Origin of the sequence: Acidithiobacillus sp. HP-11 (assembly GCF_015100075.1) — a bacterium.
Taxonomy (GTDB): domain Bacteria; phylum Pseudomonadota; class Gammaproteobacteria; order Acidithiobacillales; family Acidithiobacillaceae; genus Acidithiobacillus; species Acidithiobacillus thiooxidans.
In genome coordinates, this window is the sequence record NZ_JACKYY010000001.1 from 57672 (window position 1) to 115342 (window position 57671).

A 57671-nucleotide genomic window follows, 5' to 3' on the forward strand; every position below is an offset into this window, starting at 1 on the left:
GGTACGCATTGTACGCTTTGCCATGGCAACTAAAATGATTGGTGACGCCGAACCGATTTTCGATGCTCTGACCGGGCTTGAATAATTATTTGCCATCCAAACAGGAGCCTTAGCATGAACTTATCGACCAGACACTGGAGCAAAGAAGCATTTCAGGGACTTGAGGGCGCTGTGACCTTGTACGCCGGGCTGCGGGTTACAGTGGCACATCATGAGGCTGCCGGGCCGGTGGGGCCGGTCGAGCCCTTTTATCTTATTCGCAGACTGGTTTTGGCAGGCTGACTGACCGGCGCAATAAGCAACGCCCATGTTGTGTTATTGCGCCGGATAATGGTTTGACGGAAATATGCAGATCCGCTATTTTGGCACCCACTTATCTTAATAAGGGCATAATAATGGGCCTTAGTCGCATTTTCTGGTCCTCCCTTGTGGTGACCTGTTTTCTGAGTACAAGCCCTGCCTGGGCAGAAAACCTGATTGACGCCTACCAGCAGGCCTACCATACCGACCCGGTACTGGCCCAGGCCCGCGCCGAACTGGCCGCACAAATGCAGGACAAGCCCCTGGCGCGTTCAGCCTTGCTGCCCCATGTGGGGGTTGGTGCAGCGGTGGGCTTCAATACCGCCGACATTACCGGCTTTGGCAATATCGATATTAATCGCGCCTATTTGTCCGACAGCTACAGCGTCAATATCACCCAATCCGTATTCAACGGCCAGGCCTGGACGGCGCTGAAACAGGCAGACTCGCGCATACAGGCCAGCGCTGCCGGCCTGACCTACACCGAACAGCAGCTCGCCCTGCAGGTCGCCACGGCCTATTTCGGGGTACTGGAAGCCCAGGCCCAGGAACGGGTGGCGCAAAAGCAGAAATCGCTGTTGGAGAGCATTTACCGGCAAACCCAAGCCACCCTGAAAATTGGCACGGGAGACATTATCGCCGTGCGTGAAGCCCAAGCCCGGGTTGATGCCGCCGAAGCCGATCTCATCAAAGCCAGCAACGGGGTGGCGATCGCCGAGAAACAGTTACAGCGCTTGACCCATCATCCCATCGGCGTGCTGGAGCCTCTGGGCCATTATCAGGCTCTGGGTCCGCAGCCTGATGATATGCAGAGCTGGGTGCACAGTGCTGTTCAGGATCAGCCGCTGATGCATCAGGCCCAGGCCCAGCTCCATACCGCCCAGCAGGAAGTCCAATACCATCAGCGCGCGCGCTGGCCGGTGGTCAACCTGCAGGGCGTAGCCCAGCATGCCCTCGGGAATCCCTTTCCGGGGCTGGTCATGAATCAGGCCGGCGTCAGCCTGAACTTGTCGGTCCCCCTGTATGAAGGCGGCAATATTTCCGCCTCCGTGCAAAAAGCCCAGGCGCAAACCATAGCCAGTGTCGATCATGTTGCCAATGTGCGCGATGAAGTCACCCTGAACACCCAAACCGCCTTTCTCAATCTGAAAAACAGTGTGGCGCAGCTCAAGGCCGCCAAAGAAACCGTAGACTCTGCCAAACTATCCCTGGAAGGAACGCGCAAGGGTTATGAAGTGGGCACCCGCTCCATCATCGACCTGCTGCACACCGCCACCGACTACGTGCGGGCCGAGCAGGACTACAACGTCGCTTTCTACAACCAGGTGATTGCCCGTGTGCAGCTCAAGGCGGCCTCCGGACAAATCAATATGGCGGATTTGCAGGCTATCAATGCGCTGTTGATAAAAAGTGCCTCGTCCTGAAAACAGCTAAAACAATTTCATAAGCCCAAAAGGGATGTTAGAGCAAAAACCTCCCCGCCAAGGGCCGTTTCTGACTATAAAAAACTGTCGGATCCGGCTCAGGTATCCGCCAGCACGCCCATCACTGCCTGCTCGTCATACACTTTGCTGTCCACCTTGCAGTAGACCGCGCCTTCATCCTTGAATACCGCTACCTCAGCAATACCCGGAAGCGCCAGCAAACGGGTCTCCAGATTACTCTGACGCTCGGCAGATTCCGTCAAGGTAAACACCCGGGTCGCCAGGTAACGGGGCCTTTGCATGGTCAGGGCAACCACCAGCCAGATGGCATAAATAATGGCTACCGCCCAGAAAATATCGCTGTAATTACGCGCCCCCGGAATATACAGCAAACCACCCAGCAAGCCTCCACAAAAAGCACCCAGAAATTCGGACGTGGTGTAGACACCCGTTGCCGTACCTTTGGCACCGGGATGACAGAATTTGGCGACCAACGAAGGCAGGCTGGCTTCAAGCACATTGAAGCCCATGAAAAACAGGAAAAGCGCTACGGCAATCAGCCAGATATTATGAGCTGACAGCGCCATCAAAATGACCGAAACCAGTAAGATCGCAATGGCGATGATGAATACTTCCTTGAGCTTCCGTTTGGCTTCGCCCACGATAATCATCGGCAGCATGGCTACAAAAGAGAACAGCATGACCGGCAAATACAGCATCCATTGATCATTCAGGCTGAGCAGGGGATGCCGGGGATCAATCAGCACCAGCGGCAGCACCACGAATATGGCCGTGAGTCCGGTATGCAGGGAAAAAATGCCAAAATCCAGACGCAACAAACTGGGATCGCGCAACACCTCGCCCAACATGGCCGGGCTCATTTCCGCATCGCGATGAAAGCGGGTGGGAACCGCCGGAATCACCAGGTAAAGAACGCCAATGGCGGCAAGGGACAAGACCGCAGTGAGCCAGAATATGCCACTCACCCCAATCCAGCCTGCAAGCGGTGCAGAAAGAATCAGGGAAATACTGAAACTGATGCCAATGGTAATGCCGATAATCGCCATAGCCTTGGTCCAGCGTTCTTCCCGAACCAGGTCGGCGGTCAGGGCAATAATGGCGGCCGCCACTGCGCCAGCCCCTTGCACAATACGGCCAATCAACAACCATTCAATACTGGTCGCCGTAGCAGCGATGGCGCTGCCAATGGCAAAAATCAGCAGCCCTATGGCAATGACCGGCTTGCGTCCCCATTTGTCAGAAAGTTTGCCGAAGGGAATCTGAAAAAAGGCCTGGGTCAGTCCATAGGCTCCCAGAGCAATACCTATTAACACCGGATGGTTCATGGCACCTCGTAAACCATGGGCATAAACAGAAAACACCGGGAGAACCAGAAAGAGTCCCAACAATCGTAGGCCAAATATTCCGGCCAGGGAAAATACGGCTCGGCGTTCCTTTTGATTGAGTGCGGCTTCAGGGTTTTTCATGTACGGCTCCTTGCTGGCTATTTATCGGACGATTTATCCGGGTGGATTTTTTCCTGGACAACATAATGATTTTCCGGAATATCCAGACCCTTTTTGAAGAGCGGGTAGGTATAAATACTTTGCTCCAGAAACACCCGGCGCAATGCAAAAGCCGTCAGTGAGGTGACCATGGCCGGGAGCAGAATATGATAATTATTCGTCAATTCCACCACCATGACCGGCGCACTGATCAGGGCTCCGGTACTTGCCCCAACCATCCCCGCCATTCCGCACATGGCAAATAGTGGAATACTGCCATGCCAACCCAGCAAGCCCTCTGCCAGATAACCAACGCCTGCACCCATGGCCGCCCCCATAAACAGGGAAGGCGAAAAAATCCCGCCAGAACCGCCCGTACCAATGGTCAGACTGGTGGTAACGCCTTTCAGAATCAACAGTAAAATCAGAAAGCCGAGCAGATGTAAGTGACCGGTCAAAATTTCCGAAATAGCAAAATAACTGCCACCAATCAGGTAATAATGGCCGGTAAACCAGAACATTCCATACAGGAGCAACCCCACCAGCAACATGGCGCTCATGTGTCGCAAATAAGGATTGGGCAAGTAGTGTTTGCTGGTCTGCCCTGTCCAGGTCAGCAACTGTATGAACAAAAAGCTCATCAAACCCGCCACAATGCCCAGCAGCGCAAAAGCCGGAAGCATCAGGCTCCCGGAAAGTGTCGGTGTGGGCACATAGGCGAGAATATGAAAATTGCCCAGACCGGTTTCCGTAATCCAGGTCGCGGAAACCGTTGCTACCAGCGTGGATAACACCGTCCAGGGGCGCCAGTCGGGCACAATGACTTCCATGGCAAAAAACCAGCCACCCAGAGGGGCATTAAAAACCGCTGCGATGCCCGCACCGACTCCGCAACCCACCAGATGAATACGGCGACTGTCGGACATGGGCAGCACATGGCCCATTAATGCGCCCATCGCCGCACCAAACTGCATGGCGGGTCCCTCGCGCCCCGCAGAGCCTCCCGAACCCAGAGTCAGCGCTGTCGCCAGTGGCCGCAAAACGGCAATAATGGGGCGTATGCGTCCGCCATCCGTATGCACCGACTCCATAACCTGGCTGACGCCTGCACCTTCAACTTCCGTGGTGACCCGTTGCACCAGAATGGTAACCAGAAAGGCACCCAATACCGGCACCAGAATCACCCACGGCCCCCAAAGCGACGGTGTGGATGGCAAATGCTCATTGTAATAAAAACTCCAGCTTCCCTGAAAAAACAGGTTGTGGAGCAGCGCTACCAGATAATGGAAAAGCAAAGCACCACCACCGGCTAACAAGCCCACAAAGGCACCAAGAAGGATCAAGCCGGGCCCTTCACCCACCGGGGAAAGCCGATCATGGAGAGTGCGGCGCAGGCTTGTCCATGCCTGTTTCATCGTACGGTATCCCGACTCATTGCGGACCGCGCTCCGGTCGCAGCAGGACCTGAGGCAGAGAGGCATAACTGAGAATATCTTCCACGGTCACCACAGCCACCACATCCTCATGATGTTCGGGGGGATCCTTTTTGCAGAGCAGCGCCGTCTCGCAGGCACAGGCGCGCAGACGGGCGACCAGATCATAAAGCTGACTGTCATCACGCACCGCTACCCAGTCGGTACTGGCCAGATCACTCAAGGGCACATGGCGGATTTCCCGACGCAGAATTTCTGCCACCCGATGCGCAGGAATGACCGCCAAAGGCATGGTCCCTTCAATAATCAGCACATGGGGTAGCTCACGACGATGCAGGAGTATTTTTTGCAAATCCTCCAATGTCCGGTCTCCGCGCAGGCGTACCATAGGCGTTTCGATGAGTTGCGCCGCAGGACGCATCAGATAAAGATTGCTGTGCCGGGCTTCAGGAATAAAATGTCCCCGCCGGATCAGCTTGCGCGTATAGATGCTCTCGCGGGTAAACAGTCTGCGCACACCAAAAGCCAAGCCCGATACCACAATCAACGGGATAATGATGTGGTAGTCATTGGTCATCTCAAAAATCATGACGGCGCCAGTGACGGCGGCCCCGGTAGATGCCCCGACCATCCCTGCCATACCCAGTGCCGCGCCCACCGCCATACCCATCTGATAGTCCGGAATCCACTGACTCACCAGGGCTGCGAAAGCGCCCCCCAGCACGGCTCCCACGAACAGGGAAGGAGAAAAAACCCCGCCGGATCCTCCCGAACCCAAAGTGACCGCAAAGGAAAACACCTTCAATACCAACAGCAGCAGCAGAAAACCGGGATTCAGCAGGGTACTTTCCAGAACATTCTGGACCGTGGCATAACCCACGCCCTCCACATAATAATGTCCGGTGCAGCGTTGGATCATATACATGGTCAGACCCACCGCAGCCATTCCCAAAATTGTGCGCAGATAGGCATTTTTTAACCATTTTTCCAGCAAGTCTTCAGTCCAGTAAAGGGTATTGGTGAACAGCAAACCCACGCCCCCTACCAGCAACCCAAAAACCACATACGCTACATAATCGGCAGCCGTTTCATGGGCTGTACTGGCAATAATGCTGGCAGGAATCACAAAAGAAGGATGATTTCCCAGAAACAGGCGGGACACAAAGGTGGCCGTTCCAGTGGCAATCATGACAGGCACCAGTGTACGGGCACTGACTTCCACCAGCATCAATTCCACCGCAAACAGAATGCCGCCAACCGGCGTATTGAAAGTGGCCGCAATTCCGGCACCGGCACCGGCAGCAATCAAGCCCAGACGCTGCCACTCATGCAAGCGCAACCATTGCGACAGACTGGACCCAAAGGCTGCGCCCATCTGGATAATGGGCCCTTCCCGGCCCACTGAGCCGCCACTCCCAATGGTAATGGCCGAAGCCAGCGCCTTGATCAATACTACGGCAGGGCGAATCACCCCGCGCTTGTAGTAAATGGCATCCATCACCTCGGGCACGCCATGACCTTTGGCCTCGGGCGCAAAGTTGCGCACCAGCCAGACCACAATCAGACCACCGATAACGGGGGCCAAAATGATTCCGGCGCCCCAGATGCTGGCATCCGAATGTTTCAGCGCATTAAAAGAAAAGGACCACTGACCAAAGAAAAACAGGTTGTGCATCAGGCCGATGAGACGCCGAAACGCCACCGCTCCCAACCCGGCGATGATGCCAACAAAAAAGGCCAGCAACAGGTGAAATAAAGGGTTATGGCGCAGCTTGCCCTGCCATCCGCCTACTTCTCTTTCGATTACATGGGTCAATACTTCAGGTGCAATTGGGATATTTTCCGGCATTACCAACTCTTGGAAATGATTTTATTTTGACGGTACGCTATCCTTGAAATTCAAACAAATCGATTTAGTTGAATATTGATTCGGATTAATTGATGAATATTAGCGCAGAACAATGGCTGACCCTCTTACTGCTCGCCGAAACCGGCAGCGTCAGTGAAGTCGCCTCCCGCCTGCATCGCGGACAACCCGCGATCTCTGAACGCCTGCATAAAATCTCGGAAGAAGTCGGCGAGCCCCTCTATATCCGGGAGGGAGGCAGCATTCGCCTGACAGATGCAGGTCAAGCTCTGTTGCCCGACATCCGCCAGCTCCGTGACAAAATCAGCGACATAGAACGTCAGGTCATCCGCCGCCAATCCCTGCAAAGTGGCGATTTGCGCATTGCCTCGACCAGCCTGATCGCCAACCACCTCCTCCCGGCCTACCTGCAAAAATTTCAGAGCAATCATCCAGATATCAATTTGCACATCAAAAGTGGCGTGACCTACTGGCAGGATATTCAGCTTTCCGAAATTGACATTCTTTTTTTTGAGGGGGATATGGATATTCCCAACCTCCCCGCCTACTACGAAAAACTGCCCTGGTGTGCGGATGAAATCATCGCCATCGTGCCCCATGACCATCCCCTCGCCATTCACGCGGAAGTTCCCATTCAGGATTTTCAGGTTTATCCGATCATCTGGCGGGAACCTTCCTCGGGTGTGCGCAAAATCATGGAAGGCGTTTTTAACGCCAGAGATATTCAGCCACAACGCTTCGTGGAAGTAGCTGATGTGGAATCGGTGGGCGCCATGGTTCAAGCCGGACTCGGGGTAGGCTTCATCACCCGAACGGTTTTTGAAAAACGCCTGGATTGGGGACTTCACGGTATCCGCATAGCCGCCCCCAGCCCGGTCTGGAGAAGCTATATTGCCGTCCCCAAAAGTCTGCAAAGATCCCGCGTACTTTCCACCTTCATGGATATTCTCGGCATCGACAAGAACGCCCATAGCCGAACCCTACACGACTGATATACTGATATACTCTGCTAATTCGCAGCTTGATCCACACGGAGCATACGTCAATTCATGCAACGCTTTTTTTTCCTGGCCATTTTGATTTTGCTGGGGTGGTTGACAATTCGTCTGTCTCCCGTTCTTACCCCATTTTTACTGGCAGCCATTCTCGCCTATCTGGGTAACCCTCTGGTGACTTATCTCCAGCGTCATCATATTGGCCGCAGTTGGGGCACCACATTGGTGTTTGTGATTGTCCTGCTGATTGTTGCGGGTAGCATCATGGCCCTGTTACCGGTCATCAAGCATCAATCCCTGCTTTTTGTGGAGTACCTGCAAAAATATGGAGGATTACTGCAAAGCCGTTTGATCCCGCAAATTGCCGCAGCAACGGGTATTCAACTGGATAGCGGCGCTGTTTCCCACTATGCCACCAGCAATGCCCAGAAGCTGGCCGCCTGGCTGGGACATGGCTTACAAGTTGCCTTGAGCTCCGGGTCAGGATTATTGACCGGCGCATTAAGCATCATTCTGGTGCCGGTTCTGGGTTTTTATTTATTACGGGACTGGCCGCGTTTGCTGGTCCGGATTGATCAGTGGATTCCGCAAAAGCATGCACCCTTGATACGTCTTTTGAGCCGGGATGCCGACACCATGCTGATGGCCTTTCTGCGTGGCCAACTGCTGGTCATGCTCGCCCTGGGTTGCTGTTATGCCATTGGTCTCAGCATTATCGGCCTTAAAACCGCCATTCTCATTGGTCTGATAGCTGGCATCCTGAGTTTTGTCCCTTATCTGGGTGTCATCAGCGGCGTCCTCATGGCCAGCCTCGCCATGTATGTGCAAACCGGTTCGCTGCTTTCGGTTGCCTGGGTATTATTGGTATTTTTCATCGGACAGATTCTGGAAAGCATGGTATTTACCCCATATCTGGTAGGAGACCGCATCGGCCTACATCCTGTGGCCGTGATATTTGCCGTGATGGCCGGGGGAGAGTTGTTCGGTTTTATCGGGCTCTTGCTCGCCCTCCCCGTCACTGCCGTATTAGTGGCATTATTACGGCATTTTCAAAGCTGGTATTTGCAAAGCCCTTACTATCTGGGCAAGGAATAAATCTCTTGGATAAAATCATCATTATTGGTGGCGGCCTTTCCGGTCTCGCCAGTGCCTATTTTTTGCAGCAACAGGGCGTGCAGTCCCGCCTGCTGGAAGCAGCCCCCCAAGTCGGGGGAAATCTTCTGAGCATCAAAGAAAATGGTTTTCTGCGGGATGCCGGACCCAATTCACTGATGCTTAAAGGTCAGGTGGTTCCGGCACTGATGGATTCACTCCAACTGCAACAGGAAATCGTCGAAGCCAACCCTCTGGCCAAAAGGCGCTACATACTCAATCGCAAACGCCAACTGGTCCCACTCGGACCGGGAGTACTATTCAGCGGAAAGTTACTCTCTCTGCAGGGTCGCCTGTGCCTCCTCGGCGAAGCTTTTCGCGGGCGCGGCAAGTCCTCAGCGGAAGAAAGCATCGCCGGATTTGTACGCCGCCGCCTGGGTCCTGAAGTACTTACCTGGCTGGTTGATCCTTTTGTTTCGGGAGTATTTGCCGGGGATCCGGAACGACTGGCAGTTGCCGCCACTTTTCCGCGCCTGGTCAAAATGGAACAGGAACATGGTTCGCTATTCAGGGCCGCACTTGCTGGCCGTAAGAACCCCACCAAGCCACGTCTGGTTTCTTTCCACAATGGCCTGCAGGCCTTGCCCCTGCGCATGGCGGAACGGCTGGAGGGACCCCTGCAGTGCAACACGCCGGTAGATCTACTGCAACAACACGAGGATGGAACCTGGGAAGTATTCAGTCAACAGCAAAGCTGGCGGAGTGAAAAAATCATTCTGTCCCTGCCTGCCCATAAAGCAGCGGCTCTGCTGGCAACGCTGCAGCCAACCCTGGCGGCAGAACTGAAAGCCATCAGCTATCCAGCAGTCACTACGCTTTCTCTGGGATTCCCGCGCAGCAGCGTTGCGCATCCCCTGGATGGTTTCGGCATGCTGATTCCCCGTACAATGGGTCTGGAAACCCTGGGCGTCCTGTTCTCCTCCACGCTGTTTCCAGATCGCGCAGCTCCAGAGCAGGTTCTGATGACGGCATTCATTGGCGGCAGCCAGAATCCTCTGCGGGGTCGCTGTGACAGCGACCTTCTCCAGACCGTTTTACACGAAATCCGACCCATTTTGGGCATAGCAGGAGAACCCAGCTTCAGTCGCTGTCAAAACTGGCCGGAAGCCATACCCCAATATGAACTGGGCCACCTGGCTCGCCTGGAACGCATCGCCAAAATAACCCGGCAGATTCCTGGATTGTATTTCCGCGCCAACTGGAGTGACGGTGTCGCCCTGGGTGATTGTATGGAAGCCGCCCAACAACTCAGCCAGAAGCTCGCACACTAGAGTTCCTTAGGCTACCGTGCGTTACTGATTTTTTCCCAGCCTGGCCAGAAGCACGTCCATACCTGTTTCAGGGGAAGAAGCGGAAGACTTTTTTGCACCCGGATTCCGGGCGTATTTAACGGAGCTTAAGTGCTTGGCCGTGCTGTGGGATTTATCAACACTGCCCCTCTTGCGGTGCTGATACTGTGACCATGCCAATTCTGCTTTCGGGTCATAATTACGTCGATAACCCTTCACCTCACCCACAATTTCCACCGGGGTGCCGACCTGTACCAGCGCCGCAATTTGTTGCGCATTCCAGTTGGACAAGGCTACGCAGCCCGCCGTCCAGCGACCTGGAAACACCTTGCTTTCCGGATCATCAGAAAACTGCGGACCCATCCCATGAATGCCTATTTCGCCGCCCAACGGAGTATTTTGAGGTGGAGTCTGACCGGCATCAATGGCGTCCACAATCGCGCGATACTGGCTATGGGTAATAATACCCTCCTGCAATCCCCACTCGGCATTTTCCTTGTTGGGATAGGTGAGTCCCATGAAAGGGCCATACTGGGTGCCATGGAGAATCCAGCCAATATGATAATGACCAACCGGCGTGACATCATCACCACGGGTACGACGCGGTGCCGAACCGTTAAAGCCAATGGCCACAGGGTAAGTAGCCAGGAGCGTATCTCCCCGATAAATCCGCAGCAGATGCGCAGTGGTTGAGACGACTATCCGCACGGGTTGCTGCTGCGCCAGCGCAGAAACTGTCGGCGATACCACCGGAGCCACAGGAGTAATGACTGGCGCCTTGATTTGCGCCGCATAATAGGCCACAGAATGCACGGGCGGCGCAGAAATATGGGGAGCACACCCGTCCAGACCCCACAGAACCATTAACCCCAGCAGCCACCACCATTTTCTTAAATTACCCATGCACCTGCTTCCTTGGTTTTTTCATTTTAATGCTTTCATAATATACCCGAGACAGATCATCAAAGTCCATGATAATCGGCATGTTTTCACTCAACCCACCTGGCTGTAATCCAGACGATTACCCAACCAGCGCTGAATCAGCGCCTGCACGGCTTCTGGATTTTCTTGCAGCAATTGTGTGGCGAGACGTGGCAATTCGGCCAGCAGCGCTTCATCACGCATCATGTCTGCCACCCGCATCTGCAGCAATCCGGTTTGCCGCGTGCCCAGATACTCGCCAGGGCCGCGTAATTCCAGGTCTTTGCGGGCAATCACAAAGCCATCGCGACTGTCACGCATGACCTGCAGGCGCGCCCGGGCTTTTCCCCCCAAAGGCGGATGATAAAGGAGTATGCAACTACTTTGCCGTTGACCACGCCCTACCCTGCCGCGCAACTGATGGAGTTGCGCGAGGCCCATCCGTTCCGCATGCTCAATCACCATCAGACTGGCATTGGGCACGTCCACACCGACCTCAATGACCGTAGTCGCCACCAGAATCCGGGTTTTCCCGGCCTTGAAATCTGCCATGACCCGAGCCTTTTCGGCGGCAGGCAGGCGTCCATGGACCAGAGCGATGGCCACTTCCGGCAAGGCTGCCTGCAAATCGGCATAACTGGTTTCTGCTGCCTGCAGCGCCAGAATCTCGGATTCTTCAATGAGTGGACAAACCCAGTAAATCTGATCTCCTTCAGCCAGTCGGTGCTGCATGCGGGTCATCAACTCTGCCCGCCGGGTATCGGCAACAACCAGGGTTTCTACGGGACTGCGTCCCGGCGGCAGTGCGTCAATAATCGACAAATCCAGGTCCGCATGCACCGTCATCGCCAGAGTCCGGGGGATAGGCGTCGCCGTCATCACCAGGAGATGAGGAATGGTCCCCTTTTCCAGCAGCTGTCGGCGCTGATCCACGCCAAAGCGATGTTGTTCATCAATAATCACCAGACCGAGTCCGGCAAATTTTACTTCATCCTGAAAAAGTGCCTGGGTTCCCACGACAATCTGGATGCGTTGATTGTCCAAACCCTCCAGGACTTCGCGTCGGGCTTTCTGACCAAGCCCGCCCACCAGAAAACCCACCTGAATACCGAGGGGCGTCAACCATTCCACAAAGCGGTCATGCAACTGTTCGGCAAGGATTTCCGTCGGCGCCATCAGGGCTACCTGGTAATTTTGCTCCACGGCCGTCAATGCTGCCGCTGCGGCTACCAGCGTTTTGCCGGAGCCCACATCGCCTTGCAACAAACGCCGCATGGGCCGGGTCTGGGCCATATTCTGGTTAATTTCCGCAATAACCCGCTGCTGTGCGGCAGTCGGTGCAAAAGGCAGTTGTTTCAGAAACGCCGCCCAGAGACTCCCACTGGCTTTAATTACCGGAGCACCCGTTTCATCACCAGCCGTACGGGCAGAGCGAATAGCCAGATGATTGGCGAGCAGTTCTTCCAAGGCCAGACGCTGCCAGGCGGGATGCGCAGGCGTCGGCACTTCTTCTGCACTTTCGTGCAAAAGCCGCAGGCCCTCACCCAGGGGTGGCCACGCCGGACCTAAATATTTCGCCAGATAATCGGGGAGCTGATCCACCAGGGTCAGTGCCTGGGCAACCCAGCGCCGCCATTGTGCCTGGGTAATGCCCTGGGTACTGGGATAAAAAGGGGTCAGGTGGGTAGGCGCCTGAAAGTGTGGCTGGTCGGCCATCTGCCACTCAGGATGCACCATTTCCAGACCCTGGTAACCCGCACGGGTTTCCCCGAAACACCATAAGCGCCTGCCTTTCTGCCATTGGGCACGCATCGGCGCGAGCATGTGAAAAAGGCGGATGTACAGTTGTCCGGTACCGTCACTGAGGGTGACCAGCCACTGATCGCGACGCCCACGCAAGTGTTCCACCTGGGTAATCTCGCCCAGCACCGCAGCTTCCTGTTCAGGCAACAGTGTCCCGATGGGCAAAAGATGGCGCCGGTCCTGGTAGCGGCTGGGCAGATGGAAAAGCACATCCTGGACCCGCCAGATATCCATGCGCTGCAGGCGCTGAACCAGGGCCGGACCAACGCCCCGCAGCGCCGAAACCGAACTTTGCAGGTAGAGAGGAGCGGAGGAGGCAGGCACCTGCTCAGTCGCTGTGCGGCAGAGCCTCGCGATGGGCCCACTCGTTCAGGATTTCGTTAAGATCTACCCCATGCATCCGCGCCACCCCGGCCAGGGTTTCGCGATCAGCAATAAAGCATTCACCGCAATGAATTCCCCTCTCTTCCAGCAATGATACCAGCACCGGATGTTCCTGCAGCAAAACCCGCATCGGCTGGGCCAGAAGTTCGGCGCGCTCCATATCAGTCCGATTTCCCCAAGGCGACAATACCGTCAATTTCCACCTGGGCACCCCGGGGCAGTGCCGTAACCTGCACCACCGCCCGGGCTGGGTAGGGCAGCGCAAACTCCGCCTCCAAAGCCTGGTTCACTGCTGCAAAATTGCTGAGATCCGTAAGAAAAACCTGCAATTTGATGGCCTGTTGCAAATCTGTGCCAGCAGCCGCACAAACCGCCTTGAGGTTGTCCAGCACCCGCCGTATCTGCAATGAAAAATCCCCTTCCACCATCTGTCCGGTGCCGGGATCCAGGGGTATTTGTCCCGACAGGTAGAGCAGACCGTTATGGGTCATCGCCTGACTGTAGGCGCCAATAGCCTGGGGTGCTGCATCACTGTGTACTGGTGTCGGCATGTTTTCTCCTTGGATTAGTTCTTGACCCGCTGTACCCGTGAAACCATGGGCAAACTCCGCAAACTGCGCATGATTTTCGCCAGATGATCCCGGTCATGGGCCAATATGGTAAAGGTGATTCCGGTATAGAGTCCATCCTGAGGCTCAATATCCACATGGTCGATGTTGGAATCTTCATCGGAGATGAGGGTGGCAATACGGGCCAGAACGCCCCGGGCACTTTCTGCCACCACCCGGATAGTCACCGGGAAATCGCCATGAGCATCGGGGTCCCACTGCACATCCACCCAACGATCACGACGCTTGCGCCATTCGCGAATGTTATGACAATCGTGGGTATGCACAACCACCCCTTTGCCTGCGCTGATAAAGCCCAAAATGGGATCGCCCGGGATTGGCCGACAGCAACGCGCCAGGGTCACCGGCAAACCTTCAGTGCCGCGAATCAGCAACGGTTTTTTCACCGCCACCTCGCGATTCAGACGGCTGGGCAGCAGTTGGCTTACCGCCTGCCCCAGACGCCGCGCGGTTTGCGCCAAACGTCCCCGGTCATCTTCTTCCGGCAACAATTTATGGGCTACGACCAGCGGAAATAATTCACCCATTCCGACAGCCGCCAGCAACTGGCCTTCCTCCTGAACATTGAAAGTGCCCAGAACGCGCTGCCAATCCGCCGCAGCCAACTGCTGATAATTTCCACCCAGACTCTGCAGTGCCTTCTCCAGCAGATTACGACCGAGGGTTTCTGCGTCTTCGCGTTGAATGGTTTTGAGATAGGCCCTGACACTGCTGCGGGCCTTGGCAGTAACGACCACGTCCAGCCAGCCAGGCTGCGGATGCGCCGAAGTGGCAGTGACAATATCCACCTTGTCACCATTATTCAGAGGACTGCGCAGGGGCACATACATATCATTGACGCGGGCGGCAACCGCCTGATTCCCGATATCCGTATGAACGGCATAGGCAAAATCAACGGCCGTGGCACCACGCGGCAGGCTGAGAATTTTTCCTTTGGGCGTAAACACATATACTTCATCAGGGAAAAGATCGAGCTTGACACTTTCGAGGAATTCCTGCGAATCGCCGCCCTGGGTCTGCAACTCCAGCAAACGCTGCAGCCAGGCCCGGGCCTGGGTTTCGGCATGGGCATGATTCATCCCGGTTTTGTAAAGCCAGTGGGCAGCCACACCGGCTTCCGCCACCCGGTGCATATCTTCCGTACGAATCTGGACTTCTACAGGGTGCCCAAAAGGTCCCAGCAACACCGTGTGCAGAGACTGATAGCCGTTGGACTTGGGAATCGCAATATAGTCTTTGAAACGCCCGGGAATCGGCCGATATAAGCTGTGAATGATGCCCAATACACGATAGCAGGTATCCACATCCGCCACGATCACCCGAAAGGCGTGCAAATCCAGAATGGAACTGAAGGCCATCCCTTTTTTTTGCATCTTGCTATAAATGCTGTAAACATGCTTCTCGCGGCCGCTGACCTGTGCTTCAAAACCCTCTTGATGCAGACGGTCCAGCAAAGCTTGCTCGATTTTCTGGACGGCCTCTTTGCGATGACCGCGAGCCGCCTTGACGGCTTCGTTGAGGGTATGCCAGCGCTTGGGGTAAAGATGGGAAAAAGCCAGCTCTTCGAGCTCGATACGAATGGCATGAATCCCCAGACGCTGGGCAATAGGCGCATAAATATCGAGGGTTTCACGAGAAATGCGCCGTCTTTTTTCCGGAGTCATGACCCCCATCGTCCGCATGTTGTGCAGACGATCGGCCAGCTTGATCAGCACTACCCGAATATCCCGGGACATGGCCAGAAACATTTTGCGGAAATTTTCGGCCTGGGCTTCTTCCCGGGTTTCGAAACGGACCTGACCGAGCTTGCTGACCCCATCGACCATTTCCGCGACTTCCGGGCCAAAACGCTCGCCGAGTGCTTCCTTGCTAATACCACAATCTTCAATGACATCATGCAGCAAAGCCGCCTGCACGGTAAATATATCCAGCTGTAGTTCTGCCAGAATACAGGCCACCGCTACCGGATGATGAATATAGGGCTCGCCACTGCGACGGGTTTGCTCGCCATGCGCTGCCAGTGCCAGTTCATAGGCTTCCCGGACCCGAGCCACTTCTTCTGGAGTCATGTACTGCTGTAATAACGCCCGCAAAGGCGCACAGGGATCGTCCAGTGCCGGCTTTACCGGTGGTAACCGCAATACTTCACCAACCCCGGATGCCAAAGGCAATACGGGGACGGAAACCGCCTCTACCGATTCAGACGCCGGAGGCATCCTCTGCTCCCGCTAAATCGCGACCCGCTGCGCCCGGAAAATTGGGCATTGGAGGTGGCATCTGCTCGTCCAGAATGGACCGGGTTACCAGGCCTGCCGCCACTTCGCGAAGGGCCACCACGGTGTTTTTGTCCCGTCCTACTTCCACTCCGGCTATAGCTCCAGAAGCCAGTTGGCGGGCACGACGCGCCGCCACCAGGGTCAGTTCAAAACGATTGGTGACATTTTCCAGACAATCCTCAACAGTTACTCTCGCCATTTTTACTTACCTTATTCAATAGTTAATAAATCATACCCAAAAGATCTTTCAGACGCTGATGCTGGGCATGCTGTTGGCTGCCCAAACGCAGATGTTCCGCATGGACAATGCTGCGCAAATCGGCCAATGCTGTTTCAAACTGGTCATTCACGACCAGATAATCAAATTCGTCATAATGCAGCAACTCTTCACGGGCTGCCGCCACGCGCCGCGCAATGACTTCATCGGAATCCTGGGCGCGCCCCCGCAAACGGGTTTCCAGGGTATCCAGTGAAGGCGGCAGAATAAAAATACTGACCGCCTGTCCGGGTAAACGTTCACGGACCTGACGCGCGCCCTGCCAGTCTATCTCCAGCAACACATCCATACCGGCAAACAGCTGACTTTTGACCCAGGGCTCACCGGTGCCATAACCATTACCATGCACCCGGGCATATTCCAGAAACTCGCCCCGCTCCGCCATTTCGCTGAATTGCGCCATTTCCACGAAATGGTAGTCTGTTCCATCCACCTCTCCGCGCCGCGCCGGCCTTGTGGTGTAGGAAACCGAAGTGCGTAACTGCGGAACAGCCTCTACCAGCGCTCGCGACAAGCTGGTTTTCCCCGCCCCGCTCGGTGCCGAAATAATCCATAGGATACCGCGTTCTGCGCTGCTCGTCATGATTTTCTACTCCACATTCTGCACCTGCTCGCGCATCTGTTCGATCAACACCTTCAGTTCCACAGAAGCAAAAGTCACCTGACTGTCTGCAGCCTTGGAGGCCAGGGTGTTGGCTTCCCGGTTCAACTCCTGCATTAAAAAATCCAGACGCCGTCCAACCGCTTCCCGGCGGGTCAGTATCCGTCTTAATTCCTGCAGATGCGTATCCAGCCGATCCAGCTCTTCTGCCGTATCCTGACGCTGAAGATAAAACAGAATCTCCTGCTCCCAACGCTGCGGATCCACCTGAATGGCCAGGTCAGCAAGGCGGGCCTGCAAGCGATTACGCACCGCCTCTTCCAGTTCCGGAAGATGCGCCCGCAAAGCGCGGGTCTGTTCGCCAATAGCGTCCACCCGACTCAATAGCATCTGCGCCAGAGCTGCCCCCTCACGCTCCCGGGTGGCCTGCAATTCTGCAATGGTACTGTCCAGCAATGACAACACTTCTTCTTCCAGAACAGCGCTGTCCGTGCCGGTGCTTTGCACCAGCCCAGGCCAACGCAAGGCGTCCAGCGGATTCAAAGCCATCTCGCGCAGATTCCAGCACTGCAGCAATTCACTGTAAATGGTCTGTAATTCTTCCGCCAGATCACGATTGAGGCGCAATCCCCCACCCTCAACAGCCTGAAAGCGCAGCCAGACATCAACTCTTCCGCGCTGCAGGGATTTTTGCAAGCGTGCCCGGATCGCCGTTTCATACACGGAAAAACCTTCCGGCAACCGTAAACTGATATCCAGGTAACGGTGGTTAACCGTACGCAACTCCCAGACCAGCGTGCCCCAGTCTCCATGCCTTTCACTGCGGGCAAACCCCGTCATACTACGAATCATGTGTACCACTCCGTTGCCAGATGCCACTGTAACCCCAAAGACGGCAGCGGGCCTGCAGGCTTTGCAGCGACTTTGGCCCGCGCCGTTGTTGTTCTTGGTCAAATCCTGCGCCCGTCAGGAGAGCTGTTTGAGCCCAAAGGGCGAGTTCTCTCCTGACAGCAGGATGAGCCTTAGAACAACAGACAAGGGACGTTGGAGCAAAAAGCCTGCAGGCCCGCTGCCATCTTCAGGATAATACGCGCTTAACCTAGCACAAGGACAGAAAAGCAGCGAGAAGCGTAATTTTAGCATATAAGCATATGAATATAATTATTGACAGCACTCCCAAGCTGAACTATACCCAAAGGGTCGTAACCCAAAAGCACCCCATCCAATAAGGGTGCATTCATGAAATTGCACAACGGGAGAGTGTTCTATGGTTGCCACACAGGAAATGTTATTTGAATGGGACGAATGGAAAGAGCGGGCGCTGGCCCGGGGCATTGCTGAGGATCTGGCAGAATTAGGTAAAAATCTGATGCGCGACGCCTACATGCAACGCTGGCCGGAAGCTGTGCTGAGTGATTGCGGCTGGGACGATGATGGTTTTGGGATGCTGGCCCTGGCCTGCGCCAAACCTGCTGAAACACGTCGGGATTGGGAGCGCTTGTATGCCCAATATCACCGCAGGCCGGCTTGCCCGCTGGATCAGCCATTAGCAGCGGAGGCGAAAGCCCTGGCACCCCTCTATCCGGCAACGCGCCCACAGGGAAATAGCCATACATCGCTAATGATGGGACATCCAAAGTAATCGCCAGACGACAACGGGTAGGGAAATAGCCCCTACATAACGGCCCACAATCTGCCCCTTGGGGTTGATCAGCAAGGAGGTGGGCGTCAGCGTGACTCCGCCCAGAATCTGGGCGGCAGCTCCGTTTTTATCCGCATAAAGGGGATAATCCATAGCAAAACGGGAGCGCGCCGCCGCGATGGCCTGCGGCGTATTTCCGGCAACAGCTACACCCAGCACCGTAAATCCAGCACCCCCAAACCATTGCTGGAGCCAGTTGAGGGCGGGAATTTCGGCAATACAGGGAGGGCAATCCGCAGACCAGAAATTGATCAGGGTCACCTGATTTGCTCCGGGATGATACTGTACCCACTGCCCATCCGGCTTTTGCAGGGTCAGAACCGGTAATGTGGCAGGGGTAGCAACATCACTTGCGCCGCGCCATTGTGTCCATACATATACTCCGGCCACGACCAACACCATCAGCACAATATCCAGAGCCCAGCGCCGCAGGCGATGCTTTCCCAATACTATCAACCTCATCTGATCAACATGAAATGGACTGGAGCGTAGCGGTAAATCCCGCTATAATCGTTCGACTATATTCGAACCATGGCTCATGATTCAACTTCGCACTTACGTCTACATAGACTCCCTACAACCGCAACTCGCTGCATATATGGCCTCGGTCTCCCAGGGCTTTCTTCCTGTGCCCGGCGATGCGGCCTTGTGGATTGAAGTTTCCCCTGCCATGGCGATTCACCGTCTCACGGACATTGCCCTGAAAGCTACTCGCGTGCATCTTTCCCAGCAGGTCATTGAACGCGAGTTTGGAGCGATGGTCGTTCATCATCGTGACCAGAGTGATGTACGGGAGGCTGGTCGAGTGGTTTTGCAGCGCATGGGTGCCAGTCAGCAGGATCGTACCGCCTGCAAAATCACCTGGAAAGAAATCATCCGTGGAATGATGCCGGATCACACCGTACTCATAAACCGCCAGGGGCGGCGCGGCTCCATGATTCTTCCGGAGCAAAGCATGTTCATTCTGGAAACTGATCCGGCCGGTTACGTCATATATGCCGCCAATCAGGCGGAAAAAGCTGCCAATATCACGCTGGTCGATGTGCGTGCCGTGGGTGCCTACGGACGCCTGACCATTGCCGGAAAGGAAGCGGACGTGGATGAAGCCGCAGCCGCCGCCATCCACGCTGTGGAAAACCCTTCCTGGACTTGATGCAGATGAATCGGCAAACCCTGCAAACCCAGCTCTGCCAGTATCGTAGTCACTATATGGAAGAGCTGGCTTATGCCCGTCGGGGTTGCGTTCTTTTGCAAAGCGATCCGGATTGCTTTTTCCGGGAAGGCAGCGGCCTGCACATTACCGCTTCCACCTGGATTCTCAACCCTGCCCGTACCGCCACGCTGTTTATGCTCCACCGGAAACTGGAGCAATGGTTTCAGCCGGGAGGACATGCGGATGGTGATGAAAATGTCCTCGCCGTGGCGCTCAAGGAGTGCAGCGAAGAAACCGGGGTTGCAGAGACAGATATCCGCTTGCTGCAATCAAGCATCTTTGATGTGGATATTCACCGGACTCGCCGGCATGGCAGCGAGCCAGCCCATCAGCATCTGGATATTCGATTTCTGGTAGAAATAGATGATCGTATCCCCCTGGATGGAAACAGTGAGTCCCATGCCTTGCGTTGGATACCCCTGCATGAGGTACACGCCTACAATAAGGGACTTTCCATCCATCGAATGCTGATCAAAAGTACGGAGTGGTTGCGTCAGGACAGAAACCAGGGCTAGATTCGGCCGGGTTCAAAGCTAAAAAGCCGTGGCGAATGGGAGAAGCCCAATTCACCACAGCTTTTTATGAAGCTTTCAGTCCTCAAAATGGTCGCGGGCCTGGAGGCTTTGCAGCAACTCTGGCCCGCGCCGTTTCAGGTTAGAAAAAAGTACCGACGGCCGCATCCAGGGCGTCACGCATATCCGGATCATCCGTAATCGGGCGCACCAGGGCCATGCTGCAGGCCGCAATGGGTGCCACACCTTTCTGTATCAACGCACCGGCATAAATGAGCATACGTGTGGACAAGCCTTCATCCAGACCGTGCCCCTTGAGGTTGCGCGAACGTTCGGCAATGGAAACCAGCTTTTCCGCCATATCTTCCGAAACACCCGACTCATGAGCCACAATTTCCACTTCAATCGTCCGTTCCGGATAGGAAAAATCCAAAGCCCCAAAACGCTGCTTGGTGGATTGTTTCAAATCTTTCATGGATGACTGATAACCGGGATTAAAGGAAATCACCAGCTGAAAATCAGGATGGGCCTGAATCAGCTCACCCTTCTTATCCAGGGGAAGTGTGCGCCGATGATCCGTAAGAGGATGAATCACCACCGTCGTATCCTGACGAGCCTCGACAATTTCATCCAGGTAACAGATGGCCCCTATACGCGCAGCGGTGGTCAGAGGACCGTCCTGCCATTTGGTACCATCCTTGTCCAGCAGAAACCGCCCTACCAGGTCTGAAGCCGTCATGTCCTCGTTGCAAGCCACAGTAATCAGAGGCCGCTTCAGACGCCACGCCATATATTCAACAAAACGGGACTTTCCGCAGCCGGTCGGGCCCTTGACCATCATCGGCAGACGGGCTGCGTAAGCAGCTTCATACAAGGAAATTTCATCGTGGACTTCCTTGTAATACGGCTCTTTCTCAATCAGGTACTGTTCTTTTGAATCACTGTTCACCGTATCACCTCTTGATATTAATTCTTGAATTTCACCAGCCGACTGACCTGGATATCCGTAACAAACACAACCCCGGTATGTTTCTCAAAAAATGGTGCGAAGCCTTCCAGAATAGGAGACACCAACTCTTCGGGAACAGCCACTATAATCATGATCAGCACGTCATCTTCATTGAACATAACGTGTCCTTCATAAATGCCGTGACTGCCTTTTCCAGACAAATTACCGACAATGGTATAACCTTTCACCCCGGCCCTGTCGAGAAGATCCGTGGCAAAATCCTTGTGCGCGCCCTCCATGATGATTTCCAGCTTTTTCAAAGGGCTCAAATTCAGTGTGTTCATGCGATTTCCTCCAGGAGGGTCTGTCTGTCAGGGGTTTCAGTTCGTTCTTGCAAGTGAAAGGCACCATCTTCGAGGACATAGGCGCGATAATCATCTTCCGGATCCATGATGATGACCCGGACCCAACCCCCACCCAGCAGCGCCTTGATTTTAACCAGGTTACCCACGGATCTCTGGGCAAAAGCGACCGGCGCTTCGACCAGCACAATCAAGCGCACCGGCTCATGGTAAGGCTTGCCATCCTTGAGAACGGTCTGGGTAGGCAGCCCTGTACGCAAATCACTCTGGTTGCCGGTCATCACTGCAAAGCGCCCCGCCACGTTGTGATATACCTTACTGCCACTACCATAGTGCTCCGTATCCACAACGGAAAAATAATGTTCCAGATTAATCCATTCACCCACCACCATGGGACTGGAAAGAATGGTTTCCAGAAGACGGCCCTTGGGATCCAGGCGGTAATCGTAGGAATGGAGAAAAGCCCGGCTTTCCAGATCCAGACCCTCGGTCAATTCCCGTCGGCCAACAATAGCATAGGCATTGCGGGTCAAGCCCCACTCCGGACGGACCTGCGACCAGTCGTGGGTTTGGCGCTGAGCCATGGCCGCCGCTGCGTAGGGGTCCTGGGCCAACCTGGCATTTCCTCCGAGCAGTGGCATGCGTTCGGCAGCAGAACGACGGGTAGCTGCTGACAAGCCATTCTGCAAACGCTCCAGATAGAGCAGATGTCTTGCTGGCAACAAGTCCACATCATGCAGTTCCACCACGTCTGAAGTGGTGTTATGCACGGCCGGCATAAACCAGGTATCGTCAGGGATGATGATTCCCTTGTCGCGCAAACGCCGACGTACCTCGGGTTTGTTGGCCATAGCCGCAAATACCCGGGCATTGGGTAGCCCCTTGCCACCTCCACAGGCCCCACAATCCAGAGCCGATTCATAGGGATTGTTTTCGGTTTCGCTTTGATGTCCAACCAACAGCACAAAGCGCGAAAAATTACGATTCATACCAATCAGCAGCAGAGCCTGAGAAATGTAGCGGACCTGCTCATCCAGACTGAAACCAATGCGGCCCAGTCGCTCCATCTGCAAACTGGTTTCATGCCGTTCGACCCGATATATGTCACGCAATTTCTGAATGAATTCAGACTCCTGCTGAGCAGACAAATTGCGGCGTTGGGCCAGTGCACTGGGTCCAGAGATATGTTCCAAAGCAATTTCGCGCAACTCTTTGACATCGTCGTCCGTCACCTGATCGCGCGGAACATTCCATTCTTTGATCAACGCCCGGACAATCATCGCCCGCTGCACAGCCCGCAAAATGGAATCCGCCTGATCCGGACTGAGCTTGTCCAGGAGCAGTCGCGTTACCGGCTTTTCAGCATGCAGCTTGTGATGGAGATGATGATAAGTCAGCGGCGCGACGGTCTTGCCAATCAGGCCCAGACTGAAAATGAGACCCACGGCTTCTACTGCCACAAATGGGGACAACACCGAACTTTTTAGCTCATGAAGCACATGCTCAAGAGCACCATAAAGCGGTTCTTCTTCCAGTTCCAGTTCGGCGGGGATTTCCAGCACCAGATTTTTGGGGGTCTGAATCGCCGGACAAAGGTGCACTTCAGTGCCGCGGCCATACTCCAGGAAGCTGATCGGCACCCCAAAAAACCCACCAATTCCAAAAGTCTGATAATCACCAATCGCTTCCAGGTGCCGGCGCATGGGTTCCGAACGCACATCAATACAAAGCAATGCCTGGGCAAAAGGCCGTTTCTCCTCGGCTGCTGCAGGCGCCTGCGGAATATGGATCCGGTTGACCAGATCCTTGATGTAGTGAGACTCCATGGAACGCAACCAGGTAAAGCCTTCCTGCTTTTCCCAGGCCCGCATAATCTCCAAAAACCTGTCGAGCTGATCAGGCGTCATCGCCAACAGCTCCGCTTCCGCTGCTGCGCCCATGGCTTTAGCCAGTCGCTGCAGATTTTTAACCTGACGTTCCGCTTCCCAACGCGACTTGGCAGTAATGTACTGCTGCGCCATCTTGTCAAAACCAGAGCGTTTGCGCCGTGCCAATACATCTTCTACCTGTTGTGCCCAGGCGGGTAAAATGGACCCCGTGTACAACTCCAGACGCAAATAGGCAGAAAAAGGATCCGCATGGACAAAATCCTGAATTTCTTCGGCATTGGCCGGACAAGCATGGTGCCTGACCGCCTCCTGAAGCAACGCCATACCCAGAACCATGCGTACGGCCAGAAAATCCGTCAGATCCGCCGGATACTGCTCTGCCCAGTAATAGTGTTTGGCTGTACTCCGGTAGCGGATGAAACCCGCCCAACCATGCAAACGCGTCAATTGCCGGGTAATATATTTTTGCCAGGATGCTTCGGGAACTTTCAGATCCCGGAGAATATGCGCCACTACGCCTTCAGGCGTCGCTTCTGAGTCCAGAAGATTGCGCAAATGCAATCCACGCAGGAAAAAGCGCACATTATGCTGAGCCACTTCTTTCCATGCAGCAAAAAATCCCTGCTTGCGTCCCGGCGACTGCCAGGCTGACTGACCTTCATCAAAAAAGTCCAGGCAGCTTTTTACCAGCAGATCATCCAGGGTACTGCCAATGTCTGTCCCGAACAGACGATCGACATTGGCATAAACTGGCCCGTCCAGGGCTATTTTATGGCTGAGGATGTCTTGCAGGCGGTATTTTTGGGTTTCGTCGTCTTGATCTGGCGCTTGTCCATGGAGAACTGCATGCAGAATTCGTCCATCGAGCCAATCCGTCCTCGGGACCATCTGCTCGTTCTGGCAACGCGTCAGCAAGGACCAGAGCCAATGCTCCATGGAAATTCCGGGCAGAGTCTCGGCGTGTTTTTCGAGAAAAACATGGAGATATTTGCGCAGTGCATTTTCATCGACTTTCCCGGCCTGCCAATATTCCTGATATTCACTGCGGGAAAGATATCCGCGTCCGTGAAATAATCGGCCCGCCTCTTCCACCGCCTCTTCAAAAGGAAGGTGTTCCAGCCCGAACAGCGGGTTATGGTGAATGAAGGTGCGCATTGGCCAAAACCGTGGAATGGGCTCGCTGGCCACATAAATCATCGTCCGTACTTTCAGACGATCACCTAAAGTCAGTTGATGATCCATATGCCCCCCCAGAAGATTCCGACCAAAGCAAATACCCCCAAAGTCAGCCCACCCAACCAGGTGCCAGCCACACTCAAGTCATGCACCGCATCGCCATGGTATATACCGAAAAGTAAATCCTGCAAAAGCCGCCCTACGGTCCACCCCCAAAGGAGCAGGACCAGCAATAACAAAGGCATCCAGATGATTGGCAAACTTTCCATAGCCTGTAATAAGGCGAAAAAATTGGGAAAGATGGGTGTGGCGGTAGCGGCAAGTGCGGTCAGAGAGATCAGCACGGAAAGACGGGGCAAAACCCGGGCAAAACCGCCGCTCAGACCCAGATAGGAAGCTCCGGTTTTTTTCGTCAAAACGCCCGCCCATATCAGCATCAGGGCAGCAGGGATAGACCAGGCAAGCACAAAAAGTTGCATATCCCAGTGTTGCGGCAGCAATCCGACCAGGAGCCAGGTCAGGGACAAGCCGGAAGTGGCCATAAAACGCGCCCAAATCTGCACATCACGGGTTCCTGCAGCGCGATAGGCGTAAAAAATCGCCGTAAATAATGCCAACGCCCGCAAGGCTGTGGGCATTTCCTGGCCGAGCACATACCAGGCCCCTGATTTCAGAAGCAACAGCAGACCCAGTTGTGGCAGGACAATAACCGTCAGAGCGCGCGCCCAGGCACCCGGTGCACTGACCAGTAAACGGTTAAAAATCCAGCTGAACGGGAACCAGGGAAGCAAAGCACCTGCGATAATCCAGATGATGATATCCATCTCAGCACCACCGTAACATAACGTTGAGACGCCGCGCCCCACTCAACAAAATCTGAGTCATGCGGGCATACAGGTCATTGACATACAGCTCTCTGGACAACAAGGCATACAGGGCCAGATAAACACCACGCCAGCGGCCCTGGTCTGCGCGATCCCACCAACCGCTGGAATCCGCAAAAAAAGTCAAAGCCCAGGCACCGACAAAGAGCAGCGCAAGGATGATCACCAACACGTCAAAGTAAACGCTGTTGATACTGGCGGCACCATATATCTGATATTCCTCGTCGTGCGGATATAAAAAGTGTCCGAAGTAATGGCTGATCAGGGTATAACCAATGACCACCAGAACAAATGATCCGAGAATACCACCCATCAAACGCCAGGGGTTGGTATGGGTCATTTTATGGGTAGCAAACAAGGCCTGGGCTCCGGTCACCCAGCCGAAAAAGAGCAGGATAATGACCCCTTGTTCGTGCAGAAGTCGCGATGAAACAAATAAGTGGGACACACTGAGCACGACTACTGGTACGATAATGGTCAAGGCTGCCGCCGCCAGCCAGGGCAGCCGTGAAGGCTTGGCCGGACGCCGCTCGACAATCGAGGTGTACACCGGGTCCGCAGGAACGCCATCATGTTCCCGGGCCTCGCCAATGATATTTCCTGCTCCCAAAAACAGGGATGCCTTGAAAAATCCGTGGGCGATCAGATGGAAAATGGCCAGAGCAAAAGCCCCGACCCCGCATTCCATGACCATAAAACCCATCTGCCCCATGGTCGAATAGCCCAGTGAGCGTTTCACATCATTTTGAATCAACATCATGGCTGATCCCACTACAGCGGTAATCAGGCCTACGATAAAAACAAAATGCAAAACAATACTGGCGTGTTCGAATACCGGAAAAAACCGGTTAAACAAAAATCCGCCCGCGTTGACTATGCCTGCATGCATAAGTGCAGACACCGGGGTCGGACCATCCATGGTGTAGGGTAACCAGCCATGAAGCAAAAACTGGGCAGAGCGCGCAAAAGCGGCAAAAGCCAGGAGAAAACCTACCAGCTCCGGAACCGATAAACCCCAGAAAGCGTCCAGATGCGGATACATTTGCAGCCGGGAAAAAATCACCGGAAGGGAAATAGAGTGGTAACTTCTGATCAGTACAAAAGCGGCCAACCAGAGTGGCACATCTCCGGCCCGGTAAGTAATTTGCGTCCAGAACGCATAACGTCCTGCTGCAGGACGGTTGGTATCGTGGCCCAACAAAAAATAAAGTACCACCCCCACCAGAAACCAGGCGACCAGCAAGGTAATCAGATCAGCCGCAGAAACCATGAATAAAATAGTCGCTGTCATCAAGTCAAGAAGCGCAAAAAAGCGGGTGTAATTAGCCTCTTCGACCATGTAGCGGACAGAATACATATGGACCAGCAGGCTGATTCCACTCACAAAACTCCACATGATGAGGGTTAGAGGATCAAGCCATACACTCCCCCAGAGGGTGCCGATAACCTCCACGCGCGAAAAGCCGCCCAGGGCATAACTGGTCAGCTCAATGAGCGCCAATATAAAAGTCAGCAAGGTAATGATTACGCTGATTCGCGCCGCCACCTTGCGGGCAGAATGCGCAAAGACAAAAATAATGACTGCCGATAAAATTGGCAGGAATGGAATTGCAATTGCCCAATTACCCATTCGACACTCCCTGTATTATGTTCCAATTTAAAATCATTTGGTCATGGATATATAAAGCTGCGGTAATTTTTCTGGAAGCTTGTCCACATGATCCAGCACCAGATAATTACGTTGCCCGAAAATTCTGGAAACATATTCATCGGCATAAGGGTCCAGAGACAGGCAAAATGTCCGGATACCCTTGCGGTTCAGTTCTTCTACGGCTTTTTTGGTATCAAAACGCAAATATTGTGGATCGCGCACATCATTATCTGCGGGTTCACCATCGGTGAGGAGCAGAATCAATTTTTTCTGGCTGGCACGCTGATCCAGCAGATGTCCGGCATGGCGCAGTGCCGCACCCATGCGGGTCGAAAGCTGTCCGGTCATTCCTGCCAGACGACCTTTCACTTTGTCATCATACGGCGCATCAAAGTCCTTGAACTTGTAAAACTCTACGTCGTGGCGCCCATTGGAATCAAAACCACAGAGCATATAGGGGTCGCCAATGCGCTCCAGGGCCTCAGCCAGCAAAGCCGTGGCTTCCCTGGCCAAATGCAGCACACTGACATCTCCTTCCGAACGCGTACGCAGCAGGTCATTGGTCGATTCGGAAAGATCAACCAGCAACATGACGGAAAGATCCCGAATATTCAGACGGGTGCGAATACCTATACGCGGATCCGGCTGTTGCCCCATGCGGATATCCGTCATCGCCAGAATGGCCGCATTAATATCAATTTCATCCCCATCTTCGACTTTGCGCGTCCGCACCACGCCCTGGGGCTGCACCGCTTCAATCAGCTTTCGCAGCCTTTGCACCAAAGGCTTTTGTTGTTCGAGCATGGTATTAATTTCTGAGGGATCTCCCATTTTGGGATGTTTTTCATACACGGTCACCCACAAGGGACGTTCCAGCTGGGTCTGATAATCCCACTCGGAATAATTTACCGGTTGCGACACCGGCGTCTTGCCCTCTTTTTCGTTAAACGTCAGGCCATCGTCGTCATAGAACTCTGTGGCGAGCACCCAGACTTCCTGGGCATCATCTCCCGCTGTTTCCACATCGACGGCGTTGATCATTTCCATGATGCTGACATATTTGCGTACCTGAGCCTGACCGCCGGAGAGAGGATCGCCACTCCAGTCTGTGGCAGGCGCCGTCCAGAGATAGCGATTATCATCGCGATAGGGGCTTTCAGACTGATCTTTCTGCACAGAGTAATTCCAGGAAGATTTTTCACATTCTTCCGCCAGTTTTTCAGCAGCCGCCATCAGCACATCATAAACGTCTTCTTCGGCTGCCAACACCCGGATAAACGCTTCTCGGGCGTTGGCCACAAAGGGATGTGGATCAGCATAGTCAGCATCGAGCAGTGCGAGGCTGATACGATCCATGATGGCTACGGTTTCAGGTTCTGCTGCCTGTTCCACACAGGCCGGCAAACGGCCTAAATGTTGCCATAGAGGGAAAAGACCCGGGAATTTCTGGATGGCAAGATGCTCAACCCGGGCATCTTCCAGAATACCAATCCACAAACGTTGCAAGGGCTTTGCCAGCTCAAAACGGGGATCGTATCTGGAAAAAACCACATGCGCTGCGGCGTGTGCCGCTGCAGCACGATACAGCTCCAGGGCGGCTGTTTTTTCCCCTTGGGCGTTTTCCACATCGTCGTAGGCGTCGGGAACATGAATGAAGTAATTTTCTATGTAGGGCTGGTAACCTTCTCTGGTTTCATAATCTCCGGAAGTGGGACGCAGAAAAAAATCACGACCCCACAAAGCGCGCAGATACATGATCAAACGGCGTTGTACGTCAATGAAAAGAACACCGCGACGTTCCTGCTGAAGCACGGCCAGGGATTGTGGCGTATTCAGACCGAAAAATTCTACCTGTGCGGCAAAATCACTGCGATAGGCGGAAATACCCCAACTAGCCCAACGCCGCAAACCACCCAGGGTCATTTTTTCGAGGAGCACTTCAATTTTGCCCAACATCGGACGAACACCACGCGGTGCCTGGGCGAGTAACTGATCAAGTAGCAGCAGATAGCCGCGAAACAATTCCAGTTCACCCAAACGACGGGCAACAATCGGAGCACTGGTGAAAAATAAGGCCAGCACTTCGGCGCTGGTTTTGGAAAACATGCGAATGGCCATGGAAAGCATTTCGAAAACAGCCTGCTCGCCAATTTCACGGGCAACCTGTGGGGCACCTTCTATAAAAGCAAGAACCAGATCAGTCCCACGTCCCAGCGCCTTAAGGCTGCTGGCACCCTGCAGATAGGATTCGAGACCACGTCGACCAAAAACCCGGGCGGCTTCATACCAATTGGCCTCCAGGACTTCGGCGGCGTGTGGCCCCAGATCTTCCAATATTTCCGGATAATCCGCCAACTGAATGGACATACCTAGCTCACCCCATTTTTATCGCAAAGCACCCTCTACCCATGTACTACACACAGGCCGGTCAAAATTCATCAGGAAGAATACGGTGCTAGTCTGGCCAAATACGCTGGGGATTGATTTCGCGCCCACCACCTGCATTCAGATCGCTCACGGCGGGCGTTGCTTTAGGCGTGCTTTTCTGAACAGGTTTACTGCTCGTCGCCAGTTTATTGCCCATAGTTGTTTTTTCAGTGCCTGCCGCAGGTGTGCTGGCTGTAGCTGCAGCCGGAGTACGCCGTCTGGGACTCTGGATACTCGCGTTGAGTTTGTTCTCCAAATTGCTCATTTCAAGATCTCCTCAATAATTCCTTCGAATTCCTGTACGGCAGCCGTGGCTCGCTTACCCATCTGATACACACTTTTCCCTTCAATGGCTGCATTCCGGTATATGGCCCGGCGGGCGACCTGCACAGGTAACACTTTCAGGCCCATTGCCTGAACTGCAGATTCTGCAGCACGAGACAAAGCACTGTGGCTTTCCACCTGATTCAGCACAAATGCTGCATTTCGAGCCGCTTTTCCCGCATGCAGGGCCGAAATCACTTCTACACTGCGTTGGCTCGCCCATAAATCCAGTGGCGAGGGCAGCACTGGTAATAATATCCAGTCCGCCATCGCCAGTACCTCCCGGGTTTCAGCACTCTCCAGAGAAGGCGGACAATCAATCACCCAGTAGGCAAAATCAGCGGATTGCCCCGCGCTTTGTTCTGACCAGCTTTGTACAGACAAAGCATGACCATCAGCTTCAGCAGCCCAATCCGCCCAATAGCCCAGGCTTCCCTGAGGGTCGGCATCCAGCAGTAAGGTGGCACCGCGTTTGGACAAGCCCATCGCCAGGTTCCAGGCCAGAGTGGTTTTACCACAACCACCTTTGGCATTAAAAAGGGCAATCCGCTTGGCGGTGGTCATGATCAATGTTACTCCCGTGCCTGCACTGCGCAGTGCTCAGCCGCTGCAGCAAATTCTGCCCGCTCAGGCTCCACGGCATCTTCTTCAAATTGAATTGCGACGACCACGTAGGTTTTCGCAAAATTCAGGTTTGGATAATAGCCGAGTTTCTCAGAAAGTCCCGTCAGCAAATCCAGAAAATGACGAGTTCGTGCATAGTCGGAAAACTCAAATCGTTTGCTCCACCCCAAAGGACGACGCTGAATTTCCCATCCCTCGGGAGCCTGCATATCCTGGAGATCCTGGTTCACAAACATCCTCCAAACTTAGTGAAAACGCTCCAACATTTCGGCAAGCGACCGCATATGGCCTTCTTCATCGGCGCGCAGATGGGCAAACACCTCGGCAGAAGGAATATCCCGCATACGCTCGGAAAAATTCTGGGCTTCGCTATACAATTGCACTGCCGAAAACTCCAGGTCCTGATCGTGCGTCAACATTTCGCGCAAATCCCTACCCGGGCGCGGTGGCCGTAATTGCGCACCCGTCGGGGCTATTCCCATCAGCAAAAGCTGCTGACTGAGAATACCGGCATGATCCAGTTCTTCCCGCGATTCATTACGAAAATATTCAGCCCAATCTGCCATGCCCCAGAGCGTACAAAGACTTGACTGGGTACGGTACTGCTGCACCGCCGTGTACTCATGAGTCAGCGCACGCGTGAAAAAACCAATGATGCGGGGATGATGAATACGCACCCCATTCATGGGTTTCAGCTCAGATTGCCGGTAACATCACCATCCCGGCCACTACCATCAGCGCTGGGAGACTGAGGTAAAATATGTTCCACCTCGGTGTGTACCCGGGCAATAATGTGGGCGGCTACCAGACCATCACCGACCCGTTCGCAGGCATCAGCACCAGCACGGACAGCCGCATTTACCGCACCCGTTTCGCCACGCACCAACACAGTGACATAACCGCCACCCACAAACTGACGGCCAACCAAACGGACTTCTGCCGCTTTGGTCATCGCATCCGCTGCTTCAATAGCTGGCACCAGACCGCGTGTTTCAATCATACCCAGAGCAATACCCGTAAGTGCTGCCATCTGTGTCTCCTTTATATTGATTACCTCTGCCAGGAAGGGCGTAGGAACTACGCCCGCTCACTCGCGTTCATTCAAGCGACAATCAAACCGGTTCAGGCTGATGGTGCTTTCGGCAGAATGTGTTCCACCTCAGAATGGACACGGGCAATAATGTGGGCGGCTACCAGACCATCACCGACCCGTTCGCAAGCATCAGCACCCGCACGAACTGCAGCATTCACCGCACCTGTTTCGCCACGCACCAACACGGTGACATAACCACCACCGACAAACTGGCGACCAATCAAACGCACTTCAGCAGCCTTGGTCATCGCATCAGCTGCTTCAATAGCTGGCACCAAACCACGGGTTTCAATCATACCCAACGCAATACCTGTCACTTCTGCCATTTCATCAACTCCTCAATAGACAATCTAAAAATCAGAACCGCTGGCTGCCGCTGATTAAGCAGTGGCAGCCTTCGGCAGGATGTGCTCGACCTCAGAGTGCACACGCGCAATGATGTGTGCAGCCACCAGGCCGTCACCCACCCGTTCGCAGGCATCAGCACCAGCACGAACTGCAGCATTCACTGCACCTGTTTCGCCACGCACCAACACGGTGACATAACCACCACCGACAAACTGGCGACCAATCAAACGCACTTCAGCGGCCTTGGTCATCGCATCAGCCGCTTCAATAGCCGGCACCAAACCACGGGTTTCAATCATACCCAACGCAACACCTGATACATCTGCCATTTGCACCCCTCCTTACGAGAACAAAACCCAATATCGAGAACGTTTCAAGGTTCCCAAAAGTCAATGATTCCACCAATGGTCAAATCAGTATGAATCTCAAAATCGCCCGCCGCATAACGCGCCGCCGAACCTGCTACCGTAAACACCCATTTACCCGGCGGAACCCCTACGGGATCCATCGCTACATTCAGTTTCCCTGTTGCATCAGACAACACCCGTAGCGAACTTTGCTTCAGTCCAGGAACCCGACGGGTGACCACCAGCTCCGAAACCACCTGCATAATCTCCACGACTACAGAGGGTCCCAATTATCAATGATGCCAATAATCGTCAGATCTGATGGATAATCCTTACTGCCAGCAGCTTCGCGCGCTGCCGAAGATCCCACACAAATCACCCAATCACCGGGAATACAACCCACAGCATCCACCGCCAGTGAGCGCGGTCCACCTTCCTTTTCCTGAACCACCAGTAGAGGACGATGACCCATTTCTGCAATACGGTTGGTCGATACCAGAGTTTTTTCCACACGCATGATCTTCATGTGAGTGGCACCTCCTCCAATGGACTGCCCAGTTTCTGATTCTGGACGCTGCCATGTAAATAAAGCATACCTTCGGACAGTAAATCACTGTACCGTGCTTGAATAGCTGCTGCCACGCGCTGTAATTTGATAATGATGCGTTCTCTGTGGCCAGGGACATTGGCGTCATATCTGTAATTAATCGCCATGGGTATGGGTAAACCCTGTTCGACATTCAGATGTCGAAAAATCTTGACCCCCACATCCAGATCCGCAGCTCCCTCTTCCACAGTATCCAGGTGCGCGTAATAAGACAGATTACGCACCTGCAACTCCTGAAAACCGTCACCAATACTCATAAAGCGTTCGCCATGGCCTCTGTCGGGATACCAGCCCCCGAAGTTTTCAATGACATATTCTATCTGGCTCAGATTATTGATAAGCAGGTTGGCAATCAGGCGCCGCATCCCGTCATGGGGTTTGCCGTCACCCTGCCCCCATCCGCCGACATCACTGACATTGGCGATGGCTTCATAAATTGCAAGGCGTGCCTGATCGGCATTCATACCCAGAGTCTTTTTATAGAGTTCGGCATTGTCCACAGAGCGGAATAGACTCAAATCTCCATGACTGTCCGGCACATGAATGCGAATCGCATCAGTATCCGTATCGAGGCCAATCAGCAAAATATCGGTACTGGCACCACAACAAAAAGCATTTTCAATACCATGGCGAAACTGTTGCAAGCGTTCCAGAGCAGCTTCCATAGCTAATTTTTCATTGCTCTGATGCGCTGCACAACCCTGATGCATAGGATCCAGTGAACTGCGGTGATATACGGCCACCTTTAGATATCGGGTACCACTATCAGAAGTACTGGGATACCCCTCACGGAAGCGACGCAATTCCGCAGCCTGCCAGTCAAGAATATCGTCTTCTACATCAAACAAAGTTCCAGCAAAAGTAGAGTATCGTAATAAATCCGAAGCAGGCAGTCTTAAAATATAGGTAAACAGGCCTTTCAAACGACCATCAGCACAGGCTGAAACATTAATTGCGTGAAACCCGCAGTCGACTAGCAAGGCATCCAGACTTTGAGCATCGGCTACTTCCTGATGGATGCGCTGCGAGAATTGCTCAACGCCTGCCGCCAATGCTGAAAAGATGCTGGAACTATACAAGGTCGGTACATCCACACCATGAATCCACGACCTCTCCAAAACACCTTCAGGAAAGGGATGACCTAAATGCTGTTCTGCCAGACGGTTAGCCTGCTCGGTAAAGTCACGCGATGCGCCCAAAGCAGCCACTTCTTTCAGAACCGGCACAATTTCATCAAAGCGCCGCTTGATACTTGATTCGAAACGGGCAAGACGATCATTTTCCGTTTTATTCACCAAAGCATGGTGGCATTGGTGGGCGGGCAGGCTGGCGCAGGCCGGATGCACAGCTGGCTTACCGTCAGCCTGCTGGGGAACCTGAACGTGCACAGCCTGAGAGAACTGCCTGGCCATAGGCATGGGCATGGAATCTGACGTACCTATACCACGCATGCGTCTGATTTTACGTGTATCCAAGCTTCAGCCCTCAACCTGCAAAGCTGAATCATCCCGGAACAGATGCCGAAAACCCATCATCCTCGCGCGCCTCCGGAATAAGTAACCAATGACCCCCGGGAAGAACTCCCGCTGCTGCCGGTCAACTTGGATTCACTCAACGCTGCCGACAAAGCCTGCCCTTTATTTACGCCCGCAGACATGACACAAATTTTCGCATCACCGCGTTGCGTAGGATTACGCTTTTGGGCCCAGTGTCCTTCTGTGCCGGTGACGCGCTTACTCCGACTCCAGTCGTCACCAGTAATCTGCCAGGCACCACGTTCGGGCACAGCCGTTTTCGAAGAGGCTACTTCCGGGCCGGCAGGCATGCCTGGCTGCACGGAAAGCGGAGTACCTTGCGGCATTTCCCGAGTCCGGAACTCCGGCGTACCGGTCACCAGCCCTCTTGCCAGATTGACCGGGCCAGTGACACGATCATTCTGATCCGCACTATTGCCGGTAATGCGACCGGGCATCTGCCGGGACGGAGGAACAATACTGAAGTCCTGCGGCGCACTCACTACGGCCTGGGGAGATTGCGGTGCAACCGGCGCGTCCAAAAAACGGGTGCTGGCCGGTACCATTTGTGCCATTGCCTGTTTTTTGAGCGCACAGTTACTGCAGCATGCCGGTTCCTCTTGAGGCGCACTTGAAGCTATGGCTGACTGCATCACGGCCTCCTGAGGAGTTGATTCGGTCAGGTTGCTGAGGGCATCGCCCGCGTAAGGCGTTCCAGAAACGGCTGAAAACGCCCCAGCCTCAATACCTGTTACATTTTCTGAAGGTGTTAGCAACGGTCCACTGACCAACTGTCCAGTAGCGGTCCGAGTTACACCCACTTTGGGAGCTTCAGCATGCGGAGTGCTCGCGCATGCAGCATAATGCTCTGCCCCATAATATTCCGTACCGGTGACGGGCAAGCACTCTCCACGCTCGTCACCAGACATTTTTGGGTGTGAACTCACTCCTGTCCCTGACAGGGCGGTACCCGACAGACTGGACATCATCCCCACCTTATCGACACCACCGCCACACAAGTTCGCCACAGCGTAGCCTGTACCGGTTACCCGTTGACAACTACCAGGCTCATTACCGGTGACCTTTTCAGAACGATCTACCAGATTGCCGGTAATCCGCAGCCCTTTATCGGTATTACTGATTCCGACCTTGGCAGGTGCCGGCTCCGGTGCCGCCGTACGGCATAAAGACTGAAAGGTTTCCTGACTCAGATACTCCGTTCCGGTAACTGGCCGACATTCGCCGGAGTCCAGTCCCGTAATTTTGCTGGAACTGTCTACCGCTGTTCCGGAAATCTGTTCACCTGCCAGGGTGTGCGTTTGCGAAACCTTGGGTGGTGCGCCGTTAATGGTCATCCGGGCCACTCCAGCATCAGAATACTGGGAACCCGTAATCCGCTGCTGAACGCCCGTCTCGGAACCAGTCACAGCGACGGCTCTTGCCTCATCTGAGCCACTGATCGGCAGGCGTTGTTTCGCCGAAATACCCATCGCCACTTTCTGAGGTCGGGCTGGCAGATCTGACTGGCAAAATGCACCAAAGTTTTCCATGCTCAGGTATTCAGTACCGGTGACTGCCGTACACGTACCGGCTTCATCGCCTGTCACATCAGCAGACCGGCCCAGTTGCGTACCAGATACAGACTGCCGCGCACTGGTACTGGACTGCCCTACCTTGGCAGGATTTGGCGCCGGACGACTGTTGCAAAAACTGGTGAACTGATCAGTGCCAACATATTCTGTACCGGTAATTCCCCGACAGGATCCGGCCTCATTACCGGTAACCGCAGCCTGACGAGTCACTTGCGTTCCGGTCACTTCCGAACCTGCCAAAGTGGTATCCACTTCAACTTTCTGTGGGGCCCGATACTTTCTGGAACGTAACTGACCGGCAGCCCGGGCAGGTTGCGTGCGACCCCGACCATGTTCGGCCTGTTCCTGACGATGCAAACGGGCGAATTCGCGGCCATTACCATTTTGCAGATAACGCAAGCGCGCGGCGGCAGAACTCAGACCACGCATCACCGTAAGCGCCACCTTGCCCTTTTGGGAGAGCGTCTGCCGCCGTGCCTTGCAGAGCTGGCGCACTGAATTTTCGCGCCAGGCAAAATCGGACGGGCTTGATTCAACCATTTCACATACGGAATCCAGAAATGATTCTTCCACACCGGGAATCAGCGGTTGCTCAACCTTTTCAGCAACCATTACTGCCTGGCTGCTTTCTGCCGGGGCAACCCGACGACGGCTGCGCGAACGCCGCTGCTCCGGATCAGACCAGCACTGCGCACCCGTACATCTTTGGGCGCGATGCGCTAATGCAGCTTCCCTTCCGGAGTTTTTCTGGGACATGTTATCAATGTGTACGGATGGCGACATAACCACTGCTGCTGTGGGTTCTGTCTTCATCGAATTCGGTACAGACTTTGGCTCAGCAGCTGCTGGCACTGACCGTGTTCTTTCGGTTTGCTTGCGCACGGCCTGCTGGCGCCGCATCTTCTGCGCCAAAGCCCGACCACGCAAGTGACCGGAAGCGGATAATTCAGACATATTGCCTCCCTTGATGTAGCCGCCGTAAAAAACACGGCGGCTTCGTCACTGCTGCCCCTGTTCAGGAGCCCCGGTAAACCACAAACGCCAGACCTTGACTCTGGGTGTAGTTGTCGTAACCGATCAACTTCACCAGATGACCCGGGTATTCGCGGTGGCAGGCTTCCAACTCGGCCAGAATGGCGTCAACACTTCTTTCGCCAAACATCGGAAGCTTCCACATGTACCAGTAATGCGTGAACGAGCGACTGGGCTCGACATGCTCTACTGCAGGGTTCCAACCCTGAGCGACAATGTACTGAATCTGAGCCCGAATCTGTTCAGCAGACATGGGTGGCAGGTATGAAAACGTCTCATACCGGCGGACTTGCTTATAATCTTGCACATCGGCCATGATGACCTCCTTCCTGAATAAGCTGATGAATTACCAGAAATTAGCGGTTCTGTACGTCGAGCTTGTCGACCGTATCGAACTCAAACTTGATTTCTTTCCAGGTTTCCAGAGCGATCTTGAGTTCTGGCGAATGGCGAGCTGCATTCATCAACACTTCCTTGCCTTCCTTCTCGATCTCGACGCCACGGTTACGGGCTTCGACGCATGCTTCCAGAGCCACGCGGTTAGCCGCCGCACCTGCCGCATTACCCCAGGGGTGACCCAGAGTACCGCCACCAAACTGCAGCACGGAGTCATCACCGAAAATGCTCACCAGTGCCGGCATGTGCCACACGTGAATACCACCGGAAGCCACGGCAAAGGCGCCGGGCATGGAACCCCAATCCTGATCAAAGAAAATACCGCGACTGCGATCTTCAGGAATGTAGGATTCGCGAAGCAGGTCAATCCAACCCAGGGTAGAAGCGCGATCGCCTTCCAGCTTGCCGACCACGGTACCGGTATGGAGATGATCACCACCGGACAGACGCAGGGCCTTGGTCAACACCCGGAAGTGAATACCATGGTTGGGATTTCGGTCGATCACCGCATGCATGGCACGGTGAATATGGAGCAGAACGCCATTTTTGCGGCACCAGCGGGCCAGACCAGTATTGGCACAGAAACCGCCCGTGAGGAAATCATGCATAATGATGGGCATACCCAGTTCTTTGGCAAACTCGGCGCGCTCGTACATTTCTTCCGGAGAAGGCGCGGTCACGTTCAGATAGTGACCCTTGCGCTCACCCGTCTGGGCTTCGGCATTGTGGATGGCATCAGCCACGAAGAGGAAGCGGTCACGCCAGCGCATGAAAGGCTGGGAATTGACGTTTTCGTCATCCTTGGTGAAATCCAGACCACCACGCAGGGCTTCATATACGGCACGACCGTAGTTCTTGGCAGAAAGACCCAGCTTGGGCTTGATGGTACAACCCAGCATCGGCCGGCCATACTTGTCAAGCAAGTCACGCTCTACCTGAATACCATGGGACGGACCGTTACAGGTCATGACGTAATGCAGCGGGAAGCGCACGTCTTCCAGACGCAGGGCACGAACCGCTTTAAATCCGAATACGTTACCCACCAGCGAGGTGAATACGTTAACCACCGAACCTTCTTCGAACAGGTCGATCGGATATGCGATGAACGCATAAAAAGCCGCGTCGTCACCGGGGACGTCTTCAATGCGGTACGCACGACCCTTGTAGTAGTCCATGTCGGTAAGCAGGTCAGTCCAGACCGTAGTCCAGGTGCCGGTAGATGATTCTGCGGCTACCGCCGCCGCTGCTTCTTCCCGATCCACACCAGGCTGCGGGATAATCTTGAAACACGCCAAAAGATCCGACTCGAGCGGCACGTAGTCCGGAGCCCAATATGTGTGGCGGTACTCCTTGACGCCGGCTTCATATTTACCAGCCATAAGATTCCTCCTAAAGTATCAGTCTAACTTGACCTGCAAAGCTGTAACCCTTGACGAATGTACAAAGTGCCTTCCATAAGGTAAAGTAAAAAGAAATTAATATTACCTTTTGGAAAAATAAAACCTTGATAATCCGCCATCCGACCCTGCACCAATTACGTATTTTTACGGTGCTTGCGCGACACCTTAACATGACCCGCGCTGCAACGGAATTACACCAGACGCCTTCAGCACTGTCCATACAGATCAAGCAACTTTCCGAGACCGCTGGCGAGCCCCTGTATGAACAAATGGGCAAAAAACTTTACCTCACGGCTGCCGGAGAAGCCGTTGCCAGGGCCGGAAACGACATTCTGCGTCGTCTGGATGCACTGAATCAGGAGCTCAACGCCCAGCGCAACCTCGAATCAGGGACGCTTAACCTGTCCATCATTTCGACGGCAGAGTACTTCGCGCCGCGCCTCATTGGTACCTTCTGCAAGGAACACGCAGGTATTGAAGTCCATCTTGAAATTGCCAATCGCGATAGCATCCTTGAACGACTCAAGCAAAATCTCGACGACATTTACATCATGGGCCAGGTTCCTGATGATATTGACGGTGTTGCCCGCCCCTTTATGGATAATCCGCTGGTTGTACTCGCCCCCGGCGATCACCCGTTAGCTGAACAATCCCGCATTGCTCCAGAGCGATTAAAAGATGAAGCCTTTATTCTTCGGGAAGAAGGTTCCGGAACCCGGCTGACAGCCCAGAATTTTTTCCAGGAACAGGGAGTCCAGCTCAAAGTCAGAATGACCATGAGCAGTAATGAAGCGGTCAAACAGCTGGTCGCCGGGGGACTGGGGCTGAGTGTCCTGTCCCGCAACACCATTGCTGCCGAAGCCAATGCCGGAAATATTGCCATTCTGGATGTCGTGGGTTTCCCCATTCTCAGACAATGGCACGCCGTGTATCGCAAGAACAAACGCTTAACCGCCGTAGCGCAAAAGTTCATGGACTTTTTGCTTGAAGGTAATTATTGATCTTGGCTGTTTCAAACGGCCGTGCCATTATTCTGGGATGCTTCCGTCCTCTTTTGTGCGTTTATGAGTAAACACCCACTGCGCAGTGTATTGAAAGTCGGAAGCAATACCATGCTTTCCCGACTGCTTGGTTTCGCCCGCGACATTATACTTGCGCATTTGTTCGGGGCCGGGGAAATGGCTGATGCTTTTTTTGTGGCCTTCCGGATTCCCAACCTGTTTCGCCGACTGTTTGGGGAAGGCGCCTTCTCGCAATCATTCGTTCCGGTTCTGGGAGAATACCGGACCCAGCGTACGACGGAGGAAGCTCAGGCGTTTGTCGCCGATATCAGTGGCTGGCTGGCCCTGACCCTGGCCGTGGTCACACTGATCGGCATTCTCGCTGCCAGCGCCGTAGTTTACGCCATAGCTCCGGGGTTTGCTGCTAACCCCGGCAAATTCCAGCTGACCGTGGAATTACTGCGGATTACTTTTCCCTATCTCTTTCTGATCTCACTGGTGGCGCTGGCTGGTGGTGTGCTCAATACCCATGGCCATTTTACGGTGCCTGCTTTTACGCCGGTTTTCCTGAATCTCAGCATTATTGCCACCGCATTATTCTGGGCACCGCATCTTGCCCAACCGGTTATCGCCGTAGCCTGGGGTGTGTTGATTGGTGGCGTGGTACAGCTTCTGTTTCAGTTTCCAGCCCTGAAAAAACTGGGATATTTGCGCTGGCCGCGCCTGCGCCGCCGTGATCCGGGCGTCGCCAAGGTCTTGCGCCTGATGGGACCGGCAGCTTTCGGCGCATCGGTCGCTCAGATCAATTTATTCCTGAATACCATCCTGGCCTCTCTGGTCGGGGCGAATGTGGTTTCCTATCTTTATTACTCTGACCGGTTGGTGGAATTTCCTCTGGGCGTTTTCGGGGTCGCCTTGGGAACCGTGGTATTACCTCTGCTATCCAGGCAGGCGGCTGAGGGTTCTGCGCAATTTCCAGAAACCCTGGACTGGGCGCTGCGTCTGACCTGGCTGATCGGCCTTCCGGCGACGGTCGGTCTGCTGGTTCTGGCGCAGCCACTTTTGATCAGCCTGTTTCGCTACGGTGCCTATAGCGCTGAAGATGCCTGGCAGAGCAGTCTGAGTCTGATGGGTTATGGTATTGGCATATTACCCATCATTGCTGCACGCGTCCTTGCCCCGGCTTTTTATGCGCATCAAAATACTCGAACGCCCGTCCGTTTCGGCATGATCAGCGTGGCAGTCAACATGGTCATCAGCCTGATTCTCGCCTGGCCCCTGCAACAATTGGGTTTGGCCATTGCCACCAGCACAGCAGCACTGGTGAATGCCATTCTGCTCTGGCGCCGCCTGCATCGAGATGGTGTTTATCAAATGCAGGCGGGCTGGCCGCCCTTCTTGCTGAAATCTGGTGCCATGGCGATTATCATGGGCTTGGTGTTATTGAGCTTGCGCGGCGATACTGCACTGTGGCTGGCCCTACCCTTGTGGGAAAGACTCCTGCGGATCCTCGGTCTGGTGCTTTTAGCGGCCGTTCTGTATCTGGGTGGCACCTGGGCTTTGGGCATCCACGAGTTGCGCGATATTATCCGAAGGAGAACTGACCGTGCCTGAAACGGACGGATTACATGGACATGGAGATTCGGTATTTGCCATTCAGCGACCGGGTCAGATTCGCGTGTTCACACTGCTGGAAGCCCGGCAAATTTTTCCTTTAGTCCGCAACATTACCGCCCAGGCTGTTGATGAACTCTCTCCGGTTCTGGAGTCGATGAGGGCCAATATGGAAAACCATCTTCTTTTGCAGCAACAGGAAATCCACTACGAAGAAATTGTGCAGCGCTGGATCAATAAAATGGAGCGTCTGGGGGTGGTCGTTTCGGGATTATGGCTGGTGGATTTTGATACAGGCGATGGTTATTTGTGCTGGCGCCATCCAGAACCCGTGCTGGATTACTACCATGGTCATGAGCAGGGCTTCGGTCAGCGCCGCCCTTTGCAGGAGGTTATCCGGGAACAGCAACCCGAGTGGGCAGACTGCACACCCATGATCTAGGGTTCTCCATGAATTTAGGCTAATATGTCGCCATTTTACCGTGAAACGGATCGCAAATAATCCCGCATGAATTTCCCAGGCTTTTTCCATAGACGCAGCCATTGTCCTGCCAGCTCAGCGCTGGCGGTCAGTATCGGCAATTTTGACGGTGTTCATAGAGGACATCAGGCCTTGCTGCAGTCCCTGCGCCAAAGTGATTTAGCGACGGCGGTTTTGACCTTTGAACCCCTCCCCCGGGAGTTTTTTCAGACATCCCGGGCCGCACCCCGACTGAGCAGTCTCCGTGAAAAAATCGACGCGCTGCGTCACTACGACGTAGATCAAATTTACTGCCTGCCTTTTGATCAAGCTCTGGCCCGGCTTTCCGCTGAAGATTTCATTACGCGCATTTTGGTGCAGCGATTACAATGTCGCTTTCTGGTGGTTGGCCATGACTTTCGTTTCGGGGCAGCGCGGCGGGGTGATCTGGAGATGCTGCAGCACTTCGGTCGCCAATATGGTTTTGCCGTCATGGAACAGCCAGCCTTCAGCCTCGACGGCCAACGCGTCAGCAGCACCGGAATTCGTGCGGCATTGCTGGCAGGTAACCTGGACCAGGCCAGGCACTGGTTGGGCAGACCCTATACCCTCTGTGGTAAAATCGTTCACGGTGATCATCTGGGTCGGGAACTGGGCTTCCCCACCGCCAACATTCCCCTGAATCGCCGCCCCGTTCCGGTCAAAGGAATTTTTGCCGGGCGTCTGCACAGCCCTCAAGGAAGCTGGATAGCCGCCATCAGTATCGGCTTGCGACCTACCGTCGGCGGTAAGCAAATGGTGCTGGAGGCCCACTGCCTGGATGCCGACAGTCCTGATCTTTATGGACAGCGCGTTCAGGTAGAACTGCATCAGCAATTACGTCATGAAGAAAAGTACCCGGATCTCGATGCCCTCAAGGCAGCCATTGCCCGGGATATTATCAATACCCGCCGTTTTTTTGCCGAACACCCTTAGGATTTTCAAAACTCATGGACTACAAGCTGACACTGAACCTTCCCCAAACGGACTTTCCCATGCAGGGCAAACTTCCGGAACGCGAACCGGCGACACTGGCGCGCTGGCAGGAGCATGATTTGTATGCCGCCATCCAGGCGGCGCGCAGTAACGCTCCGGTATTTATCCTGCATGACGGCCCGCCTTACGCCAATGGCAAAATTCACATAGGCCATGCGGTCAATAAAATCCTCAAGGACATCATCAATAAAAGCAAATTGAGTGAAGGTTACCGGGTCCCCTATGTGCCGGGCTGGGATTGTCATGGCTTACCCATTGAAATCCAGGTGGAAAAGGAACTGGGACGCCCCGGAGAAAAAGTCAGTGCCCAGGAATTTCGCAACGCCTGCAGGACCTACGCAGAAGGCCAGATTGTAGGACAACGGCAGGATTTTGAACGACTCGGCATCCTCGGCGACTGGCAGCATCCCTATCTGACCATGCATTTCGCAGCAGAAGCCAATATTCTTCGGGAACTTGGTCGCTTGACCGTCAATAGTCAGATAGTACGCGGTGCCAAACCCGTCCACTGGTGTGTGGATTGTGGTAGTGCACTGGCCGAAGCGGAAGTCGAATATCAGGATCGCACGGATCCCTCCATTGATGTGGCTTTTGCCGTTGCCAATCCGGCTGACCTGCAGCAACGGCTGGGGCTGAAAGAGGCTGTCGCAGCCAGCGTGGTCATCTGGACCACCACCCCATGGACTTTACCCGCCAATCAGGCGGTCGCCGTACATCCTGATTATGCTTATGTGCTCCTGCGCAGCGGGCATCGCCATATTCTGGTGGCTGCCGATCTGGCCGAAAGCACCCTCGCCCGTTATGGGGAAACCCCGGAAAATGGTCCTGCCATTCTGGCAGAATGCACCGGATCGCAGCTCGAAGGACTGATTCTGCAGCATCCTTTTCTGGATCGTCAGGTTCCGGTCATTCTCGGCCAACACGTTACCCTGGAAGCCGGTACCGGATGTGTGCACACCGCGCCTGCGCATGGCGTGGAGGACTATGAGGCCAGTCGTCATTATCATCTGCCGGTAGAAAGCCCCTTACAGGATAACGGCCGCTTGCGTGATGACCTGCCCCGTGGTCTTGGCGGGCTGAATATTCGTCAAGCCAACGAAAAAATCATCGAACTGCTGCAGGAGGAAGATGCCCTACTGCATCTGGAAAAAATCCGCCATAGCTATCCCCATTGCTGGCGACACAAGACGCCCCTGCTGTTTCGGGCGACACCGCAATGGTTTATCAGCATGTCTGCCAACCAGCTCCGCGACAAGGCTCTCTCTGCCATAGAAGCAACGCGCTGGATTCCCGACTGGGGTCAGGAGCGCATTGCCGGCATGATCCGTCAGCGCCCGGACTGGTGTATTTCCCGGCAAAGAGCCTGGGGCGTACCCATTGCCCTGTTTTTCTGCGGCCAGTGTGGTGAACCGCTGCGCGATGCGGCAACTTTCGAACGGATTGCTCAGGCGGTGGAAGCTAACGGTGTTGATGCCTGGTTCACCCAGCCTGCCGAAGATTTTCTGCCTGCAGAAGTGCATTGTGCAGCCTGTGGACATGATCATTTTCACAAGAGCACGGATATTCTTGACGTCTGGTTTGATTCCGGCTCGACCCACGCCTTTGTCCTGGAGCAGCGTCCGGAACTGCAGAGTCCTGCCGATCTGTATCTGGAAGGTTCAGATCAACATCGTGGCTGGTTTCAGTCTTCGCTGCTGGAGTCTGTGGCGAGCCGGGGGCGTGCACCGTTCAAGGCGGTTTTGACCCATGGCTTCACGGTGGATGGTGAAGGCCGCAAGATGAGCAAGTCAGTGGGTAACGTCATCGCCCCGCAGAGCATTATCGACCGTTATGGTGCGGATATTCTGCGCCTCTGGGTGGCTTCGGCAGATTACCGGGGCGAAATTCCCATTTCCGATGCCATCGTCAAGCAATTGGGGGATAGCTATCGGCGCATTCGTAATACGGCCCGCTACATTCTGGGCAACACCCACGATTTTGACTTCGCAAAAGACGCACTGCCCGCAGCAGAGTTGCTGGAAATGGATCGCTGGATGCTGGCGCGCACCGCACTGTTGCAGGAAGAAATTCGTGCGGCCTATGCTGAATACCAATTTCTCAAGGTCCAGCAAAAGCTCCATCATTTTTGTTCCATTGATCTGGGCGGCCTCTATCTGGACGTACTCAAGGATCGCCTCTATACCTCACCGGCTGCTTCTCGCGCCCGCCGTTCCGCACAAACTGTCCTCTGGCTGATGCTGGAAGCCATGGTCCGCTGGATGGCACCCGTCCTGAGCTTTACCGCAGAAGAAATCTGGCAGGAAATGCGCGATCGGCCAGCACCCAGCGTGTTTTTTGGTGAATACCCAGACCTCCCTTTGCCCGCAGATACCGTTGCGCTGAACGCCCGCTGGGAGCGTCTCAGTCAATTACGGGATGCGGTCAATGCGGCGCTGGAACTGCTACGTCAGGACAAGCAAATCGGCTCGGGTCTGGATGCCGAACTGCAGATTTATGCCAACGATGACTGGCAGGCGTTTCTGCACCCTCTGGGAGAAGAACTGCGCTATTTTTTGATGACTTCCGCCTGCAGCATCCATGCCTACTCCGAGCGACCGGAAAACAGCGCCGAACTGGTTCCCGGAGTTGCCCTGCAGGTACAAACGAGCACAGCCAGCAAATGTGCACGGTGCTGGCATCGCCGTCATGATGTCGGCCAGCATGCCGGACATCCGGAAATTTGTGGTCGTTGTGTAAGCAATCTTGAATTACCAGGCGAACAACGGGAGTTCTGCTGATGTTACGTTACCTTTGGCTGTCTTTTGCCGTCATCCTTGCAGATCAGGGCGTCAAACTCTGGCTGAGTCACATCTGGCGGGTGGGACAGGGTATTGTCGTCATCCCCGGCCTCCTGAATTTTCGCCTCGTTCATAATACGGGGGCTGCTTTCAGTTTTCTGGCAGGTGCAGGCGGTTGGCAGCGCTGGCTGCTCATTGGTATTGCCCTGCTGGTCGTTGTCGTCATTGTCGCCATCCTGCGTCGCCTCAAACCCGGCAGCACCTGGACCGCCATCGCTCTCGCACTCATTCTTGGCGGTGCTGTAGGCAATCTGATTGATCGCATTCGCCTCGGCTATGTAGTGGACTTCATTGGGGCGCACTGGGGTTCTTTATATTGGCCTTACTTCAATATTGCCGATAGCGCCATTTCCATCGGGGCGGTAATTCTGGTTCTGGACGCTTTCCGCCGGCATTAGCCTTCCGGTTACAATAACGTCCCCTTGAGCAGTGGGGAGTTTTTGCGACACCGGCCAAAGTCGCGGCAAAGCTTCCCGACCCACCGCCGGTTTTAGGGGGCACCCTGTAAAAACGGGCACCTTGTCGTCAAAACGTGACAGAAAGCGGCCAACTGACCGTTCGGATAATTCTAGTAAATTGATTTTTCACAATTATTTTTATTGGCACGCTCCTTGCTTTATTGTTTTCAATAGAAAGCTAAGGAGACAGCAGATGGATAACAGCACAAATTTATTGGCGGCTTTGCGTCGGGTTCGCAGCTTCCCCAGTTACTCTTCTTTCATGGCAGGACATGAAAGACAACGCATCAAACGGGAATTACAGAAACGCCTGCTCCGCCTGCGCCGGCAACGACAGGTTCAGCAACACCCCAACTTTGTGACCAAACAACAACAAATTGCCAGCGGTATTTTTCAGCATATTTTTCACTGAAACTTAGACGCAGGCGCGCTGAATATCCTTTCCGCACTCCTGCAAAAACTGCCAGCGTGCCACCCACTCATGCACTGGATGGAAAGAGGCTCCAGCAATCGCCTGACGAAAAGCTTCGAGATCTTTTTCGACCTGTTTCAAAACACTGAGTAAACGTCGCAAGCGCCCAGGATCTCCCTTGCGTTTGGCCGTTTCTATGGCCTCTCTGGCGACAGCCAGGGCACGAGGAAAGTCCATCGCTTGACGCAAAGCCGCGTCCCGTTTTTTTCTTTCTCCCCCAGCTTCGCGATCCGGTATGCGGGGCACCCGTTGTTGCCATTCTTTCAATAAATCAAGGGACTGCTTTTCGAGATCCATACGCAGCTTTTCTGTAGAGCCTGCCAACATACGGGCACTTTTGAGTTTACGATCATCGTGACGAAGACGAGCCTGCCTGGTAAGACCCAGGGCAAGATCCTGCTCACTGACCAGTCCTTCAGCAATCAGCAACTTCCCCAGACGTTCACTCCCTTGCTTTTGATGGCGGAGAGCGCGTTCAAGCTGTTCCAGAGAAATAAATCCGCGCTGCAACAGCACTTGCCCAATACGGCGCTTTTCTTGTTCGTTTATCATTATTTTCTGCGCCGGTAGACGCTTTAATCCCTGTGTACCAGCCCGGCTCGCGCCTGAGCACGTGGTTTTATAATGATTTCATCAATATTGACATGGGCAGGACGGCTGACCACCCAGCTAATGGCGTCGGCAATATCTGCTGCCACCAAAGGCTCCATACCTGCATATACACTCGCTGCACGTTCTGCATCTCCGGCAAAGCGCACCAGACTGAATTCGGTTTCCACCAGTCCCGGATCTATTTCGGTAATGCGGATGGGTTTGCCCAACCATTCCACGCGCAGGGTTTCAGTAATCGCCTTGACCGCATGTTTGCAGGCCGTATAACCGCCACCACCGGCATAGGTTTCATGGGCGGCAATACTGCCGATATTGACCAGATGCCCAACGCCCGAAGAAGCTTTCAACAGTCGTGGATAAAGTGCCTTACTCATCCGCGCCAGGCCCAGCACATTGCTGTCCCACATGCGTTGCCAGTGGGATTCCTCCATCTCGGCAATCGGCTCAAGGCCCAGCGCACCACCAGCATTATTGACCAGAATATCTACAGCCTCGGGCAACTGATCGACAAACTGACAGACACTTTCCGTGTCAGTGACATCCAGAGTCAGGGCCACCCCCTGAATTTCTTTTGCCAATGCCTGCAGTCTTTCCAGACGGCGGGCACCGACGTAGACCTTACATCCCTGATGTGCAAGCTGACGGGCTGTTTCTGCGCCAATACCCGATGATGCCCCCGTAACCACGGCACAGCGCTGAACGGGAATCATGCCCAACCCTCCGGTTCATTACCGGCTCGCCACTTGATGCTGCAACCCACACTGGGCAGGACTTTTGCCGGAGGCTCACGCTTTTCCAGCACGGCAGCTACCGCTTCCGATAAATCTTTTCCGGTAACCGGCAGCGTATTTTTGGGACGACTGTCATCAAACTGACCATGGTAAAAAAGCTTGCCTGCCTGATCAAAAAGGAAAATGTCCGGGGTACAAACGGCGTTGAAGGCCTTCGCTACGGCTTGATCTGCATCAAAAAGATAGGGAAAGTCATAACCGGCACGCTGCGCTTCGGCAGGCATTTTCTCGGGGGCATCCTCAGGATAGGTGTCCGGATCATTACTGTTGATCGCCACCACCTGAACTCCCTGATTTTGCCACTGACGGGCCAACTCGCCCAGCTGCCTGCTGATATGCAGTACATAAGGACAATGGTTGCAGATAAACAGCACCAGTAAGGGCTTGCCCCGGGCGGATGTACTGGACCAAAGCGTACTCTGCCCTCCCTCTGGCAAAGAAAAAGCGGGCATGGCGCCACCAACGGGTAAATCTTTTGCGGTCATTGCCATAATTGCATCTCCTAAATTTCCTGATGATGAGCCGAAGCTCGACTTTGTGTTGATCGTTTGCCGGTCATGCAGGTGCCGGGTGCAAACCATCTGCTGGGCCTTGCTGTTGGACGACTTCCAGCACCCAGGCACCATTACCCTGCAGGCGCAGGCAATGCTGGTGGTGCTGCAGCAAACTGGAGCGATGACCGACACTGATGATTGCGCTTTCCGGAAGGGCTTCGACCAGCAATTGATATAGTCGGTTTTCGGCGGGCTCATCCAGAGCCGAACTCGCCTCATCCAGAAATATCCACTGCGGTTTTTGCACCAGCACCCTCGCGAAAGCCAGACGCTGCTGTTCCCCCAAGGATAACACATGCGACCAGAGCCGGGAGTCATCCAGCTTGTCGGCAAGACTACTCATATCAACCCTGCGCAAAATCTGTTGCAGTTGCTTATCATCCACACTGGCGCCAAAGGGATACACCAGAACATCCCGGAGGGTACCCAGAGGCAAGTAAGGTTTTTGGGGAAGAAACAAGGGGCGCTCTCCTTCGGGTAGCCCGATTTCTCCGTCACCAAAAGGCCAGATACCTGCCAGACTGCGGATCAGCGTACTTTTTCCGCCACCGGAAGGCCCCATGATCAACAGTCGCTCACGACGACGGACGTCGAGATTCAGGTCATGCACCAGTTCCCGGCCATCGGGCAGGCGCACATTGAGATGCTTGACCTGCAGGTTGGGCGCGTTTTTCCGTTCAATCTGATAGTGGGTTTCACGGATGACCCGCACCTCGTCCATGGATTGTTCAAAAAAGCGCAAACGATCGACGACTGCATGCCAGTTGGCCAGACTGCTGTAACTGCTGACAATAAAGGAAAGCGCACCCTGCACCTGGGAAAAAGCGGAGGCGATTTGCTGCAGTCCGCCGATGCCAATGGCTTTATTCACAAAATAGGCAGGCATGCTGACAATAATCGGGAAAATAATGGCCGCCTGACCATACCCTGACACCCACCAGTTCAGGCGCATGGATCGCCAGATGATCCGCCAGTAATTCGCATACACTTCGGCAAAACGCCGGAGAAAATGGTGGCGTTCTTCGTTTTCACCTCCATATAAAGCTACGCTCTCGCTGTTTTCTCGCAGACGCATCATGCTGAAACGGAAATCCGCCTGATAGCGTTCCTGATTAAAATTGAGCTTGATCAGCGGGCGGCCAATAAGCGCTGTCAGAATGGTTCCAAATACGGCGTATATCAATGCAGCCCAAACCAGATAACCGGGAATGGTGTATAAAGCCCCATTCCAGGGGATGGTAATCATGGCCGACAATTCCCAGAGCATGAACACAAAGGCCGCCAGAGTCGTTACTGAACTGAGCAGGCCAATGATGATGTTCAGGGTCTGGCTGGTAAAACTGGCCAGATCCTCGCTGATACGCTGGTCGGGGTTATCTGTGCCATCGCCGAGCACCTGCATATGGTAAAATGTGCTTTTGGACAACCAGTTGTCGAGATAATGGCGGGTCAGCCAACGTCGCCAGCGGATTTCCAGCATCTGGGTAAAAAAAGTCTGGGATACGGCGGCTATGATGTAGGCTGTCGCCAGCAACAGAAAAATCAGCATCTGATGCCAGGCCGCATTGACGGCAAAACGCTGCAAGGCATTCCAGAAAACGGCATACCATTGGGTAATGCGGTAGGAAATAAATACCATAAACAGGTTGAGAATAATGATCAACGCGAAAACACCCCGCGCACTCCAGCGCTCTTCTGAATGCCACCAGTATGGCTTGCTGATACGCCACAAGTCGCGAAAAAACGCTCCGTTAAACTGCTTCATGCACACTCCCCAACCATAAAAACCTGCAACATCTCAACGCTCCTCCGGTCTTCGCGCATTCCCCGGCTTAATTATTGCTATGCTTCAAGGGATGTCTTATCTGTAAAGCTCAGGAGAATAGCATGACCCAATCCAAAAACCATTCCCGTCGTCAGTTTATCGGAGGTATTGCTGCTGTTGCTGGAGTCGGTGCCCTGGCCATCAGCAATCAGGGCAACGCCCAGGGCATGATGGGGCCAACCAAAAACAAGGTAGTGTTTCAACTCAACAAGTCCGATCCGGCTTATATTCTGGACATCCTGCATAGTGCTGCCGTCGTCCTCGGCCATTTCAACAGCGATGCCGACATTGTCATCGACTGCTTCGGACCCGGCCTCTGGTTGCTGGTCAAGGCCCCGAAAAATCATCAACATTACGAAAAATTCATTATGGAACAGGTAGAAAGCCTGCACATGTATGGCGTGGTTTTCAACGCCTGTGAACAGACCATGAAAACCATCCACATCGACAAGGCAGATCTGATTCCACAGGCGGTGCCCGTGTTTAGCGGCGCGGTGGATCTCATTACCCTGCAGCAAAAAGGTTATGCCTATATCGCCTGGTAGGAAACCCTCAGTCCAGTTGCCGATGTTGCAGAGCGGGTAACTGCTTTCGGCAACTTTGCAGGTAATCCCTGTCCATTCCAGCCATCACCCATCCCGGCCCCTGTTCCATGCGGGCCAGGACCTGCCCCCAGGGGTCAATAATCATGCTGCAGCCAAACGTCTGGCGACCATTCTGATGCAGACCACCCTGATCGGCAGCCAGCACGTACGCCTGATTTTCGATGGCTCGGGCGCGCAGCAAACTTTCCCAGTGGGCGGCACCCGTTTGTCGGGTGAAAGCGCTTGGCACCACCAGCAGTTCGGCACCAGCGTAATGACGATACAACTCCGGGAAACGCAAATCATAACAAATGGAGAGCCCCAGTTGACCCCAAGGGGTTTCTACCTGAACGGGCAGCTTGCCCGGCGCGATACTGCGGGATTCACGATAGGTTTCCCCACCAGCCAGATTGACATCAAAAAGATGGATTTTGTCGTAACGCGCACGGCGCTGGCCTTCATTATCGTAAACCAGACAAGCTGCAAAGCAGCGTCCGTCAGGCGCCGCAATGGGGATGCTGCCGCCCACCAGCCAGCAGTCCTGTTGCCGCGCCTGATCCGCCAGCCAGGACTGAATAACACCTTCACCATCAGGTTCCATCAGCGCGAGTTTGTCTGTTTCATGACGTCCCATAAAGGCAAAATTCTCGGGCAGCAGGATCAGCTTCGCTCCCTCACGAGCGGCCTCCCGAATCAGCCCTGCGGCTTGCTCAAAATTTTCTGAAGGGATATCCGAAGAAACCATCTGAATCACGGCAAGCTGAGCGTCCATGCGTTATTTATCCTTTGCTGACGACGACGATATGCGAGTAACCATGGGGTGCTCCCAAGAGCCTTGGGCTAGATAGTTTAATTCTAGCACCTTACCCGAATGCCCAAACAGTGCCGGGCCCAGCAGCGGGAAATCTCCTAGAAGCCAATCAAAACTCTGTAAAGGGTAAACCTGCAAATTCAGGTTCATTTGCTGATCAACCATGTCCAGAGTTCCTGCTCCATGCATGGCCAGCGCACTGGAGTTCAGGCGAATATCCTGACTGCGTGCCAAACCCTTCCCGAGCACAAACTTTGCCGAAAGCGCATGAAAAAACAAACCCTCTCCAAATAGTGGGCGGTAATCCAGAGTGAGCAGGTCTTTCAGCAGGGTTGTTGGGTTCACATAAACCAGCCAGGACACATCCGTCCCCATTTTTTTGAGGCGGCCGTTTTTTATATGGGACTGGATTGTCCCCTGAAGATGCTGCACATTCCAATTCCAGGGTGCGCCCGGCCAGGAAATTTTCCCCGTATAGCGGGCTTGCCCGTATTCCAGACTGTTCATCCCCAGCGCTTCCAGCGCCGGGCCGATATTATGGCTTTGCACGGTTCCCTGCACGGTAGTCATGCCGCCATCATGGGGCAGCCATGCCCCGCTGAGGTCCCAGTGACTGCCGAGCCACTCCCCTTTCAAAGCCGACAGTTGCCAGCCGCTTGGCGAGCGTTCCGCCTGTAAGCTCACATCATGGGCAAGATGCCCCCGCCAATCCAGATGGTCCATATGGGCATCCAGGTCCAGTGGACCACCTGAGGCCCAGGCCGGAGAAGAAGTCATTCCTGAAGCCCGCCGGGCAGACTGCAGAGGTTCGGTCTGCGCAGGGCTGAGTACCAGTTTCTGCACATTCAGGTGAATGGCGGCCGCTTGTGCCGGAATCCTTGCCGCCTGATAAGTGAGCTTGCCTGCAGACTGAGGACTGCGCCAGCGCAAATGCCAATTACGGCCACGGGCTTCTCCCTGCATCCGGGTATGCTGCCAAACCTGTCCCAGCAGTTGCACTTGCTGCCAATGCAGGTCAAAACGAGTGGTTGGCAAGCTGCCTCCCGGGCCACCTGCCGGTAAGAGAGCGAACCATTCATCCACAGGCAGAACCTGACCCTGTCCATCTATCCTCACGCCGTAGCCGGGCATTTTGGGAAGAGGGCCAGCACCCAGACGCAGCGCTGCAGCCCGCCACTGCCAATGCCTGCCTTCGCTTTTCCAGCTCAGCCGGGCTTGGCCTTGAGCGGCGTGAACAGTCAGATCAAAAGCACGATCCCAAAGCCCCTGTCCGGAGATGCTGACGGGGGTCTCATCCGCATAACTCCAATTAAAGGGTGCCGGGAGGGAACTGCGACTACGCTGTAACCGGGCAGATCCCAATAAGCGCAGTCTGCCATTTTCCAGAGTTCCGGATACCTGATAAGGAATCACTCCATGCAGTCTGGATTGCCAGGATTGCGGCAGCGGTAACTGCCCGGCCTGCAGCGACCCCTGCAATTGCATCTGCAGATGAGTCTGCTGGTCAAGCGCTTTGGCTTGTAAACTCACTTGTGCGGGGCCGCCCACAAACTGACCCTGCAGGTTTTTGGCATTGATGGCATCTCGCTGAAAATGAATGGGTCCCGAAATGGATTCAGCTCGCCAGTTTCCCATTTTCACACCGGCTTTTTGCAAAGCAAGCACACCCTGTACCTGGGTTTTTTCATGATGAAATGGCACCTTCAGGGCCAGATGCAACTGTCCTTCCCCGGAAAGTTGCAGGGGCGGCGTTTGCGCATGGCGTAAAATCGGGGTCTGACGCAAACAGGGCAGCAGTTTTGCCATAGCCAGAGGCGTATTGATTTCTGCATACAGAGGCGATGCAAGTGCCGTATCCAGATTGCCAATAGAAACTTGCGCCTCCCGCACCGGAATACCGGAAATATCCCCGTGACTGCGAACGGTCAATGTATTTCCAGTCCACAGCAAACGGGCATCCAGATGCTCCGCATCGGGCCAGCGTGCTGCGTAATGCAAATGCACATTGTGAAAATGCGCCTGCAGATTGAGATGGTCATGATTGTGGTTTTGGGGCAAATGCTGCCAGGGGCCTCGCCAACGCAAATCTGCCTTGTCCAGAGTGCCACTGAGAAAGGCCATGGAAAGCCAGCGCTGCAATGCCGGTGAAATTCCCTGATTCGGCAGAAAAGTGTTGATGTCGCGTGCCGGCAGGTGCTGCAGTCGGGCTTGCAAATGCAATTGTTGTGGACCGATGCTGGCAGTTAGCTGCAAATCTCCAGGACCATGGACAAGCAAAGGGGCAGCCTGCAAAGACCAGTGCTGAGCATTCCAGCGACCGGAAATATGCCCCGATACTTTTTGTAAAAACCAGGAATGCGCAAAATAACGCGGCCAAAATACCTTCAGTTGTCGGCTTTGCAAATGCAGACTGAATTGTTGCGGTTGAAAATCAAGATGGCCGCTCAAACCGTCCAGACCTGGGGCCTGGCCCAGAGCGGGAATATCCAGATCGTCCAGCCGGGTTTGTAGTTGCCAGCCCAGCTTTTGGGAGTTCCGGATTCTTGCAAAATGTACCTGCATGTCCCGCAAGTTTCCGTGCCAGGATGATTGGCGCCAGTTTTGCCAGTGCGCTGGCAACAAAGGGCCGGCGATGTCCATAACCAGCTGAACAGGCAAGCGCTTGGCACTGAAATCACCCTGCAATCGCCCCTTCCAGTGGAGACGCAAGCGGGCGGACAAGGGCTGCGCACTGATCCCGCTGATTGGTGAAATCTCAAGCTGCCCCGAATGAGTAAACCCTTGCCAACGGAGCTGCCCTTGCACCCCGGTCGCTTTCCGCCCTGTAAAACCCGGATGTTGCCATTGAAAATGACCGTCCAAAGCGCTGAGCAAGCCATCCTGCCAGACCAGACTACCCTTTGCACTCAGCATTCCCTGCAGCGCAGGGAAACGGCCATCCAGCTCATGCAACCAGGCCACGGGCAGGCCATGTAGCGCCCATTGCCCATTTCCTGCTGCACCCGCGTACTCCAGACTGCCGCCTTTTGCCCAGTCAAGATGAATCTGCATGTCCGGTCGTAAGCCGCCGGTACTGAGCCACTGCAAATGCAGGTCTGATGAATGCTGATTATCCGGTAGTTCAATCAAAAAATGTTGGATTTGCAGGCGTGCTGGATCCAGTTTGAGATTGAAATGACCGTTGGAATGACCCGGTTTCAGTCCGGCCAACTGCCAATGCCCCCAGTCATTTTTGAGGATTTTTACAGAACCACTGGCCACGTCCAGCTCTCTGACCAGCAGATCGCCCGCGAACAACGGCAAGGCAAAAAACTGCAAGTCCACGTCGTTCAGGGACAAATCCGGATGGGCGGCAGACCCGATCAGCAAGTGCTGAAATTGCACAGTGGGTCCGCCCTTCCATCCGGTCCGGATGACACTCAGTTGCACGGGTTCCGAGAAATGCTCTACCAGGGCGTTGCGCAGACAATCCCGGAGCAATTCCGGCCTATATATGAAAAGCAGATAGGCGGCGAGTATCAGCAGCATCGCACCCGCGACCAGCACTGCTGAAACCCGGGCGAACCCAACAGCCAGGCTGCGCAGGGACTGTCGCAGTCCTGCCTGATGCGGGGCATCAGCATGGGCATCAGCCATGATGCCCGGTCGATGTCGGTAAAAATGCCGAGGAAATACGCGAAGTTCCTGAGTAGCAAAAGAAAATATACGGGGATTACAGGGATCGTATCATAACCATCTTCAGGTACACTGTGAACATGCATGACCTGCCAAGGAATAGCCCCATGTCCCGGAGACCTGTGCCTGAAAATCCGATGGGTGAAAGCCCAAAATCCATGCCCCCGAAAACCGGGACGCGCTTACCCACCCTGATCACCGAAATTCTCCAGCAAATTCCTGTAGACAGGGAAGCCATAGAAGAAATGATCAAGCTCATCTGGGCAACATTTTCGGAAACCCAACGCAACAATCTGCTGGATAAGGGTGCAGGTTTTTTCCGGCATTGCTTGCAGGTTGCCTGTGCCAGCCCCTTTCTGCGCCAACATCTGCAGTATCACCCCCAGCACCTGCTCCGCCTGGCCAAGGGCGAAGTCACCCCGCCTCCCGACTTGAAGGACCACAGCCCTGAGGCCTTCAACACGGCATTACGGCGCTATCGCAATGCACGGATGGTTGAAATCATCTGGCGCGATCGCATGGCGGGTGAGCACATGTCGGAAACCGTAGCGGCTGTCAGCGCTTTGGCCGAAACCTGTCTACAGCAGGCCTGCATATACGGCCAGGCCTTATTGCAACAAGCCTATGGATATCCCGAGAACGATGCCGGAGAGGCAGTTGCTTTCGCGGTCATCGGCATGGGCAAACTTGGTGGAAAAGAGCTGAATTTATCCTCGGATATCGACCTCATTTTCTGCTTCAGCGAAAATGGCAGCAGTAATGGTCCCCGTTCCCTAGAAAACAGTGAATACTTCAGCCGTTTGGGGCGCTGGCTGATTCAGGCGCTGGATCAACCCGGCGCCGAAGGTTTCTGCTTTCGCATAGACATGCGTCTGCGTCCTTTCGGGGATGCCGGCCCCCTCTGCATCAGTGCTGCCGCCATGGAGCACTATTATCAGGTCCATGGGCGGGGCTGGGAGCGTTACGCTTTCATCAAAGCCCGACCCGTAGCGGGTAACCTGGATTTTGGTGCAAAAGTGCTGGAAATGCTGAGGCCTTTTGTTTACCGCCGCTATCTGGACTTTACCGCCCTGCAGGGACTCCGTGAGGTCAAGGCCCTGATGGATGCCGAGCAGGGCGAAAGCAGTCAGGACATTAAAAAAGGACAAGGCGGGATTCGCGAAATCGAATTTATCTGTCAATCACTCCAGATCATCCATGGGGGGCGTACCCCCCAACTACGCAATACCAACACGCTCAGCACGCTGGATATTCTCTACGAATTGGATCTACTGCCAAAATCCGATTTTCTGTTATTGGGCAGGGCCTACGGTTTTTTTCGTAATACCGAGCACTGCCTGCAGATGGTCCAGGACCAGCAAACCCAGCAACTTCCCCGCAATGAGAACGAATGGCAGCGACTGGCTTGCGCCATGCACTATGAGGATGTGGACAGTTTCCGGATGGATCTGGACTGTTTGCGTCAGCAAGTGCATCACATTTTTTTACAAACCCTGGCTCCGCAAACTGCGCATTCCAGCAATACGCCGGAACAGGGACGGCAACTCTGGCTACATGCCCAAAACCATACTCTGGACATGCTCCCTGAGAATATTTTCCAGAAACTGCATTTTCCAAATCCGACAGAAAGCTGGTCACGACTCTGGCGCTTTGCCCATAGTCGGGATGTCTCTTTGCGGCTATCCACGGAAGGACGCCAGCGTCTGGATAATTTGCTGCCGCAGATACTGGAAATTTGTGCACAGGAAGCCGATAGCGAAGCGCTTCTTCAACATTTTCTGAACCTGCTGGAAGCCATACTCAGCAAAGCCAATTACCTCGCGCTCCTCGCCGAAAACCCCCGCTATCTGCAGCATTGCAGCACGCTGCTACACAGTCCTTGGTTAGCGCAGCAACTCGCCCGCTTTCCCGTGCTGCTCGATGATGTACTCAGCAACAACCATCAGCCCGGGCAATGGCCGGAAATTCTCCACGCCCAACTACAGTATGCGGAAGACCAGGAAGAACGCATGGATGCCCTGCGGCGCTTTAAAAATGCCGAACT

General features: G+C 54.3%; 55 protein-coding genes (2 of these 55 cut by a window edge). 18 read left to right on the plus strand and 37 right to left on the minus strand.

Translation table 11 applies throughout. The features are described from left to right. The 3 genes from H7F08_RS00270 to H7F08_RS00280 form a co-directional block, all read left to right on the plus strand. Positions 1–85, plus strand: partial view of a carboxymuconolactone decarboxylase family protein gene (locus H7F08_RS00270; protein ID WP_193639639.1) — the 3' portion only. It extends 290 nt beyond the left edge of the window; the window shows 85 of its 375 coding nt (coding positions 291–375); its start codon lies beyond the left edge, outside the window; the stop codon is at positions 83–85. Positions 86–114: 29 nt separating this feature from the next. Next, complete coding sequence (locus H7F08_RS00275; RefSeq protein WP_153940763.1) at positions 115–282, plus strand: hypothetical protein; 168 nt, start codon at positions 115–117, stop codon at positions 280–282. Positions 283–395: 113 nt separating this feature from the next. Then, a complete protein-coding gene (locus H7F08_RS00280; RefSeq protein ID WP_193639640.1) occupies positions 396–1724 on the plus strand; it encodes a TolC family outer membrane protein in 1329 nt (442 codons plus the stop codon). A 98-nt stretch (positions 1725–1822) separates the two neighbouring features. On the opposite strand, the gene H7F08_RS00285 is transcribed toward H7F08_RS00280, so the two are convergent. Genes H7F08_RS00285 through H7F08_RS00295 form a run of 3 tightly spaced genes read right to left on the minus strand, consistent with a single transcriptional unit; the run spans position 1823 to position 6511 of the window. Then, on the minus strand, positions 1823–3211 hold the full coding sequence (locus H7F08_RS00285; RefSeq protein ID WP_193639641.1) for an MFS transporter: 1389 nt from the start codon (positions 3209–3211) through the stop codon (positions 1823–1825). A 17-nt stretch (positions 3212–3228) separates the two neighbouring features. Next, positions 3229–4644: a chloride channel protein gene (locus H7F08_RS00290; protein ID WP_193639642.1), complete on the minus strand. Its 1416-nt coding sequence runs from the start codon at positions 4642–4644 to the stop codon at positions 3229–3231. A gap of 16 nt (positions 4645–4660) precedes the next feature. Beyond that, positions 4661–6511 (minus strand): chloride channel protein, encoded by a 1851-nt coding sequence (locus tag H7F08_RS00295; protein WP_193639643.1) that lies wholly within the window; start codon positions 6509–6511, stop codon positions 4661–4663. A 92-nt stretch (positions 6512–6603) separates the two neighbouring features. Here H7F08_RS00295 and H7F08_RS00300 point away from each other — a divergent pair, with 92 nt between their 5' ends. The 3 genes from H7F08_RS00300 to hemG are packed head-to-tail and all read left to right on the plus strand — an operon-like array spanning position 6604 to position 9947. Next, on the plus strand, positions 6604–7521 hold the full coding sequence (locus tag H7F08_RS00300) for a LysR family transcriptional regulator (RefSeq protein WP_010637935.1): 918 nt from the start codon (positions 6604–6606) through the stop codon (positions 7519–7521). 57 nt (positions 7522–7578) lie between these two features. Next, positions 7579–8619, plus strand: coding sequence for an AI-2E family transporter (locus tag H7F08_RS00305; protein ID WP_193639644.1), 1041 nt, complete (start codon positions 7579–7581; stop codon positions 8617–8619). Between the two features lie 5 nt (positions 8620–8624). Further along, positions 8625–9947, plus strand: coding sequence for a protoporphyrinogen oxidase (gene hemG, locus H7F08_RS00310; RefSeq protein ID WP_193639645.1), 1323 nt, complete (start codon positions 8625–8627; stop codon positions 9945–9947). Positions 9948–9968: 21 nt separating this feature from the next. On the opposite strand, the gene H7F08_RS00315 is transcribed toward hemG, so the two are convergent. The 8 genes from H7F08_RS00315 to H7F08_RS00350 form a co-directional block, all read right to left on the minus strand. Further along, a complete protein-coding gene (locus H7F08_RS00315) occupies positions 9969–10868 on the minus strand; it encodes a L,D-transpeptidase family protein (RefSeq protein WP_193639646.1) in 900 nt (299 codons plus the stop codon). Between the two features lie 90 nt (positions 10869–10958). Beyond that, complete coding sequence (recG, locus tag H7F08_RS00320) at positions 10959–13013, minus strand: ATP-dependent DNA helicase RecG (RefSeq protein ID WP_193639647.1); 2055 nt, start codon at positions 13011–13013, stop codon at positions 10959–10961. Positions 13014–13017: 4 nt separating this feature from the next. Then, a complete protein-coding gene (locus tag H7F08_RS00325) occupies positions 13018–13233 on the minus strand; it encodes a DUF1858 domain-containing protein (protein ID WP_010637925.1) in 216 nt (71 codons plus the stop codon). A gap of 1 nt (position 13234) precedes the next feature. Beyond that, on the minus strand, positions 13235–13624 hold the full coding sequence (locus H7F08_RS00330) for a Rid family detoxifying hydrolase (RefSeq protein ID WP_010637923.1): 390 nt from the start codon (positions 13622–13624) through the stop codon (positions 13235–13237). A 14-nt stretch (positions 13625–13638) separates the two neighbouring features. Then, positions 13639–15918, minus strand: coding sequence for a RelA/SpoT family protein (locus H7F08_RS00335; RefSeq protein WP_010637921.1), 2280 nt, complete (start codon positions 15916–15918; stop codon positions 13639–13641). Further along, positions 15902–16177 (minus strand): DNA-directed RNA polymerase subunit omega, encoded by a 276-nt coding sequence (gene rpoZ / locus H7F08_RS00340; RefSeq protein WP_010637920.1) that lies wholly within the window; start codon positions 16175–16177, stop codon positions 15902–15904. Before rpoZ ends, H7F08_RS00335 begins: the two co-directional genes overlap by 17 nt. Positions 16178–16199: 22 nt before the next feature. After that, positions 16200–16838, minus strand: coding sequence for a guanylate kinase (gmk, locus tag H7F08_RS00345; RefSeq protein ID WP_193639648.1), 639 nt, complete (start codon positions 16836–16838; stop codon positions 16200–16202). A gap of 6 nt (positions 16839–16844) precedes the next feature. Beyond that, a complete protein-coding gene (locus H7F08_RS00350; RefSeq protein ID WP_031570150.1) occupies positions 16845–17708 on the minus strand; it encodes a YicC/YloC family endoribonuclease in 864 nt (287 codons plus the stop codon). 415 nt (positions 17709–18123) lie between these two features. On the opposite strand from H7F08_RS00350, the gene H7F08_RS00355 reads away from it, so the two are divergent. Continuing rightward, on the plus strand, positions 18124–18498 hold the full coding sequence (locus tag H7F08_RS00355; protein ID WP_010637906.1) for a hypothetical protein: 375 nt from the start codon (positions 18124–18126) through the stop codon (positions 18496–18498). Here the strand turns inward: H7F08_RS00355 and H7F08_RS00360 are convergent. Continuing rightward, a complete protein-coding gene (locus H7F08_RS00360; protein ID WP_226986194.1) occupies positions 18475–19020 on the minus strand; it encodes a TlpA disulfide reductase family protein in 546 nt (181 codons plus the stop codon). The two genes, H7F08_RS00355 and H7F08_RS00360, sit on opposite strands and share 24 nt — an antisense overlap. A 76-nt stretch (positions 19021–19096) precedes the next feature. Between H7F08_RS00360 and H7F08_RS00365 the strand changes: the two genes are divergently transcribed. Together H7F08_RS00365 and H7F08_RS00370 are read left to right on the plus strand one after the other, a co-directional pair. Further along, a complete protein-coding gene (locus tag H7F08_RS00365; RefSeq protein ID WP_024893627.1) occupies positions 19097–19711 on the plus strand; it encodes a BMC domain-containing protein in 615 nt (204 codons plus the stop codon). Positions 19712–19716: 5 nt separating this feature from the next. Beyond that, positions 19717–20286, plus strand: coding sequence for an NUDIX hydrolase (locus H7F08_RS00370; protein ID WP_024893628.1), 570 nt, complete (start codon positions 19717–19719; stop codon positions 20284–20286). Positions 20287–20425: 139 nt separating this feature from the next. Here the strand turns inward: H7F08_RS00370 and H7F08_RS00375 are convergent, their stop codons facing one another. From H7F08_RS00375 to H7F08_RS00465, 19 genes are all read right to left on the minus strand, one after another. Continuing rightward, positions 20426–21232, minus strand: coding sequence for a CbbQ/NirQ/NorQ/GpvN family protein (locus H7F08_RS00375; RefSeq protein WP_010637898.1), 807 nt, complete (start codon positions 21230–21232; stop codon positions 20426–20428). Between the two features lie 17 nt (positions 21233–21249). Then, positions 21250–21576 carry a P-II family nitrogen regulator gene (locus H7F08_RS00380; protein WP_010637896.1) on the minus strand — a complete coding sequence of 109 codons (327 nt, stop codon included), beginning with the start codon at positions 21574–21576 and terminating at the stop codon, positions 21250–21252. Further along, positions 21573–24725: a DUF2309 domain-containing protein gene (locus tag H7F08_RS00385; RefSeq protein ID WP_193639649.1), complete on the minus strand. Its 3153-nt coding sequence runs from the start codon at positions 24723–24725 to the stop codon at positions 21573–21575. Before H7F08_RS00385 ends, H7F08_RS00380 begins: the two co-directional genes overlap by 4 nt. After that, positions 24710–25483, minus strand: a complete 774-nt coding sequence (locus H7F08_RS00390) for a hypothetical protein (RefSeq protein ID WP_010637893.1) — start codon at positions 25481–25483, stop codon at positions 24710–24712. The genes H7F08_RS00385 and H7F08_RS00390 overlap by 16 nt, the downstream gene beginning before the upstream one ends. Position 25484: 1 nt before the next feature. Next, the gene (locus H7F08_RS00395; protein WP_010637891.1) at positions 25485–27173 is read right to left on the minus strand and encodes an NADH-quinone oxidoreductase subunit L; all 1689 of its coding nucleotides are present in this window, start codon (positions 27171–27173) and stop codon (positions 25485–25487) included. A 33-nt stretch (positions 27174–27206) separates the two neighbouring features. Next, positions 27207–29561, minus strand: coding sequence for a nitric oxide reductase activation protein NorD (locus H7F08_RS00400; protein ID WP_075323008.1), 2355 nt, complete (start codon positions 29559–29561; stop codon positions 27207–27209). A gap of 88 nt (positions 29562–29649) precedes the next feature. Continuing rightward, on the minus strand, positions 29650–29886 hold the full coding sequence (locus H7F08_RS00405; RefSeq protein WP_193639650.1) for a hypothetical protein: 237 nt from the start codon (positions 29884–29886) through the stop codon (positions 29650–29652). After that, positions 29883–30509 (minus strand): ParA family protein, encoded by a 627-nt coding sequence (locus H7F08_RS00410; RefSeq protein ID WP_010637886.1) that lies wholly within the window; start codon positions 30507–30509, stop codon positions 29883–29885. The genes H7F08_RS00405 and H7F08_RS00410 overlap by 4 nt, the downstream gene beginning before the upstream one ends. Before the next feature lie 8 nt (positions 30510–30517). Then, a complete protein-coding gene (locus H7F08_RS00415; RefSeq protein ID WP_010637884.1) occupies positions 30518–30805 on the minus strand; it encodes a hypothetical protein in 288 nt (95 codons plus the stop codon). 9 nt (positions 30806–30814) lie between these two features. Continuing rightward, positions 30815–31255: a ferritin-like domain-containing protein gene (locus H7F08_RS00420; protein WP_010637883.1), complete on the minus strand. Its 441-nt coding sequence runs from the start codon at positions 31253–31255 to the stop codon at positions 30815–30817. 5 nt (positions 31256–31260) lie between these two features. Then, positions 31261–31599 carry a BMC domain-containing protein gene (locus H7F08_RS00425; protein ID WP_010637882.1) on the minus strand — a complete coding sequence of 113 codons (339 nt, stop codon included), beginning with the start codon at positions 31597–31599 and terminating at the stop codon, positions 31261–31263. Between the two features lie 92 nt (positions 31600–31691). Continuing rightward, complete coding sequence (locus H7F08_RS00430) at positions 31692–31988, minus strand: BMC domain-containing protein (RefSeq protein ID WP_010637881.1); 297 nt, start codon at positions 31986–31988, stop codon at positions 31692–31694. Positions 31989–32042: 54 nt separating this feature from the next. Beyond that, positions 32043–32339: a BMC domain-containing protein gene (locus H7F08_RS00435; RefSeq protein ID WP_010637879.1), complete on the minus strand. Its 297-nt coding sequence runs from the start codon at positions 32337–32339 to the stop codon at positions 32043–32045. Between the two features lie 44 nt (positions 32340–32383). Beyond that, positions 32384–32620, minus strand: a complete 237-nt coding sequence (locus tag H7F08_RS00440) for a carboxysome peptide B (RefSeq protein WP_010637875.1) — start codon at positions 32618–32620, stop codon at positions 32384–32386. A gap of 11 nt (positions 32621–32631) precedes the next feature. After that, entirely contained in the window at positions 32632–32883 is a 252-nt protein-coding gene (locus tag H7F08_RS00445) for a carboxysome peptide A (RefSeq protein WP_010637873.1), read from the minus strand. Beyond that, a complete protein-coding gene (locus H7F08_RS00450; RefSeq protein WP_226831335.1) occupies positions 32880–34439 on the minus strand; it encodes a carboxysome shell carbonic anhydrase in 1560 nt (519 codons plus the stop codon). Before H7F08_RS00450 ends, H7F08_RS00445 begins: the two co-directional genes overlap by 4 nt. 56 nt (positions 34440–34495) lie before the next feature. Further along, complete coding sequence (locus tag H7F08_RS00455; protein ID WP_193639651.1) at positions 34496–37024, minus strand: CsoS2 family carboxysome shell protein; 2529 nt, start codon at positions 37022–37024, stop codon at positions 34496–34498. A gap of 61 nt (positions 37025–37085) precedes the next feature. Next, on the minus strand, positions 37086–37418 hold the full coding sequence (locus tag H7F08_RS00460; protein WP_010637868.1) for a ribulose bisphosphate carboxylase small subunit: 333 nt from the start codon (positions 37416–37418) through the stop codon (positions 37086–37088). A 40-nt stretch (positions 37419–37458) separates the two neighbouring features. After that, positions 37459–38877, minus strand: a complete 1419-nt coding sequence (locus H7F08_RS00465) for a form I ribulose bisphosphate carboxylase large subunit (protein ID WP_010637867.1) — start codon at positions 38875–38877, stop codon at positions 37459–37461. A 125-nt stretch (positions 38878–39002) separates the two neighbouring features. Here H7F08_RS00465 and H7F08_RS00470 point away from each other — a divergent pair, with 125 nt between their 5' ends. The 7 genes from H7F08_RS00470 (at position 39003) to H7F08_RS00500 (ending at position 46715) form a co-directional block, all read left to right on the plus strand. Continuing rightward, entirely contained in the window at positions 39003–39899 is an 897-nt protein-coding gene (locus H7F08_RS00470; RefSeq protein WP_024893638.1) for a LysR family transcriptional regulator, read from the plus strand. Positions 39900–39962: 63 nt separating this feature from the next. Next, complete coding sequence (gene murJ / locus H7F08_RS00475; RefSeq protein ID WP_193639652.1) at positions 39963–41513, plus strand: murein biosynthesis integral membrane protein MurJ; 1551 nt, start codon at positions 39963–39965, stop codon at positions 41511–41513. Beyond that, positions 41506–41955, plus strand: coding sequence for a DUF2203 family protein (locus H7F08_RS00480; protein WP_010637861.1), 450 nt, complete (start codon positions 41506–41508; stop codon positions 41953–41955). The genes murJ and H7F08_RS00480 overlap by 8 nt, the downstream gene beginning before the upstream one ends. A 66-nt stretch (positions 41956–42021) precedes the next feature. Beyond that, entirely contained in the window at positions 42022–42948 is a 927-nt protein-coding gene (locus tag H7F08_RS00485) for a bifunctional riboflavin kinase/FAD synthetase (protein WP_010637859.1), read from the plus strand. A 14-nt stretch (positions 42949–42962) separates the two neighbouring features. Then, on the plus strand, positions 42963–45785 hold the full coding sequence (ileS, locus tag H7F08_RS00490) for an isoleucine--tRNA ligase (RefSeq protein WP_193639653.1): 2823 nt from the start codon (positions 42963–42965) through the stop codon (positions 45783–45785). Beyond that, positions 45785–46243 (plus strand): signal peptidase II, encoded by a 459-nt coding sequence (gene lspA / locus H7F08_RS00495; RefSeq protein WP_010637856.1) that lies wholly within the window; start codon positions 45785–45787, stop codon positions 46241–46243. The genes ileS and lspA overlap by 1 nt, the downstream gene beginning before the upstream one ends. 253 nt (positions 46244–46496) lie before the next feature. Further along, positions 46497–46715: a hypothetical protein gene (locus tag H7F08_RS00500; RefSeq protein WP_024893642.1), complete on the plus strand. Its 219-nt coding sequence runs from the start codon at positions 46497–46499 to the stop codon at positions 46713–46715. Positions 46716–46718: 3 nt separating this feature from the next. Here H7F08_RS00500 and H7F08_RS00505 read toward each other — a convergent pair whose 3' ends face one another. The 4 genes from H7F08_RS00505 to H7F08_RS00520 all read right to left on the minus strand — a co-directional run bounded on the left by H7F08_RS00505 (position 46719) and on the right by H7F08_RS00520 (position 50497). After that, on the minus strand, positions 46719–47327 hold the full coding sequence (locus H7F08_RS00505; RefSeq protein WP_193639654.1) for a hypothetical protein: 609 nt from the start codon (positions 47325–47327) through the stop codon (positions 46719–46721). 23 nt (positions 47328–47350) lie between these two features. Further along, positions 47351–48097 (minus strand): SDR family NAD(P)-dependent oxidoreductase, encoded by a 747-nt coding sequence (locus H7F08_RS00510; RefSeq protein WP_081577356.1) that lies wholly within the window; start codon positions 48095–48097, stop codon positions 47351–47353. Then, positions 48094–48669, minus strand: a complete 576-nt coding sequence (locus H7F08_RS00515; protein ID WP_081577355.1) for a thioredoxin family protein — start codon at positions 48667–48669, stop codon at positions 48094–48096. The genes H7F08_RS00510 and H7F08_RS00515 overlap by 4 nt, the downstream gene beginning before the upstream one ends. Positions 48670–48733: 64 nt before the next feature. Then, positions 48734–50497 carry an ABC transporter ATP-binding protein/permease gene (locus tag H7F08_RS00520; protein ID WP_193639655.1) on the minus strand — a complete coding sequence of 588 codons (1764 nt, stop codon included), beginning with the start codon at positions 50495–50497 and terminating at the stop codon, positions 48734–48736. Positions 50498–50619: 122 nt separating this feature from the next. Here H7F08_RS00520 and H7F08_RS00525 point away from each other — a divergent pair, with 122 nt between their 5' ends. Beyond that, a complete protein-coding gene (locus H7F08_RS00525) occupies positions 50620–51102 on the plus strand; it encodes a DsrE family protein (RefSeq protein ID WP_010637846.1) in 483 nt (160 codons plus the stop codon). Between the two features lie 7 nt (positions 51103–51109). On the opposite strand, the gene H7F08_RS00530 is transcribed toward H7F08_RS00525, so the two are convergent. Continuing rightward, positions 51110–51913, minus strand: coding sequence for a carbon-nitrogen hydrolase family protein (locus H7F08_RS00530; protein ID WP_081577354.1), 804 nt, complete (start codon positions 51911–51913; stop codon positions 51110–51112). A gap of 3 nt (positions 51914–51916) precedes the next feature. Continuing rightward, on the minus strand, positions 51917–55588 hold the full coding sequence (locus H7F08_RS00535; RefSeq protein WP_193639656.1) for a YhdP family protein: 3672 nt from the start codon (positions 55586–55588) through the stop codon (positions 51917–51919). Between the two features lie 146 nt (positions 55589–55734). Here H7F08_RS00535 and glnE point away from each other — a divergent pair, with 146 nt between their 5' ends. Continuing rightward, on the plus strand, positions 55735–57671 hold the 5' portion of the coding sequence (gene glnE / locus H7F08_RS00540; RefSeq protein WP_176212001.1) for a bifunctional [glutamate--ammonia ligase]-adenylyl-L-tyrosine phosphorylase/[glutamate--ammonia-ligase] adenylyltransferase. Its footprint extends 985 nt past the window's final position; 1937 of the gene's 2922 nt are visible here — the first part of the coding sequence; the start codon lies at positions 55735–55737; its stop codon lies beyond the right edge, outside the window.

Excerpts from the sequence above, each read along its gene's own strand:
- H7F08_RS00275 (WP_153940763.1), top strand. The coding sequence starts at position 115 with ATGAACTTATCGACCAGACACTGGAGCAAAGAAGCATTTCAGGGACTT.
- H7F08_RS00280 (WP_193639640.1), top strand. The coding sequence starts at position 396 with ATGGGCCTTAGTCGCATTTTCTGGTCCTCCCTTGTGGTGACCTGTTTT.
- H7F08_RS00285 (WP_193639641.1), bottom strand. The coding sequence starts at position 3,211 with ATGAAAAACCCTGAAGCCGCACTCAATCAAAAGGAACGCCGAGCCGTA.
- H7F08_RS00290 (WP_193639642.1), bottom strand. The coding sequence starts at position 4,644 with ATGAAACAGGCATGGACAAGCCTGCGCCGCACTCTCCATGATCGGCTT.
- H7F08_RS00295 (WP_193639643.1), bottom strand. The coding sequence starts at position 6,511 with ATGCCGGAAAATATCCCAATTGCACCTGAAGTATTGACCCATGTAATC.
- H7F08_RS00300 (WP_010637935.1), top strand. The coding sequence starts at position 6,604 with ATGAATATTAGCGCAGAACAATGGCTGACCCTCTTACTGCTCGCCGAA.
- H7F08_RS00305 (WP_193639644.1), top strand. The coding sequence starts at position 7,579 with ATGCAACGCTTTTTTTTCCTGGCCATTTTGATTTTGCTGGGGTGGTTG.
- H7F08_RS00315 (WP_193639646.1), bottom strand. The coding sequence starts at position 10,868 with ATGGGTAATTTAAGAAAATGGTGGTGGCTGCTGGGGTTAATGGTTCTG.
- H7F08_RS00325 (WP_010637925.1), bottom strand. The coding sequence starts at position 13,233 with ATGGAGCGCGCCGAACTTCTGGCCCAGCCGATGCGGGTTTTGCTGCAG.
- H7F08_RS00330 (WP_010637923.1), bottom strand. The coding sequence starts at position 13,624 with ATGCCGACACCAGTACACAGTGATGCAGCACCCCAGGCTATTGGCGCC.
- H7F08_RS00335 (WP_010637921.1), bottom strand. The coding sequence starts at position 15,918 with ATGCCTCCGGCGTCTGAATCGGTAGAGGCGGTTTCCGTCCCCGTATTG.
- rpoZ (WP_010637920.1), bottom strand. The coding sequence starts at position 16,177 with ATGGCGAGAGTAACTGTTGAGGATTGTCTGGAAAATGTCACCAATCGT.
- gmk (WP_193639648.1), bottom strand. The coding sequence starts at position 16,838 with ATGACGAGCAGCGCAGAACGCGGTATCCTATGGATTATTTCGGCACCG.
- H7F08_RS00350 (WP_031570150.1), bottom strand. The coding sequence starts at position 17,708 with ATGATTCGTAGTATGACGGGGTTTGCCCGCAGTGAAAGGCATGGAGAC.
- H7F08_RS00355 (WP_010637906.1), top strand. The coding sequence starts at position 18,124 with ATGGTTGCCACACAGGAAATGTTATTTGAATGGGACGAATGGAAAGAG.
- H7F08_RS00360 (WP_226986194.1), bottom strand. The coding sequence starts at position 19,020 with ATGAGGTTGATAGTATTGGGAAAGCATCGCCTGCGGCGCTGGGCTCTG.
- H7F08_RS00365 (WP_024893627.1), top strand. The coding sequence starts at position 19,097 with ATGATTCAACTTCGCACTTACGTCTACATAGACTCCCTACAACCGCAA.
- H7F08_RS00370 (WP_024893628.1), top strand. The coding sequence starts at position 19,717 with ATGAATCGGCAAACCCTGCAAACCCAGCTCTGCCAGTATCGTAGTCAC.
- H7F08_RS00380 (WP_010637896.1), bottom strand. The coding sequence starts at position 21,576 with ATGAACACACTGAATTTGAGCCCTTTGAAAAAGCTGGAAATCATCATG.
- H7F08_RS00385 (WP_193639649.1), bottom strand. The coding sequence starts at position 24,725 with ATGGATCATCAACTGACTTTAGGTGATCGTCTGAAAGTACGGACGATG.
- H7F08_RS00390 (WP_010637893.1), bottom strand. The coding sequence starts at position 25,483 with ATGGATATCATCATCTGGATTATCGCAGGTGCTTTGCTTCCCTGGTTC.
- H7F08_RS00395 (WP_010637891.1), bottom strand. The coding sequence starts at position 27,173 with ATGGGTAATTGGGCAATTGCAATTCCATTCCTGCCAATTTTATCGGCA.
- H7F08_RS00400 (WP_075323008.1), bottom strand. The coding sequence starts at position 29,561 with ATGTCCATTCAGTTGGCGGATTATCCGGAAATATTGGAAGATCTGGGG.
- H7F08_RS00405 (WP_193639650.1), bottom strand. The coding sequence starts at position 29,886 with ATGAGCAATTTGGAGAACAAACTCAACGCGAGTATCCAGAGTCCCAGA.
- H7F08_RS00410 (WP_010637886.1), bottom strand. The coding sequence starts at position 30,509 with ATGACCACCGCCAAGCGGATTGCCCTTTTTAATGCCAAAGGTGGTTGT.
- H7F08_RS00415 (WP_010637884.1), bottom strand. The coding sequence starts at position 30,805 with ATGTTTGTGAACCAGGATCTCCAGGATATGCAGGCTCCCGAGGGATGG.
- H7F08_RS00420 (WP_010637883.1), bottom strand. The coding sequence starts at position 31,255 with ATGAATGGGGTGCGTATTCATCATCCCCGCATCATTGGTTTTTTCACG.
- H7F08_RS00425 (WP_010637882.1), bottom strand. The coding sequence starts at position 31,599 with ATGGCAGCACTTACGGGTATTGCTCTGGGTATGATTGAAACACGCGGT.
- H7F08_RS00430 (WP_010637881.1), bottom strand. The coding sequence starts at position 31,988 with ATGGCAGAAGTGACAGGTATTGCGTTGGGTATGATTGAAACCCGTGGT.
- H7F08_RS00435 (WP_010637879.1), bottom strand. The coding sequence starts at position 32,339 with ATGGCAGATGTATCAGGTGTTGCGTTGGGTATGATTGAAACCCGTGGT.
- H7F08_RS00440 (WP_010637875.1), bottom strand. The coding sequence starts at position 32,620 with ATGCAGGTGGTTTCGGAGCTGGTGGTCACCCGTCGGGTTCCTGGACTG.
- H7F08_RS00445 (WP_010637873.1), bottom strand. The coding sequence starts at position 32,883 with ATGAAGATCATGCGTGTGGAAAAAACTCTGGTATCGACCAACCGTATT.
- H7F08_RS00455 (WP_193639651.1), bottom strand. The coding sequence starts at position 37,024 with ATGTCTGAATTATCCGCTTCCGGTCACTTGCGTGGTCGGGCTTTGGCG.
- H7F08_RS00460 (WP_010637868.1), bottom strand. The coding sequence starts at position 37,418 with ATGGCCGATGTGCAAGATTATAAGCAAGTCCGCCGGTATGAGACGTTT.
- H7F08_RS00465 (WP_010637867.1), bottom strand. The coding sequence starts at position 38,877 with ATGGCTGGTAAATATGAAGCCGGCGTCAAGGAGTACCGCCACACATAT.
- murJ (WP_193639652.1), top strand. The coding sequence starts at position 39,963 with ATGAGTAAACACCCACTGCGCAGTGTATTGAAAGTCGGAAGCAATACC.
- H7F08_RS00485 (WP_010637859.1), top strand. The coding sequence starts at position 42,022 with ATGAATTTCCCAGGCTTTTTCCATAGACGCAGCCATTGTCCTGCCAGC.
- ileS (WP_193639653.1), top strand. The coding sequence starts at position 42,963 with ATGGACTACAAGCTGACACTGAACCTTCCCCAAACGGACTTTCCCATG.
- lspA (WP_010637856.1), top strand. The coding sequence starts at position 45,785 with ATGTTACGTTACCTTTGGCTGTCTTTTGCCGTCATCCTTGCAGATCAG.
- H7F08_RS00500 (WP_024893642.1), top strand. The coding sequence starts at position 46,497 with ATGGATAACAGCACAAATTTATTGGCGGCTTTGCGTCGGGTTCGCAGC.
- H7F08_RS00505 (WP_193639654.1), bottom strand. The coding sequence starts at position 47,327 with ATGATAAACGAACAAGAAAAGCGCCGTATTGGGCAAGTGCTGTTGCAG.
- H7F08_RS00510 (WP_081577356.1), bottom strand. The coding sequence starts at position 48,097 with ATGATTCCCGTTCAGCGCTGTGCCGTGGTTACGGGGGCATCATCGGGT.
- H7F08_RS00515 (WP_081577355.1), bottom strand. The coding sequence starts at position 48,669 with ATGGCAATGACCGCAAAAGATTTACCCGTTGGTGGCGCCATGCCCGCT.
- H7F08_RS00520 (WP_193639655.1), bottom strand. The coding sequence starts at position 50,497 with ATGAAGCAGTTTAACGGAGCGTTTTTTCGCGACTTGTGGCGTATCAGC.
- H7F08_RS00525 (WP_010637846.1), top strand. The coding sequence starts at position 50,620 with ATGACCCAATCCAAAAACCATTCCCGTCGTCAGTTTATCGGAGGTATT.
- H7F08_RS00530 (WP_081577354.1), bottom strand. The coding sequence starts at position 51,913 with ATGGACGCTCAGCTTGCCGTGATTCAGATGGTTTCTTCGGATATCCCT.
- H7F08_RS00535 (WP_193639656.1), bottom strand. The coding sequence starts at position 55,588 with ATGGCTGATGCCCATGCTGATGCCCCGCATCAGGCAGGACTGCGACAG.